Raw genomic sequence first — 56653 nt, 5'->3', positions numbered from 1 at the left:
CACGGCCACGCTGGAGCCGCGCGCGGAGTCGCAGGTGGTCGCCAAGACTTCCGGTGTGGCGCTGGCAGTACTGGTCGAAGAAGGGCAGCAGGTACGCGCCGGGCAGCCATTGGTTCGGTTGGACCCGGACCGTGCCCGCCTGAGCGTGGCGCAGAGCGAAGCGCAGATGCGCAAGCTGGAAAACAGCTACCACCGCGCCGAGAAGCTGGTGCAGCAGCAGTTGGTCAGCGCCGCCGACGTGGACCAGTTGCGCTATGACCTGGAGAACGCGCGCGCCATGTACCGCATGGCCACGCTGGAGCTGTCCTACACCACGGTGGAGGCGCCGATTTCCGGCGTGGTTGCCTCGCGTGATATCAAGCCGGGCAACTTCGTGCAGATCAACTCGCCGATCATCCGCATCGTTGACAGCAGCCGCCTGGAAGCCACGCTCAACGTGCCCGAGCGCGAGATCGCCAAGCTCAAGCCGGGCCAGGCGGTGTCGCTGCAGGTTGATGCGTTGCCGGGCAAGCAGTTCACCGGCGAAGTGGACCGCGTGGCGCCTGTCGTGGACACCGGCTCGGGTACCTTCCGTGTGGTGACCAGCTTCTCCGGTGACCAGGAACTGCAGGCCGGCATGTTCAGCCGCCTGAGCATCAACTACGACCAGCGTGCCGATGCCCTGGTGGTGCCGCGTACGGCCCTGCTGGAAGACGGCGGCAAGCCGGCTGTCTACGTGGTGCGCGATGGCAAGGTCGTGCGCACCGAGCTTGCGCTGGGCTATGACGATGCAGGCTTCATCGAAGTCCGCAACGGTCTGCAGCTGGGTGATGAAGTGGTCATCGCCGGCAAGGCGGCCTTGCGTGAAGGCAGCACGGTGCAGGTGATCGGCAAGGAGAAGGCAGTAGCGACGGCGGCCAAGGCGCCGGCAGCTGCACAGGCGTCCAAGCAATGAGTGCGCACCAACCGTCGAGTTCCGGCGGTGGCTTCGATCTGATCGAGTTCGCCACCCGCCGCCGCGTCACCATTGCGATGATGACGCTGACCCTGGTGTTGTTCGGCCTGATCTCGCTGTCCAGCCTGAAGGTCGAACTGCTGCCGGACCTGAGCTATCCCACCCTGACCGTGCGTACCGATTACGAAGGTGCCGCGCCGGCAGAAGTGGAGACGTTGATCTCGCAGCCGGCCGAAGAAGCGCTGGGCATCGTCAAAGGGTTGCGCAAGCTCAAGTCGATCTCGCGCACCGGCCAGAGCGACGTGGTGCTGGAGTTCGCCTGGGGCACGGACATGCAGCAGGCCGGCCTGGACGTGCGCGACAAGATGGAGACGCTGCAGCTGCCGCTGGAGGCCAAGCCGCCGGTGCTGCTGCGCTTCAATCCGTCCACGCAGCCGATCATGCGCCTGGCGCTGTCGTCCAAGCAGGAAGCCGGCAACGACGCCGATGCGGTACGTCGCCTGATGGAACTGCGCCGTTATGCCGACGAAGACCTCAAGCGCAAGCTGGAGCCGGTCAGCGGCGTGGCCGCGGTCAAGGTCGGCGGTGGCCTGGAAGATGAAATCCAGGTGGATATCGACCAGCGCAAGCTGGCCGCGCTTGGTCTGTCGCTGGACACCGTGATCCAGCGCCTGCAGCAGGAAAACGTCAACCTGTCCGGCGGTCGCCTGGAAGAAGGCTCGCAGCGTTACCTGGTGCGTACCGTCAACCAGTTCACCACGGTCGAGCAGATGCGCGAGATGCTGCTGACCACGGCCAGTGGTTCCAGTGCCGCCAGTTCCACCGGCGAGAACCGCCAGCTGATGTCGGCCATCCTCGGCAGCAGCGATCCCAACGTGATTGCCGCACTGCGCAGTGATGGCAGCAGCGGTGCACCCAGCGTGCGCCTGAAGGATGTGGCCGAGGTCCGCCAGGGCTACAAGGAGCGCGAGGCGGTGATCCGCGCGGCCGGCCATGAGGCCGTGGAACTGGCGGTCTACAAGGAAGGCGATGCCAATACCGTTTCCACCGCCGATGCGCTGGAAGCCAAGCTCGAACAGATCCGCAAGGAAATGCCCAAGGACATCGAGATGACGATGGTGGAAGACCAGTCGGTCTTCATCCGCCACGCCATCAAGGACGTCAAGATCGATGCGGTGATCGGTGGCCTGCTGTCGGTGCTGATCATCTTCCTGTTCCTGCGCGATGGCTGGAGCACCTTCGTCATTTCGCTGTCGCTGCCGATTTCGATCATCGCCACGTTCTTCTTCATGGGCCAACTGGGCCTGAGCTTGAACGTGATGTCGCTGGGCGGCCTGGCGCTGGCCACCGGCCTGGTGGTGGATGACTCGATCGTGGTGCTGGAATCCATCGCCAAGGCGCGTGAGCGCGGCATGGGCATCCTGGAGGCGGCGATCAAGGGCACCCGCGAAGTGTTCATGGCGGTGGTTGCCTCGACCCTGACCACCATCGCGGTATTCCTGCCGCTGGTGTTCGTCGAAGGCATCGCCGGCCAGCTGTTCCGTGACCAGGCGCTGACGGTGTCCATCGCCATCGCGGTGTCGCTCGTCGTGTCGATGACGTTGATCCCGATGCTGAGCGCGCTGAAGGGGCGCCCGCCGCTGGAGTTCCCGGCCGAGGACCCGCGCCAGCCGTGGCGTCCGGAAAGCCGCTGGAAGAAGCCGGCGGCGTATGCGGGCCGTGGCATTGGCGCGATGTTCCGTTACGGCTTCTATGCACTGGCCTGGAGCGTGGTGCGCATCTTCCGTGGCATCGCTGCGGTGGTCGGCCCGGTGATGCGCAAGGCCAGTGATCTGGCGATGGCGCCTTACGGTCGTGCCGAAGCCAGTTACCTGCGCGCGCTGCCGGCGGCGTTGAAGCGTCCGTGGCCGGTGCTGGGTTTTGCCACGCTGGCCTTCGCCCTGACTTTGGCAGCGCTGCCGCTGCTGGGCGTGGACCTGCTGCCGCAGTTGGCCCAGGACCGCTTTGAGATGACCGCCAAGCTGCCGCCGGGCACGCCGCTGGCGCAGACCGACGCACTGGTGCGCGAAGTGCAGCGCAAGCATGCCAACGAAGACGGCGTGCGCCTGCTGTACGGCGTGTCCGGTACCGGCACGCGGCTGGATGCCAGCCCGACCGAGAGCGGCGAGAACATCGGCAAGCTGTCAGTGGTGATGAATGACACCAAGCTCGAACCGGCACTGACCGAGAAGCTGCGCGAAACGATGAAGGCCTGGCCGTCGGCGCAGGTGGATTTCGCCCGCCCGGAACTGTTCGCGCTGTCGCCGCCGCTGGAGATTGAAATCGAGGGCAACAATCTCGAGGACATCCGCATCGCCGGCAATCGCCTGGCTGGCATGCTGCGCGAAAGTCCGCACTACGCCGATGTGAAGTCGACGGTGGAGCAGGGCTTCCCGGAAATCCAGGTGGTGTTCGACCAGGACCGCGCCGCGGCACTGGGGTTGACCACGCGCCAGATCGCCGATGCGGTGGTCAACAAGGTCAAGGGCAACGTCGCCACGCGCTACAGCTTCCGTGACCGCAAGATCGACGTACTGGTGCGCGTGCAGGAGTCGGAGCGTTCCTCGGTGAATGACATCCGCCGCCTGATCGTCAACCCGACCGGCGCCAAGCCGATCGAGCTGGGCTCGGTGGCCGATGTGGTCGCCACCACCGGCCCCAGCGAGATCCACCGCGCCGACCAGCGTCGCGTGGCGATTGTCTCGGCCAACCTGCGTGACATCGACCTGGGCAAGGCCATTACCGAAGTGCAGACCATGGTCGCCAAGAACCCGCTGGGTACGGATGTCGGCATGCACATCGGCGGCCAGGGCCAGGAGCTGGGCGAATCGATCCGTTCGCTGCTGTTCGCGTTTGCACTGGCGGTGTTCCTGGTCTACCTGGTGATGGCGTCGCAGTTCGAATCACTGCTGCATCCGTTTGTCATCCTGTTCACCATTCCGTTGGCCCTGGTCGGTGCGGTGGCGGCCTTGCTGTTGGCGCGCTCGCCGGTCTCGGTGGTGGTGTTCATTGGCTTGATCCTGCTGGTTGGCCTGGTGGTGAAGAACGCGATCATCCTGATCGACAAGGTCAACCAGCTGCGCGAGGAAGGTGTGGCCAAGCGTGAGGCGCTGGTGGAAGGTGCGCGCTCGCGTCTGCGTCCGATCATGATGACCACCTTGTGCGCGGTGTTCGGCTTCCTGCCGCTGGCTCTGGCCTTCGGCGAAGGTGCCGAGGTGCGCTCGCCGATGGCCATCACCGTGATCGGCGGCCTGTTGGTCTCGACCATGCTGACCTTGCTGGTCATCCCGGTGGTGTACGACCTGCTGGACCGCAAACCGGACGAGTACTACGCCGAGCGTGGTCGTCGTGCGCGGCAGGCAATGGCCCAGGCCGAGCAGGTGTTGAGCCACGAACAGGACGCCATCGGCGGCATCAGGGACTGAGCGGATGAATATCACCGAGCTGTCCATCCGCCGCCCCGTCACCACCATCATGTTGTTTGTTTCGATGGTGGTGATCGGCCTGATCGCTGCGCTCAAGCTGCCATTGGAAGCCGAGCCGGAAGCGTCCATTCCGTTCTTCTTCATTGCCTTGCCGTACCCGGGCTCCACGCCCGAAGAGGTGGAGCGCAATCTGCTGCGGCCGGTGGAAGAGGCCATCGCCACGATGCCGGGCATCAAGACGATGAACTCGCGGGCCAACGCAGAGGGCGGCCAGATCCAGGTCGAATTCAGCGACTGGGACCGCGACATCGCCATGGCGGCCTCCGAAGCGCGCGAGCGCATCGACGCGGTACGCGACGAGCTGCCGGACGACTTCCGCCGCTATTACGTGCAGCGCTGGAGCACCAGCGACCAGGAAGCGATCAGCCTGCGCCTGAACAGTGCGGAAGACCTGACCGCGCGCGCTGACATGATCGAACGCACCATCAAGCAGCGTCTGGAACGTCTGCCCGGCGTGGCCCGTGTCGAAGTGGAAGGCGTGGCCAAGCAGGAAGTGCTGATTGCCCTGGACAAGGACCGCATCAGTGCGCACGGCGTGGCGCTCAATGAGTTGGTGCAGAAGCTGCAGGCGGCCAACTTCGCCGTCTCGGCGGGGCAGATCACCGAAGACGGCCGACGCCTGCGGGTGCAGCCCAAGGGCGAGCTGCTGGAAGTGCAGGAGCTGCGCGACCTGCCGATCAACAACCGGGGCACGCGTCTGTCCGACATCGCCGAGGTCAGCCTGCAGCCACAGCGCATGAGCTATGTGCGCCGGATGGAAGGCAAGCCCAGTGTCGGCGTGGACATCTACAAGGAACGTTCGGCCAACCTGGTGGACCTGTCGCGGGCGGTGAACAAGGAAGTCGAGCGGCTGGGCGAAGACCCGGCCCTGCGCGGCGTCGATATCGAAGTGGCGTGGGACTCGGGCAAGGCGGTCACCAGTTCCTTGCTGGCACTGGCCGAAGCCGGCGCCATCGGCCTGTTGCTGTCGGTGATCGTGCTGTATGCCTTCCTGCGACATTGGCCGTCGACGCTGATGGTGTCGATGGCGATTCCCATCTGTTTCATCATGACGCTGGGCTTCATGTACTTCACCGGCATCAGCCTGAACATCATTTCGATGATGGGCCTGCTGCTGGCGGTGGGCATGCTGGTGGACAACGCCGTGGTGGTGGTGGAGAGCATCTACCAGGAGCGCGAGAAGTACCCCGGGAAACCGGAGATGGCTTCGATCATCGGTACCCGCCATGTGGCCATCGCGTTGTCTGCCGGCACGTTGTGTCACTGCGTGGTGTTCCTGCCGATGATGTTCGGTGAGAAGAACATCATCACCATCTACCTCTCGCAGCTGGCGGTGACCATCTCGTTCTCGCTGCTGGCTTCGTGGCTGGTGGCGGTGAGCCTGATCCCGATGCTGTCGGCGCGGATGAAAACCCCGCCGGCGGTGAAGTCCCCGTTGATCAGCCGCCTGCAGGCCCGTTATGCCCGCGCGCTGCGCTGGACCCTGCAGAACCGCGGCTGGAGCGTGGCTGGCATCGCGCTGGTGTCGTTGATCAGCGTCTGGCCGATGACCCATACCGTTGGTGGCGGCGATGACAACGATCCGGATGAGATCAACATCTTCTACCAGTGGAAGGGCTCCTACTCCAAGGAGGAGATGGGCAAGGAAGTGGAGCGGGTGGAGGACTTCGTCAATGCGCATCGTGACGAGTTCAAGATCAAACGCGTGTACAGCCGTTTTGCCGAGCAGGGCTGGGCGCAGACGCGCCTGTACCTGAGCATCGACGACCGCGAGCAGAGCAAGAAGATCGAAGAAGAAGTGCGCAAGGGCCTGCCGCAGTCGGCGCGCGCCAAGATCGGCATCGGCTGGCCGGGCGGCATGGGCAGCGATGGGCAGGGCCTGCGTTTCAGCCTGGTGGGTGATTCCAGCCAGACCCTGCGCGAGCTGGCCGATGACATCGTGCCGATCCTGGCGCGTGATCCCAAACTGCGCGATGTGCGTGTGGACGTGGGCGATGCCAACTCCGAGTTGGCGGTGCGGGTGAACCGCGAGCGTGCCGCGTCGTATGGCTTCAGTGCCCAGCAGGTGGCGCAGTTCGTCGGCATGGCGCTGCGTGGCTCGTCACTGCGTGATTTCCATCGTGATGATGTGGAAATTCCGGTCAATGTGCGTTTTTCAGGTTCTGAGAAGTACAGCATCGAGGACTTGTCCTCGTTCATGGTGCGCAGTTCCAGCGGCAAGGAAATCCCGTTACTGGCGATGGTGGATGTCAACGTCAACCCGGCGGCGAACTCGATCCAGCGCCTGAACCGGCAGACCATGCTGCGCATCGAAGCCGGCCTGGCCAAGGATGTGCCGATGGACCAGGCACGCAAATCGGTGGAAGAAACGCTGGACCGCGTGCAGTTCCCGCCAGGCTATGGCTATACGTTCAGCGGTGCGGGTTTCAACATCAACTTCGACGGCATGGACCAGATGCTGCGGGCGATCTTGATCGCGCTGATCCTGATGGTGGTGATCATGGCCGCGGTGTTCGAGTCGCTGTTGTTCCCGGCGGCGATCATGTCCTGCGTGCTGTTTTCCATCTTTGGTGTGTACTGGCTGTTCTGGTTGACCGGCACCGAGATGAACATCATGGCGGTGATCGGCATCCTGGTATTGATGGGCGTGGTGGTGAACAACGGCATCGTGATGATCGAGCACATCAACAACCTGCGACGGCGTGGCATGCCGCGAACGGACGCCTTGATCGAAGGCAGTCGCGAGCGTCTGCGCCCGATCATGATGACGATGGGCACGGCGATCCTGGCGATGATTCCGATTGCCTTGAACACGACCACCGCCGACGGCATGCCGCCGTACTATCCGATGGCGCGCGCGATCGCTGGTGGTTTGGCGTTCTCCACGGTAGTCAGCCTGCTGTTCCTGCCCACCATCTACGCGATTCTGGATGATCTGCGCATTGGCGCTGCCCGACTGGTGCGGCGCGCACGCGGCTTGCCGCCGGTGGGGCAGGGGGTTGCTGCCGAGGGCTGATGGGCGGGAGGCTGGTTGTAGTTGCTGAGTTTGCGAAAAGCGAATGCGACAGCAACATCAGAAGCAACCGCTCCCCTCACCCCAACCCCTCTCCCGCAAGCGGGAGAGGGGACAGCCAAGGCAAAGGCTGGATCAAAGGCCAAAGCAACAGCCAAAGCCAAAGCTGGCGATCAGGCTGCCGAAGCTGATGACGCAGCATCAAAAGAAAATGCATGAGAGCCAATCCCCTCTCCCGTTTACGGGAGAGGGGTAGGGGTGAGGGCGCTTTTAAGCCTTTACAGCATTTACAGCTTCTAAACCAAAGCCCCAAAGCCAAAGCCTCAAAGCCAAGTCCTCAAAGCCAATTCCTCAACGCCAAAGCCTCACCCAGCCAACTTCCCATAAACACTGAAACCCGTCAGCCACAAACCCAGCATGCTGCCCAGGTTGGTCAGCACGAAGGTCAACACAACGCGGGTGACACGATTGCGATACCAGCCCTTCAGCGTCTGCGCATCATCACGCAACTGCAGGAAATCCTGATACGTCGGCTTGCGCAGGCGCGTTTCCACCAAGGCTGAGAACGCGCCGGTGGGAATGCTCAAACGGAACGGCTTGAACGGGGCAACAGCAATCGCAGTGAGGATGCTCAACGGATGGCTGGCCGCCAGCAGCGCGCCCAGGCCAGCCAGGCCGCCGGTGAACATTGCCCAGGTCAGCAGCATGTCGGTGCCCATGCCCATGCCACCCTTCCAGAAACCAAAACCAATGCCGCCCAGCACGATGGCGAGAATGCCCAGCGTGATCCAGGGAATGTTGCGCTTCTTCGGTACCGTCTCCAGTTGCTCCCGCAGCACATCGGGTGCCTCGGTATCGCTTTCCAGGTAGCGGGCCAGGCCGGCCAGGTGACCAGCACCTACCACCGCCAGCACGTTGCGCTGCTCGCGGTTGTGCTCCTGGCGCAGGCGCGTGGCCATGTAGCGGTCGCGCTCGCCGATGATGGCTTCGTACAGCGCCGGGCTCTCGTTGGCGAACTCGCCAAAGCTCGATTCGAGCATGTCGCCCTGCTTGAGCTTCTCGATTTCGTCTTCGCCCACGTCCTCCGAAGAAAACAGGCCGGCGCCAAGGCCCGCCACCAGCTTCAGCTTGCCGAAAAAGCCCAGCTGCTGCGATGCACGGCGGAAGGTCAGGCCGACATCGCGGTCGATCAGGTGCACCGGCAGGTTCTTCTCGTTGGCCAACGTCACCGCGCGCTTGAGCTCGGCGCCCGGCTCGATGCCCAGTTGCTCGGCAAGGCGGCGCTGGTAGGCAGCGAGCGCCAGGTTGGCAGCAAACAGTGCCACGCGACCCTTGCGGATCACCTCAACCAGGTCCAGCTGTGCAAGTGCGTTCGGGTTGGTCAGTGCCTGCAGGCGCTGCGGGTCCAGCTCGACTGCGACGGCATCAAACTGACCGCTGCCGATGGCGTGCTCCACCGCCTGCACGCTGGCCTGCGAGACATGTGCCGTACCGAGCAGGGTGTAACGCACGCCATCGCGTTCGACGATGCGCACCGGCTGGCCGGCGAGCACATCGTCGCCAGCATCAATAGGGGTTTCATTCATGGGGTCATTCATTGGTGGGGGCACTGTCGGCGCCGTCGCCGAGCGCGCGTTGCATCTGCACTGTATCCAGCCAGCGCCCGTGCTTGCGGCCAAGGCCGCGGAAGATGCCAACCAGCTGGAAGCCGAAGCGTTCGTGCAGCCTGATTGATGCGGTATTGGTGGGCTCGCCGATCACGGCGACCATCTGCCGGAAGCCGCGTGCGGTGCATTCATCGATCAGTGCCTGCATCAGCGCGCTGCCAACGCCGTGGCCCTGGAAGCGGGCATCGACATAGACCGAGTTTTCCACGGTCCATTGGTAGGCAATGCGACCGCGGTAGGTGTTGGCGTAGGCGTAGCCGGCCAACGTGCCGTCGAGCGTGGCGACCAGGTACGGAAAGCCGCGCGCGAGGATGTCGCTCATGCGCTGCGCCATTTCGCTTTCGGCCGGCACCTCGTATTCGTAGGTGTTGACCAGCTCGCGCACCTCCACCGCGTAGATCGCGGTGATGGCGGGAATGTCGGCCGCAGTGGCCGGACGCAGCTGCAGGTTCACGGCAGGCCTTGCATCAGTCGATGTAGCGCTTGAGCAGGTCGCCGTAGGCATCAATGCGGCGGTCACGCAGGAACGGCCAGATGCGGCGGACGTGTTCGCTGCGCTGCAGGTCCACCTCGCAGATCAGCACCGTGGCTTCAGTGCCGGCTTCGGCCAGGAATTCACCCTGCGGGCCGAGCACATGGCTGTTACCCCAGAAATCGATGCCCGATGCGCCCAGTGGCGAGGTTTCGTGTCCGACACGGTTGCAGCTCAGCACCGGCACGCCATTGGCCACGGCGTGACCGCGATGGCTCAATACCCAGGCGTCGCGCTGGCGGTTCTTCTCGTCCTGCACGTCGTCCGGGTCCCAGCCGATGGCGGTCGGGTAGAGCAGCAGTTCGGCACCGGCCAGCGCCATCAGGCGCGCGGCTTCCGGATACCACTGGTCCCAGCACACCAATACGCCAAGGCGGCCCACCGAGGTATCGATCGGCTTGAAGCCGATGTCACCCGGCGTGAAGTAGAACTTCTCGTAGAAGCCCGGGTCGTCGGGGATGTGCATCTTGCGGTACTTGCCCAGCAGGATGCCGTCCTTTTCGAAGACCACCGCAGTGTTGTGGTACAGGCCGGCGGCGCGGCGCTCGAACAGCGAGCCGACGATCACCACGCCGTGCTTTTTGGCCAGCGCGCCGAGGTGCTCGGTACTCGGGCCGGGAATCGGCTCGGCCAGGTCGAACTCGTCCACCGATTCGTGCTGGCAGAAATACGGGCCGTTATGCAGTTCCTGCAGCAGCACCAGTTTCGCGCCCTGCGCGGCAGCTTCGGCCACACGTGCGTCGATCACCGCCAGATTGGCGGCGGCATCACCGTGGTTGCGCTCCTGGATGAGGGCGACGGTAAGGGGGCTGCGCGAGTTCATGCTGCGATCCTGCGGTGGAAAACGCGCATGTTAACGCGGATGCGCGCCCGCAATGCGGCCAGGGCTGAACAGAGGGGGCTGTGGTGTGCGTGCGCGGGTGCTGGCGCTTTCAGGTAGCGCCGAGCCATGCTCGGCTGAGCGTGTGCGTGGCAGGTCCGGATTGCACAGCTGCAGAACGAAGGGCAGCCGAGCATCGCTCGGCGCCACGCTTTGAGCTCCTCTCCCGCTTGCGGGGTGAGAGGGGCAGCTTACGAACCATTGGTTCGTTGCCCATCGAACGCCCTTGCGCCAGCGCAAGGGCCGGGGCGCGGAGCGGGGGTTGGGGCGAGGGTGGCTCTTTACTGGTAAAGCCGCCGAGCATGGCTCGGCACTGCCTGTGCCCCGTTTAGTTTTTCAGCAGGCCGGCCGGCAACTGCATGGTGATGCAGTGCAGGCTGCCGTTCTGCCAGATCAGCGAGCGGCAGGGCACCTGCACGATTTCGCGGTCCGGGAAGGCCTGTGCCAGCACGTCACGCGCGGCGTCGTCGGCGGCGTCGCCATAGGCAGGCATCAGCACCGCGCCATTGATGATCAGGAAATTCGCATACGAGGCGGCCAAGCGGCGGCCGTCGTCGATCACCGGCTGCGGCCACGGCAGCGGGAACAGCCGGTAAGGCTGGCCGTCCTTGGTGCGCAGTGCGGCCAGCTCGTTGCCCATTGCAGTCAGTTCGGCGTGATGCGAGTCGCTGGCATCGTCGCAGGCCTGGTAGACGATGCTGTCAGCTGAAGCAAAGCGGGCGAGGGTGTCGACGTGGGCATCGGTGTCGTCGCCTTCCAGGTAGCCATGGTCCAGCCACAGCACGCGGTCCTGCTGCATCCACTGCGCCATGTCGGTGCTGAGCGATTCGCGGTCACGCTCGGGATGGCGCTCGTGCAGGCATTGCCAGGTGGTCAGCAGGGTGCCAGCGCCATCGGTATCAACCGCGCCGCCCTCCAGTGCGAACGGAATGCTGTGCACCTGGGCATTGGTGTTGAACACGCCTGCGCCGTGCAGCACGCCGACCAGTTGGTCGTCGAGGCTGGCTTCGAACTTGCCGCCCCAGCCGGTGAAGCGGAAATCGAGCAGCTGGAAGCTTCCATCGGCACGCGTGAGCGTGATCGGGCCGGAATCGCGCAGCCAGGTGTCGTCGTACTGCGCGGTGACAAAGTGCACGCGCTCCATGTCGATGCGGTTCGAGCGCAGGCGCATCTCGGCATAGGTTTCGATGTCGTCATCGCCCACGCAGATCAGCACCGGCTGGAAACGGGTGATCGCCGCGACCAGTGCGATATAGGTTTCTTCAACCTCGGCCAGGCGGTCGGCCCAGTCGGTATCGGCATGTGGCCAGGCGATCAGGACGCCGGATTGGGGTTCCCATTCGGCTGGAAAGCGGAGCGTTTCGTTCATGTTCTCGTGCATATGCGGGGCGGCGGACCGGCATGATCCGCCGCCGTGTTGGAGCGGATGCGTCAGCGGATCGGCGGTTTCGGGCCGAGTTCATCCGGCGCGGCCTGGTTGGCCACGACATCAATGACCCGCTGCTTCTCGAAATAGACGGTGAATGCCGGGTAGACCCAGCGGTTGATCGTCGGCCACTGGCGCTTCTGGCCGCCGCGCGGCTCCAGGCGTTGCTGTGGTGCGCCGAACCGGGCTTCGACCTGGCTGGCGGTTTCGCCGCGGGCCGGCAACGTGCCGGCAGGTTTTTCCTGCGCGCGTTCGATCAACAGCGTGTCGGCCATTGTCGAAGGTGCTGCGATCAGTGCGGTGATCAGGCTCAGTGTTTTCAACATTTGCTTCATGGTCGCTTCTCCCCAGAGGACAGGTGACGATTACAGCAAAAATGCGGCAACAAAAAACCGCCCGGAGGCGGCTTTTTGCGAAAAGCCGGAGCCCTTTCGGATTCCGGTGCCGGCTTGCGCCGACCGGCTCAGCGCTGGCGAGCCTTGAAACGCGGGTTCGACTTGCAGATCACGAAGATCTTGCCGCGACGGCGAACAACCTTGCAATCACGGTGACGGGTCTTCGCCGACTTCAGGGAGGACAGGACTTTCATTGCATACCTCGGCGGATAACTGTTGGAAATTTCAAGAGCGCGGCCGCGGATATGCAGGATGACGCTCGTTCAAGCCCGCCATTCTACCGGCTAATTCCATGCGCGTTCAAGTGGTTGCGTTGAACGGGGCGCCGGAGCGGCTGCGCAGGGCGCTAGAATACCCCGATTCTTGTCCAGATCAGGCAGCCAGATGAGCCAATTCCCCCCCGTTCTCACCATTGATGGCCCGTCCGGGGCAGGCAAGGGTACCGTCAGTCGCATCGTCGCGCGGCGGCTGGGGTGGCACTACCTGGATTCAGGTGCGCTTTATCGGGCGGTAGGGGTTGCCGCCAGCTGGGCGGACATCGATACCTCCGATGCTTCGGCCCTGGTGCGCTGCACATTCGACACCAAGGTTCAGTTCACGGAACAGGGTGAAAGCCTGCGGGTGCTGGTGAACGGCACCGATGCCACGGACGAGCTGCGCCTTGAAACCACGGGGGCTTTGGCCTCGGCGATTGCGGCCATTCCCGAGGTGCGGGCCGCGCTGAAAGAGCGGCAGCGCGCATTCAGGGTTTTGCCGGGGCTGGTGGCCGATGGTCGTGACATGGGGACCGTCATCTTCCCCGATGCCCCATTCAAGGTATTCCTGACTGCGAGCGCCGAGGAGCGCGCGCAGCGGCGGCATAAGCAGTTGAAAGAAAAAGGGGTTTCGGTTAACTTTGATGACCTCCTGCGCGAGATCATGGCCCGCGACGCCCGTGATGCACAGCGCGCAGTGGCGCCCCTGAGGCCGGCCGACGACGCCGTCCTCATCGACACCAGCGGAATTGGCATCGACGACGTCGTTGCCAAGGTGCTGGATCTGATCCCCGCAACGGGCCTCTGATCCACGCAGTGTTGAGTGCGGTCAATGCATCGGCCGCAGTCGCAGTAAAGATGAAGTTGCAACAACCCCGCTGCGCAATGGTGCGTGGTGGGCTTTTTCATTCACATGCGGCCGCTTTCATGGGGTCGTCCAACAGGCTGGGCAGTACGGATTTCCGCAACAGGTCCGCTGCCCGTGTGTCCAACTGAGTAAATCTAATGACCGAATCATTTGCCGAACTGTTTGAAGCCAGTCAAGCCAACCTGGCCAAGCTGAAGCCCGGCTCCATCGTCATCGGTACCGTCGTTGACGTTCGTGGCGACGTGGTGGTGATCAACGCCGGGCTGAAGTCCGAAGGCATCGTGCCGATCGAACAGTTCCGTAACGACGCTGGTGAGATCGACGTGGGTGTGGGCGACCAGGTGAAGGTTGCTCTCGACTCGCTCGAGAACGGCTTCGGCGAGACCGTCCTGTCGCGCGAGAAGGCCAAGCGCGCGATGGTGTGGGACGAGCTGGAAGAAGCGTTGGAAAAGAACGAAACCATCACCGGCCGCATCAGCGGCAAGGTCAAGGGTGGTTTCACCGTGGACATCAAGGATGTCCGCGCATTCCTGCCCGGTTCGCTGGTCGATGTGCGCCCCGTGCGCGACCCGGCCTACCTGGAAGGCAAGGAGCTGGAATTCAAGCTCATCAAGCTGGACCGCAAGCGTAACAACGTGGTCGTGTCGCGTCGTGCAGTTGTCGAGAGCGAGCACTCGGAAGAGCGCGAGCAGCTGATGGACAAGCTGCAGGAAGGCGCCATCCTGAAGGGTGTCGTCAAGAACCTGACCGACTACGGCGCATTCGTGGACCTGGGCGGTATCGACGGCCTGCTGCACATCACCGACATGGCATGGAAGCGCGTGCGCCATCCGTCCGAAGTCGTGAACGTCGGCGACGAGCTGGACGTGCGCGTGCTGAAGTTCGACCGCGAGCGCAACCGCGTTTCGCTGGGTCTGAAGCAGCTGGGCGAAGATCCGTGGGACAACATCTCGCGTCGTTACCCGGCCAACAGCCGCGTCTTCGGCAAGGTCTCCAACGTGACCGATTACGGCGCGTTCGTTGAGATCGAGCCGGGCGTCGAAGGCCTGGTGCACGTGTCCGAGATGGATTGGACCAACAAGAACGTCAACCCGTCCAAGGTTGTGCAGGTTGGTGACGAAGTCGAAGTGATGGTGCTGGACGTTGATGAAGAGCGTCGCCGCATCTCGCTGGGCATGAAGCAGGTTGCTGCCAACCCGTGGGAAACCTTTGCCGCCATCTTCAAGAAGGGCGACAAGGTCTCCGGCCAGATCAAGTCGATCACCGACTTCGGCATCTTCATCGGCCTGGACGGCGGTATCGATGGCCTGGTGCACCTGTCGGACATCAGCTGGAACACCACCGGCGAAGACGTGGTCCGCAACTACAAGAAGGGCGACACCCTGGAAGCCGTCGTTCTGGCGGTCGATCCGGAGCGCGAGCGCATCTCGCTGGGCGTCAAGCAGCTTGAGCAGGATCCGTTCGGCCAGTTCATGGCGATCAATCCGAAGGGCTCGAAGGTCGAGGGCGTGGTCAAGGAAGTGGACGCCAAGGGCGCAACCATTGAACTGGCCGACGGCATCGAAGGTTACGTGGCTGCACGCGACATCAGTGTCGACCGTGTGGACGACGCGACCCAGCACCTGAAGGTTGGCGACAAGGTCGAAGCCAAGTTCGTGGGCATGGACCGCAAGGGTCGTACCCTGCAGCTGTCGATCAAGGCCAAGGACGATGCCGAAATGCGCGAAACGCTGGAGGACTACCAGTCCGCTTCCGGCGGCACCACCCAGCTGGGTGCGCTGCTTCGTGCACAGCTGAATGGCAACAAGTCCGAGTAATCGGGCATTCTGTTGCAGATATGACCTGGGCGGCCCGGATATCAATCCGGGCCGCTTCAGGGTTGAGACCCTGCCATTGGCGAGTACGCAATGACCAAATCCGAGCTGATCGAAATCCTCGCGCGCCACCAGGCGCACCTGAAGGCCGATGATGTCGATCTGGCGGTGAAGTCATTGTTGGAGATGATGGGAGGGGCGTTGTCTTCCGGGGATCGTATCGAGATCCGCGGTTTTGGCAGTTTTTCGCTGCATTACCGCCCGCCGCGCCTGGGCCGCAACCCGAAGACGGGTGAGTCGGTGGCGTTGCCGGGCAAGCATGTGCCGCACTTCAAGCCAGGCAAGGAATTGCGCGAGCGCGTCAGTTCCGTTGTGCCGTTGGAAGGCGACCCGGCCTGAGACAGGCTGCCGTTGCCTTGCTGCGCATTCATGCGCTGATTCGGTAAGCTACGGCCTCTTGCTTACTGGAGTAGCTGCCGCATGAAGATCGTCCGTTTATTGATCCTGCTGGCAGTGCTTGTCGGCGGACTGGTGGTTGGCTCGCTCAACTCGCAGCCGCTTGAAATCAGCCTGGCGTTCTGGGTGCTCAAGACCACGTCTGGCGTCGCGATCATTGCCTCATTGTTGATTGGTGCCCTGGTGGGCGGCGGCATGGTGCTGGCCGGGCTGGTCGTGCCGATGTACGCCAAACTGCGGCGCGCCAACAAGGCCGTTTCCGCGGCGACGCCCGAGTCAGCGGCTTCCGTGCAATCTCCTTCTCCTTTTGATGGGCGCTGATCGAAGATGGCCTTTATCAGTGAGTGGTTCTGGTTTTTCCTGTGCCTGCCGATTGCCGCGGTTGGCGGCTGGGTGGTGGGGCGTCGTGGTGGCCAGCGTCATAGTGAAAAACAGGTCAGTCGTCTTTCCAGCACCTATTTCCGTGGCCTGAATTACCTGCTTAACGAACAGCCGGACAAGGCGATCGAGCTGTTCCTGCATATTGCGGAGCTGGACAAGGAAACCTTCGAGACGCAGGTTGCGCTGGGCCATCTGTTCCGGCGCCGGGGCGAGGTGGATCGCGCCATCCGTCTGCACCAGGGGCTGGTCAACCGGGGGGATCTGAGCGATACACAGCGCGTCCAGGCGTTGCTGGCATTGGGCGAGGACTACATGAAATCCGGTCTGCTGGATCGGGCCGAGACTGTGTTCACCGAGCTGGCGCAGTTGGATCAGCGCGCGCCGCAGGCACTCAAGCACTTGATCAGCATTTATCAGGCCGAGCGCGACTGGGAAAAGGCAATCGAGAACGCTACCCGCTACGAGCAGGTCACCGATGAGCCGATGGGCAAGTTGATTGGTCAGTTCGAGTGCGAGCTGGCCGAGCGTTACCGTGCGGCCGGTCGTCTGGACGACGCGCGTGCGGCGATCATCCGCGCCAATGCTGCCGATGCCATGAGCGTGCGTGCAGGCATCATCGAAGGCCGCCTGGAAAGTGATTTCGGCAATGATGAGGCTGCGGTGCGGGCATTCGAACGTGCCGCCCGCAATGACCCGGACTACCTGCCGGAGATCCTGCCGCAGTTGGTCAAGAACTATCGCAACGTTGGCGATATTGCAGGCGCCCGAGCGTTCCTCGCGGAGATGACCGAGCACTATCGCGGCATCGCGCCAGTGCTGGCGTTGACGCACCTGATGGAGGAGCAGGAGGGTACTGCGCCTGCGCGTGCGTACCTGGGCCGCCAGTTGAAGGATCGTCCTTCGGTGCGCGGTGAATCGGCATTGATCGACCTGACCTTGGCTGAAGGTGCTGATCCGGTTGCCACCCTGCAGGATCTCAAACACATCACTGACCAGTTGTTGGTGCGCAACCCTGCCTACCGCTGTACCCGTTGCGGCTTCGGTGCGCGTACCCATCATTGGCAATGCCCGAGCTGCAAGGAGTGGGGCACGGTCAAGCCGCTGCTGAACTACGCGGTACTCTGAGTGGTGCTTCCGTTGTTCCTGTGGCTTCCCGTGGCGACCTTTTGTGTGGCCGCTGCGGTGAGCTGGCTGGCGATCCGTTATGCGATCAAGCGCCAGCTGATGGATCTGCCAGGGGAGCGGCGCAGCCACAAGGTCTCCACGCCGCGTGGTGGCGGTATTGGCATTGTGGTGTCGGTGTTGTTCGGTTATCTGGTGATCGGGCTGTTGTATCCGGCCACGGCTGCCGTGCTGGGGGGATTTTCCCTTGGTCTGGCCATGGTGGCTGGGATTGGCTGGTGGGATGACCACCATTCATTGCCAGCGCTTCCCCGGTTGGGGGTTCACGTGTTCGCCGCGATCCTGCTTGGCGTCCTGGTGTGGTCAGGCAGTGGCAGTGTGATCAAGGCGCTTGTATCTGCCTTGCTGGCGGTGTCACTGATCAACATCTGGAACTTCATGGATGGGATCAATGGCTTGGCCGTCAGCCAGGCGATTCTGGTAGCCATCGGCGCGGCGCTCCTCCTGCCGGCGCCTCATGCCCTTGTGGCGTGGGTGGTCGCGAGCGGCTGCCTGGGTTTCCTGCCTTTCAACTTTCCCCGTGCGCGCATATTCATGGGGGATGTGGGGAGCGGGGCGTTGGGTTATCTGGTGGCGGGTCTGCTGGCATTGGGTTTGACCGTCACCGACCTTGCCTTTCCGCTTTGGCTGGTACTGCCGGCCGTCTTCTTTGTTGACTCCGGCTTCACCTTGCTGAAACGCATGCTCAATGGGGAGCGCTGGATGCAGCCGCATGCCCAGCATCTTTACCAGCAACTGGTAAAGCGTGAATGGAGTCACGCCTTCGTTACGGGTTGTTATTCGCTCTTTACCCTTTGCGGAATTACACTTGTGGCGTTGTTTTCAGGGCTTTCCCTAGGTTGGGGATGGGCAGGGGGAATTGTCTGGCTGGCTGTGTCTGCAGTGGCCTGGTTGTTCCTGCGCAGGCGGTACTACATTAAGGAAGAGAGCTGATGGCATCGTTGCGAGAGCGTTTCGTTGCAGGTAGCGGGTTGCGTTACGCGGTGATGCTGCACGACCTGGCCATGGTCTGGCTGTGCTGGCAACTGCTGTTTGCCGCCCGTTATGCCATGTTGGAGAACGCCCCCGATCTGCCGCTGTTCTCTCTGGATGTGCTGGTGGTCGTTGCTCTGCAGGCGGTGGCCTTCTGGAAGGTGGGCCTGTACCGGGGGCTCTGGCGTTTTGCCAGCGTTGCGGACCTGATCAACATCTTCAAAGCCTGCTTTGTTGGGCTGCTGGCGATCGTCGTGGTCTTCTCCTACCGCCGGCTGCACGGGATTCCGATCTCGGTTTTGGTGGTTTACCCCTTTGCCTTGGCTGCATTGCTTGGCACCCCGCGGCTGCTATACCGGGCTTGGAAGGACTATCAGAACGTCCAGTCCGACGCGCGAGCCCGTCGCGTGCTGGTGCTGGGGGCCGGGCAGGCCGCCGAATCGCTGATCAAGGACCTGCGCCGCTCCGGCGATTACGAGCCCGTCGGTTTGCTGGACGACTCGCCCCACCTGCAGGGTGCCAAGTTGCGTGGGGTGCCGATTCTGGGGCGGTTGGATGACGTGGTCTCGGTGGCCAGGGAAGCCGATGCCAAGTTGTTGGTGATCGCCATTCCCACGCTGGATGCAGCGGGAATGCAGCGTGTCGTGGGGCTGTGTGAAAGCACGGGCCTGCCGTTCCGGACGGTGCCCAAACTGGCCGACATCCTGGAAGGCAGTTCATTGCCCGGCCAGCTCAAGGAAGTGGCGATCGAGGACCTGTTGGGGCGCAAGCCCATTCGGCCGGACTGGGAGTTGATCCGTGGTTGGCTGCGCGGCCGTACCGTGCTGGTCACCGGCGGTGGTGGATCGATTGGCTCGGAGCTTTGCCGCCAGGTGGCGCGCCATGGTGCGGCCCGTATTGTGGTCCTGGAAATCAGCGAGTTGCTGATGATCAACATCCAGGCCGAATTGCGCCGCAGCTTCCCTGATCTACAGGTGCATGGGGTGCTGGGCGACTGCGGCGATCCTGCCGTGGTCCGGCATGCCTTGAAAAGCTACAGGCCAGATACTGTCTTCCACGCGGCGGCTTACAAGCAGGTTCCCTTGCTGGAGGAGCAGTTGCGCGAAGCGGTGCGCAATAACACGCTGGCGACCGAATGCGTGGCCAGTGCCTGTGTTGAAGCAGGGGTGGAGAATTTCGTTTTCATCTCGACCGACAAGGCGGTGGATCCGGTCAATTCGCTCGGGGCCAGCAAGCGCTATGCGGAAATGATCTGTCAGAGCCTGAACAAACGGTCGCCATCGACGCGCTTTGTCACGGTGCGATTTGGCAATGTGCTGGGGTCGGTGGGCAGCGTGGTGCCCTTGTTCCGCGAGCAGATCCGCAACGGTGGCCCGATCACGGTGACCCACCCGGATGTCAGCCGCTACTTCATGACCATTCCCGAGGCCTGTCTGCTGATCCTGCAGGCGGCGGCTTCCTCGTCGCGGGGGGCGATCTATATGTTGGACATGGGCGAGCCGGTGTTCATCCGCCACCTGGCGGAGCAGATGATCCGCCTGGCAGGCAAGGTGCCGGGGGTGGATGTGCCTATCGTGTACACCGGGTTGCGTGCCGGCGAAAAACTGCATGAAAGCCTCTTCTATGATGATGAGGATTGCCATCCCACGGCTCACCCGAAGGTGCTGGAAGCCGGGGTGCGTGAGTTCTCGCCGGACCTGGTGCTGAGCAATGTCGCGGTGTTGCGACGTGCGATTGCCACTTATGATGAGGATGTGATGCGTGACATCCTGTCTGCGACCATCCCCGAGTTTCAGCCGGTTGAAGAGCTGGCCGCGCGCAATGCCTCGGCCAAGATTGTGCAGTTTCCCACCAAAGAAGCAGGAAGGATTCACTGATGAGTGGTCGTATCAAGAAGGCGGTATTTCCCGTAGCGGGCTTGGGGACGCGGTTTTTGCCCGCGACCAAGACGGTTCCCAAGGAGATGTTGCCGATCATCGATCGCCCGCTGATCCAGTACGCGGTGGATGAGGCCATCGAAGCCGGTTGCGACACGCTGGTGTTCGTCACTAATCGCTACAAGCACGCTGTTGCAGACTATTTCGACAAGGCCTATGAGCTGGAGCAGAAGCTCGAGCGCGCCGGCAAGCAGGAGCAGCTGGAGATGATCCGGCACGTGTTGCCGAAGGGCGTTCGCGCGGTGTTCGTCACCCAGGCCGAAGCGTTGGGCCTGGGTCATGCGGTGCTGTGCGCCAAGGCCATCATTGGCGACGAGCCGTTCGCCGTGTTGCTGCCTGACGATCTGATCTGGAACCGCGGTGATGGCGCCCTGAAGCAGATGGCCGACCTCAACGAGGCAACCGGCGCCAGTGTGATTGCGGTGGAAGATGTGCCGCACGACAAGACCGGCAGTTACGGCATTGTCGCCACCGATGCCTTTGATGGGCGCAAGGGGCGCATCTCGCAGATCGTCGAAAAGCCCAAGCCGGAGGACGCACCGAGCGACCTGGCAGTAGTGGGCCGTTACGTGCTCAGCCCGAAGATTTTCGAGCTGCTGGAGCACACTGCCACCGGAGCGGGCGGCGAAATCCAGCTGACCGACGCCATTGCCCAGTTGCTCAAGAGCGAGCCGGTGAACGCTTATCGCTTTGAAGGCACGCGCTTTGACTGCGGTACTCACTTGGGGCTGGTTGAAGCCACCATTCGCTTTGCGTTGGAGAACGAGAAGCTGGCCCAGCCGGCGCGCGAAGTGATGCGGAGAATGCTTGCTGAGTGAGTGGCAGGCGTGTGGCCAGGTATTGCAGTAGTTTGCTGCTTGCCGACTTGCCCAGGGCCTGGACCGGCAAGCAATACAAAAATGGCGCCGAGAGGCGCCATTCTTGTTGCTCATGTCAGCGGCAGCGATGGCAATGGCTCGCGTGACGGCCTTGCGTGACAGCGTTGCAAGGTGGTGGCGGTGAGAGCAGTTCAGAACACCTGCTTGTCGATCAGCTGCCTGCCAGCAACGGGCGCAGCACGGGTTCCAGCTGCTGCTGGCGCCAGCCTGCCAGTGCGCTCGGCCAGTGCCCGCTTTCGAGCAGTGATTCCAGATGTTTGCGAGAGGCAAGCAAGCCATCGGGAAGGCCGAGTTCGGCTGTGATTTTTGCGGTGGCATCCTGCAGGCGCTTGAGCGCGGCCTTGTTGCCCTCGGTGGCCTGCAGGGCCATCGGTGCTTCGTTTTCGTCCGGCAGCGGTGTGTTCAGCGCGTCCCACAGCGGTTGCGCGAGTTTGCGCGGTGCCTTGGGAAAACGGCCGAACAACTTGAGCATCGATTCGTAGTCAGCTGGCGGGGTACGGGCGAGCAGGTTGGCCAGTTCATTGTCCAGGATCCAACTGCGCGGCTTGTCGCTCTGGCGGGCCTGATGTTCGCGCCAACGCAGCAGGCGCAGCAGGCGCAACTGCGATTCGGGATCAAGGAACTGGGAGGCGCGCATCGACAGGTGCGGCCAATGTTCGCCTTCGTCGCGCTCGACGCTGGCCATCATCCGCTCGCCATCGTCCAGCAACCATTGCATGCGGCTCTTGGCCTGCAACTGCTCGCTGATGGTGTCATGCAGGGCAAACAGGTACTCCACGTCGTCGGCGGCGTATTCGAGCTGGGCGTCGCTGAGTGGGCGCTTGAGCCAGTCCGAGCGGGTTTCGCCCTTGGGCAGGGTGACGCCGGTGATTTCGGCCACCAGCTTCTGGTAACCCATGCCGCCTCCGATACCGGCCAGTGCGGCGCCAATCTGGGTGTCGAACAGCGGCCGTGGAAGCGCGTTGCAGGCACACTTGAAGGCGACCAGGTCCTCGCTGGCGCTGTGCATGATCTTGGTGATCGAGGTGTCGGTCAGCCAGGGCTTCAAGGCTTCGCACATGCCCGGGATCAGTGGGTCGATCAGCAGGATTTCAGTGCCGACCGCCATCTGCACCAGGGCCAGCTGTGGCCAGTAGGTACGTTCGCGAATGAATTCGGTGTCCAGTCCAATGCGGTCGGGGCGCTGCAGGTAGCGCTCTTCCAGTTCCGATGGGTGTTTGATCCAGTAGGCCACGTGGGTTCCGTCAACGGCAGGGTTTGCTCAGGCAGGCGAGAATAGCCTAACGTCGGGCCGTGCTCGTCGAAGCAGGCGGGCAAGTGGAGGCTTTTTTGCGCGGGACCAGCCAATTGAAAGGTGTGACGTTGCTGCTGGGGCTGCTGCTCGTGGGCTGTGGGCAGCCGCCGGGGGATCCCCCGCAGGTGCAGCCGCGCAAGGTGGAAGGGGTGCGGCCAGAGGCCATTCCCATGCCCAGGCGTGCGCGTATCACACCTGACCCGGCGCCGAAGGTGGAGATGACCGTGCTGCCGGTATGGACCGCCCCGCAGGTAGAGCTGTTGCCGGAGCAACTGCCGGAGGCACGCAGGATGGCCGACAAGGCCTTGTCCGAAGGGCGGCTGTACAAGGAGGCCGAAGACGCGATTCCCCTGTATCTGGCGATACTGGAACAGCAGCCACAGGACCGCGCGGCAAAGCGCGGGCTGGACAAGGCCCGGCAGCAACTGCGTGCCCAGGCGACGGCGCTGATGATGCAGCCGGAGAACCAGCGTCAGGCGCTGGCGCAGGCTGCCGAACGGATAGGGGTGGCCGTGAAGCTGGCGCCGGAAGGCAAGGCCGAGCGCGAACTGGAACAACGCATCGTCACCGCCCGGCGGGTGCTGGCGCTCAATCGTGCCGGTGAACAGGCGCTGCGCGCGCATCAGTTCGGTGAAGACGGTGGTGGCGCACAGGCCGCGTTCCGCGAGGTGCTTGCCATCGAGCCGGCCAATAGCCGTGCCCGTCAGGGGCTGGCGGCGATCGAGAGTGGCCTGATCCGGCGGGCCGAGCATGCCGCCGCGGTCGAATCGGACTTTTCGGCTGCGCTGGCCTGGCTGGGAAAGGCCAGTACGGTGCGTGGCGAGAGTCCTGCTCTGGCGGACGCCCGCCTGCGTATTGAAGGCATCCGTACGGCGCAGTTGGACGCCCTGCGCGAGGGCGGCCTGCGCGACCTCACTTCATCCAAGGGGTTGAAGGACGCCCGATTGAAACTGGAACAGGCCCAGCGCATCGCCTTGCCGGGTGACCGTACGGTGGCGCTGTTGGCCGAACGCATCGAGCTGGTCACTCGTTATGGCAGCTTCCGCCCACGGCAGGTGTTTTCCGATGCGCTGCAGGACGGCAGCCGCGGGCCACGCATGGTGGTTGTGCCCTATGGCTCATTCCAGATGGGTGCGGCGGCCGAGGAGATTGGTGCGAGGGATGCCGAACGCCCGCAGCATCCAGTGCGCTTCGAGCGTGGCTTTGCCATGACCATCACCGAAGTGACGGTGGCCGATTTCCGCCGTTTCGTGGAGTCCGCCAAGGCACGTCCGCGTGCAACGCGGCGTGGGCATTCCATTGTCTATGACGAGCGCAGTGGCAACTTCATCCGTCGCAGCGGGGTGGATTGGCAGTCGGACTACAACGGCCTGAAGGCTGCGCCGAACAGCCCGGTGATGCATGTCAGCGTGCGCGATGCCGAAGCCTACGCGGCCTGGTTGTCCGAACAGACCGGGCGGCATTACCGGCTGCCCAGTGAGTCCGAGTTTGAATACGCCCTGCGCGCGGGCAGGCAGGGCCGCTACCCGTGGGGGCGTGCATCGGTGCCGCCGGAAAACACCGGCAACTTCACCGGCAGCCTGGACGTCTCCCCCAGTGGCCGGCACTGGAACAACGCGTTCATCGGTTACGGGGACGGGTTCTGGGGTACGGCGCCGGTCGGCATCTTCAATGCCAACCCCTGGGGGCTGCACGACATGGCCGGCAATGTCAGCGAATGGGTGGCTGACTGCTGGCATGCCAGCTACCGGCGGGCGCCCGCCGACGGCGCAGCCTGGTACAACCCCGGTTGCCGGCAGCGGGTGATCCGTGGTGGCAACTGGGCCAACGCCCCGGAACAGACCCGCGCGGCCTGGCGGCAGTCGCAGGACTCGGATGTGACCTCGGCGCGCATTGGCTTCCGCCTGGTGCGCGGTATTTGACATTGCCATCGGGGCAGGGCGCGTTACCATCGCCAACGTCTCACCCCGACCCACCTCGAACCCGGCGGAGCCCGCATGCGACAAGATCCTTTCGGCAACCAGCGCGCTGGCGGTCAGCGCCGTGGTGGTGGTCTGTTCGGCAACGTACGTTGGCTCATCCTGCTGGGCTTCGCGGTCTACGGTGGCTGCTACTACTTTGGTAACCGCACGGTCGACCCCTATACCGGGGAAAAAGTGCTGATCGACAGCGCGCTGGATGCCAACGAGGAAAAGGCGCTTGGCCTGCAGGCCTACCAGGAGATCCTCTCGCAGGAGCGGCCGGTGGATCCGAACAGCCAGATCGCCCGGCAGGTGCGCGAAATCGCCAGTCGTCTGATCGCCAAAGTCGATGTGGTGGAAACCGCGCTGGCGCAGGAACACGGCATGCAGGCGCAGCATTTTTCACGCGATTTCGATTGGGAAGTGAATGTGCTGCAGTCCGACCAGGCCAATGCGTTCTGCCTGCCCGGCGGCAAGATGGCGGTCTACACCGGCTTGATCCCGGTGGCGCAGAACGCCGATGCGGTGGCGGTGGTGATGGGCCATGAAATTGCCCACGCCCTGTTGCGGCATGGTGCGCAGCGCATGGCGCAGCAGAAGCTGACCCAGATCGGGCAGATGGCCGGTGCCGCCAGCGGCATGGATGCGCAGCAACAGCAGATGATGATGTCGGCGATGGGTTACGGCTACCTGCTGCCCTATGCGCGCTCGCATGAAACCCAGGCCGACGAGGTTGGCCTGATGCTGGCCGCCGCGGCATGTTTCAACCCGGAAGAGGCGGTGCCACTTTGGCAGCGCATGAGCCAGGCCAGCGGTGGCCAGGCGCCGCCGGAGTTCTCCTCCACCCATCCCAATCCCGGCACCCGCATCCAGAACCTGCAGGCATTGATGCCCAAGGCGATGCAGTACCGGCAGACGTTCTGCACGGGTGGTACGGCAGCGTTGTGAGCGGGTAGCGGTGTTCGTGCCGCCGATGGGATGCCAGGGCAATACCGATGCACATCGGATGAGAGCGGCTCAGCGGGGCGGAGCAATCGCCGGGCGCGGTCAGCCCTGGCCGGTACGCTCTTCCACCTTGAGCATCAGGCTGCCGTCGGCCAGGCGTGCCTGCAGGCGGTCCCCGGCTTTGGTCTGCGTACTTGAGCGGACCAGTGTTCCGTCTTCCACGCGGGTCAGGATGGAATAACCGCGTGCCACCGTCGCCAGCGGGCTTACCGCTTCCAGCGAGCGCGCGATACCGCGCAGGTGCAGGGCATCGCGCTGCAGGTGTCGCGCCATCGCCGCCTGTGCGCGTGGGGCAAGATTGGCCAGCCGTTCGCGCAGTGCGCTGAGCTGTCGTTGCGGGTGTGCGCCACGCAACACCGCAGCGCCATGTGCAAGGCGAGCGCTGCGGCGCTGTTGCTGCTGGCGCCAGTTCGCCTGCAGGCGCGCGAACACGGCTTCCTGACGTTGTCGCAGCAGGGCGAGCCGCGATTGCGGGCTGTGTGCCTGCAGGCGCAATGCGGCGCGGTCCGCACGCTGCATGGCTTGATTCAACGTGTGCGCCTGCAACTGCGCCAGGCGTTGTTGCAGGCGACGCAGGCGCAGCGCCAGATCGCGTTGATCGGGAACCAGCAGTTCCGCTGCCACCGACGGCGTTGGCGCACGCAGGTCGGCGGCAAAATCGGAAAGGCTGAAGTCGGTTTCATGGCCCACCGCCGAAACCACCGGCGTGTTGCTGGCAGCGATGGCGCGCGCGAGCTGTTCGTCATTGAACGCCCACAGGTCTTCCAGTGAGCCACCGCCACGGGTCAGCAGGATCACGTCATAGCGGCCGCTGGCATCGGCCTGGCGCAGCAAGGAGGTGATCTGCGGCGCGGCGGTTTCGCCCTGTACCAGCGATGGCAACAGCTCCACTTCCAGCAAGGGATAACGCCGGGCCAGCACGCTCAACACGTCACGCACTGCCGCACCGCTGGGCGAGGTGATCACCGCCAGGCGCCGCACATGCGCCGGCATCGGCCGTTTGCGTGCGGGGTCGAACAGGCCTTCGGCTTCCAGTCGCGCCTTGAGTTCATCGTAGGCGCGGCGCAGTGCGCCTTCGCCGGCCTCTTCCATGTGGTCGAGGATCAGCTGGTAATCGCCGCGTGCTTCATACAGCGTGAGCCGACCGCGCACGAGTACGCGCAGGCCTTCGCGCGGCGCGAACTTCAGCCATTGGCTCTTGGGCTTGAACATCGCCGCACGCACCTGGGCACGTGCGTCCTTCAGCGTGAAGTACAGGTGCCCGGATGCAGGGCGGCTGACGTTGCCCAGTTCACCTTCCACCCACACCAGCGGAAACGTGCTTTCCAGCAGGTCGCGCGCCAGCGTGTTGAGCTGGCCGGGAGTCAGGATGTCGGGACTGCGTTCCATGGTTCGGGCAATACGGCAATGAAGCGGGCGGCCATGGTCGCATGGAATGGCGTGAACGCTTATTGCTCGTGGGATTCACGCGCTGCGGAATGCCGTTGCAGCGCCCATTGCACATGTTCGCGGACTACCTCGGACGGGTGTTCAAGGCGTGTTGCAAGTGCCTCGCGGGCACTGGCCGAAGGCGCGGCGTTGCCCAGCGCAACGGCGATGTTGCGCAGCCAGCGTTCGTGGCCGCTGCGGCGGATCGGGCTGCCCTCGGTGCGGCGCAGGAACTCGTCCTCTTCCCATGCGAACAACTCCGGCAGGGTGGCGGTGTCCAGGTTGTTGCGCACGCGGAAGTCCGGTTCATCGGTGCGATGGGCGAACTTGTTCCAGGGGCAGACCAGTTGGCAGTCATCGCAGCCATAGATGCGGTTGCCCATCAGTGGGCGCATTTCCAGCGGAATGGCGCCTTCGTGTTCGATGGTCAGATAGGAAATGCAGCGGCGCGCATCCAGCCGGTACGGGGCAATGATGGCCGCGGTGGGGCAGACATCAATGCAGCGCGTGCAGGTGCCGCAATGCGCGGTGGCGGGGGTGTCCACCGGCAATGGCAGGTCGAGGTAGATCTCGCCGAGGAAAAACCAGGAGCCGCCGTTGCGGTCGATCAGGCAGGTGTGTTTGCCGATCCAGCCCAGGCCGGCGTTGCGTGCCAGGGCGCGTTCCAGCACGGGCGCCGAATCAACGAACACCCGGTAGCCGAACGGGCCAATTTCCGTGGCGATGCGCTCGGCCAGCTTCTGCAGGCGGTTGCGCATGAGCTTGTGGTAATCGCGGCCCAGCGCATAACGCGCCACATAGGCGCGCTCGGCGTCGTCCAGCGTGGCCCAGGCTTCGGTTTCGTCCTTGTGGCCGTAATCCATGCCCACCGACAACACCCGCACCGTGCCCGGCAGCAGTTCCTGTGGTCGCGCGCGCAGGCTGCCGTGACGCGCCATCCACTCCATGGTTCCGTACAGGCCCTTGCCCAGCCAATCGGCCAGGTGCGCCTCGTCCTCGGCCAATTCAATGCCGCTGATGCCACACCGCTGGAAGCCGGCCTCGCGTGCCAGTTGACGGATGCGCAGCGACAGCTGCGCCGGGTTGGCGGTGGTAACGGCTTCAGACATGGCGCAAGTATAGAATTGCCGGCATGTCAGAACCCGTTGCCCTGTTCACGACCGAAGCTGCCCGCCGCATCGACGCGCAGGCGACCGCCGCCCTGGGAGGCGATGGTTATGTGCTGATGCAACGTGCCGGGCAGGCCGCCTGGCAGAGCGTTCTGCAGTACTGGCCGCAGGCGCGCCGGATCGTGGTGGTATGCGGCCCGGGCAACAACGGCGGCGATGGCTATGTGCTGGCCCGCTACGCGCGGCAGTCCGGCCGTGAGGTCTGCGTGCTGCATCTGCCCGAAGCCGCACCGCGTTCGCCGCTGGCGCAACGCGCGTGTACCGACTATCTCGCCATCGGCGGCCACGTCGAGGTAGCGATGGATTGCCTACGGCAGGCCGATCTCATCGTCGATGCGCTGTACGGCATTGGCCTGACACGCGCCCCGGAAGCGGCTGACGTTGCCTTGATTGAAGCGGTGAACGCGGCCGCAGCGCCGGTGTTCGCGCTGGATGTACCCAGCGGTGTGGATGCCTTCAGCGGCAATGTTCCCGGTGCGGCGATCCGCGCCGAGCGCGTGCTGCAGTTCATCGTGCCGCATCAAGGCCTGCATACCGGCGCCGCGCTGGAACACGCCGGCCAGCGGCTGTTGGCGGAATTGGATTTGCCGGCGGCGGCCTTCGAGGGCATCGCGGCCGGCAGCCTGCGCTGGGCCAGGCCGGTGCTGGCGCGACACTTGCCGCGCCGCCGGATCAATACGCACAAGGGCGAGTCCGGCCATGTGTTGTGCGTGGGCGGCAACCACGGCAGCGGCGGGGCAGTGATACTTAGCGCCGAAGCTGCATTGCGCAGCGGCGCGGGCTTGGTCAGCGTGGGCACACGCGCCCTGCATGTGGCGCCGCTTCTGGCGCGTTGTCCCGAAGCAATGGCGCATGCGGTGGAACAGGCAAGTGCGTTGGCGCCGCTGTTGCAGCGCGCTGGCGTGGTGGCCCTCGGTCCCGGCCTGGGCCAGGACGAATGGGCGCAGGCGTTGTGGTCGGCGGTGTTGAACAGCGGCAAGCCGCTGGTGATCGATGCAGATGCCCTGAACCTGCTGGCCGCCACGCCGCAACCGCTGCAGCAGGCCATTCTCACGCCACACCCCGGCGAAGCCGCACGCTTGCTGGGAACCGATACCGCCACCCTCCAGCGCGACCGTTTTGCCGCTGCGCAGGCATTGGCCGAGCGTTATGCATCGGTCGTCGTACTGAAGGGCGCCGGTACCTTGGTCGCTGCACCGGGGCAGGTGACACGCGTTATCGCAGCCGGTAATCCGGGCATGGCGGTGGGCGGCATGGGCGACCTGCTCACCGGCATCATTGCCGCGCTCTGCGCGCAGGGGCTGTCGTTGTTCGATGCGGCCAGCACCGGGGCCTTGTTGCACAGCCTGGCCGGCGATGCCGCTGCTGCCGAAGGTGAGCGCGGGCTGTTGCCGCGCGACCTGCTGCCGCACCTGCGGGCACTGGCCAATCCATAATGACGACCATGATCGAATTGTTTCTTCCCACGGCCGAAAGCACTGACCAGCTCGGCCACGCGCTTGCCCAGGCCCGTCCGGCGCAGGCCGTCGTACATCTGCAAGGTGATCTGGGCGCCGGCAAATCCACCCTGGCGCGCGCCCTGCTGCGCGCCCTCGGCGTGCAGGGCTCCATCCGCAGCCCCACCTACACGCTGATCGAGCGCTATCCGCTGGAAACCGGCGAGGCCTGGCACCTGGATCTTTACCGCATCGGCGATGCCGGGGAGCTGGATTTCCTTGGTCTGGACGAAGCCACCGCGGACCTGTGGCTGGTCGAATGGCCCGAACGCGGCGCGGGCGGGTTGCCGCCGGTGGACCTGACGGTTGCGCTGGAAATTGACGGGCAAGGGCGCCGCTGCCGCCTGCTGTCGCACAGCGAGGCGGGCAGCGCGTGGCTGGAGCGGCTGCGCCAATCCCCTCACTTGCAAGGGGTTTTTACCCCCTGATCACAGGAAGGTGTGGCAGGTTGCGGATTATTAAGGGAAAAAATGTTGCAATTGCCTAATTCCGGTGATTGAATCCGCCCATGACTACGGGAAACCGCCTGTTTGCATTGTCAGTTGCCGCCGCCGGACTCTGTCTGGCCGCCAGCGCGTCCGCGTGGGCAGGCGAGATTCGCGGGGTCAACCTGCACACTGGAAGCACCGGCACCCGGGCTGAAATCCAGCTGGCAGGCGGCGGCAGCTACAAAACCCTGAGCCTGGCTGGCCCGAACCGCCTGGTCGTCGATTTCCCGGATTCCACCGCGCTGCGCAGCCTCAAGCTGCCGGCAGCCGTGGGTGTGGTGACCGCGGTGCGCACAGGTACTCCGACCCCGGGGACCTTCCGTGTCGTGTTCGACCTCGCCGAGTCGGTGACAGCGTTCAAGCCGCAGATCCAGGGGCAGGGCGCCGAGAGCAAGCTGGTGATCGAATGGCCGGGCGAGGGCGCCGCTCGTGCGCCAGCGGCTGTTGCCGCAGCGCCGGTCGTGACGCCTCCGGCGCAGACGCCGGCCCAATCCAGTGAACAGGCACGCTCTGAGGCTGCCCGTGCCACCGCTGCGCTGACGGCTGCGGTAAGCCGCCAGGCGGCAACGCCGGCCGCTCCCGCACCTGCCACCTCGGCACCGCCAGCGACGAACGTCGTCGCTGCCAGCGGTGGTCAACCATCGCCAGCGGCGATCCTCAACGGGCAAACCGCGACCACATCGACGCAAGCCCCCGACACCCGTCCGGCAACGACCGTGGCGCAAGCCGCTGCGGTACCCACCGCAGCGACATCAGCACCGGCACCGGCGGTCACGCCGGAAGCGCCGCGTCCGGTGATGCCCAGCGATGCGTCACGCATTCGCATGCAGGCAGGGATGCGGACCCTGGTGGTTGCCATCGATCCGGGCCACGGCGGCCAGGACCCGGGCGCCATCGGCCCCACCGGCAAGCGTGAGAAGGACGTGACCCTGGCGGTCGCCCGTGAGCTGGCGCGGCAGGTCAACGCCACGCCGGGCCTGCGTGCCTACCTGACCCGCGACACCGATGTATTCATTCCGCTGCCGATGCGTGCCCAGCGTGCGCGTGCGGCCAAGGCCGACATTTTCATCTCGATCCATGCCGATGCCGCCGAAAACCGCTCGGCCACCGGCTCGTCGGTTTATGTGCTGTCCACCAAGGGCGCCTCCTCGCAGCGTGCGCGCTGGCTGGCTGACAAGGAAAACGCGGCCGATCTCATTGGCGGCGTCAGCCTGAGCCGCACCGAAGGCACTTTGGCCAACGTGCTGCTGGACCTGGCCCAGAGTGGCAACATGAAGGCCTCCGAAGACGCAGCCGGGCACGTGCTGGGCGGGCTCAAGCGCATCGGCAACAACCACAAGCCGAACCTGGAGCGGGCCAACTTCGCGGTGCTGCGCACCTCGGACATGCCGGCCATGCTGGTGGAAACCGCGTTCATCTCCAACCCGGACGAAGAGCGTCGCCTCATCGACCCGGCCTACCAGCGCCGCATTGCCGGTGCCGTGCTGGATGGCGTGCACACCTTCTTCAGCCGTCAGCCGCCGCCGGGGACGCTGTTCGCCGCCCGTGCACAGGCCGAAATGGACGCCGCTGCCGGTACCGTTGCCGGCGGTAGCAAGTAAGCACCGTCCCGGCTGGTTTCAGGCCACGAGTTTGACTGCCCGGCGCGGTGATGCCGCCGGGCTCGGCTATCATCATCGCCATGCATGATGTCAGCCTGATCCCTCTCCATTCGTCCCTCTCTCCCCGCGTCCGCATGTCGGTTTCCGCAGGTGGTGTGCGATGAATGTGATTCGCCCCCTGCCGGAAATCCTGATCAACCAGATCGCCGCAGGCGAAGTGGTCGAGCGCCCCGCATCCGTGGTCAAGGAATTGGTGGAGAACGCACTTGATGCCGGCGCCACGCGCGTGGACATTGACCTGGAAGAAGGCGGCGTGCGGCTGATCCGCATCCGCGACAACGGCGGTGGCATGGCGCCGGAGCAGTTGCCGCTGGCTGTGTCGCGCCACGCCACCAGCAAAATCGCCAGCCTGGATGATCTGGAATCGGTGGCGACCCTGGGTTTCCGCGGTGAAGCGTTGCCGTCCATCGCCTCGGTCAGCCGCTTCACCCTGGCCTCGCGTCGTGCCGACGACGAGCATGGCGCCGCGTTGCAGATCGAGGGTGGCAAGCTGGGTGAAGTTGCGCCACGTGCGCATGCGCCGGGCACCACCGTGGAAGTACGCGAGCTGTTCTACAACGTGCCGGCGCGGCGCAAATTCCTGCGCGCCGAACGCACCGAGCTGGGCCATATCGAAGAGTGGCTGCGCTCGCTGGCGCTGGCCCGTCCGGACGTGGAGCTGCGCGTCTCTCACAACGGCAAGCCGTCACGCCGCTACAAACCTGGCGATCTGTATTCGGACACGCGCCTTGGCGAAACCTTGGGCGAAGATTTCGCGCGGCAGGCACTGCGTGTGGATCACAGCGCAGCCGGCCTGCGCCTGCATGGCTGGATCGCCCAGCCACAGTATTCGCGCGCCAGTGCCGACCAGCAGTACCTGTACGTCAACGGTCGCTCGGTGCGCGATCGCAGCGTCAGCCATGCGGTGAAAATGGGCTACGGCGATGTGCTCTATCACGGGCGTCAGCCGGCCTACGTGCTGTTTCTGGAGCTCGACCCGACCCGGGTCGACGTGAATGTGCATCCGGCCAAGCACGAAGTGCGTTTCCGCGACGCGCGGCTGATCCACGACTTTGTCTATCGCACCCTGAAGGACGCGCTGGCCGAGACCCGTGCCGGCATGGCGCCAGCGGCTCCGGCAGCCGGGCAGCCGGCGGACACGGCGCCGCCGATGCAGGCACCGCCCGGTTACGGTGGTTCGGGTTATGTGCTGGGACGGCCTCCGGGCAGCGCCAGTGAGGGCAATGGCAATTGGCAGGCGCGGCAATCGCCGCTGGGCCTGCAGGTGGCCGAGGCGCCGTCGGCGTATGCGGCCCTGTATTCGGCGCCGGCCGCGGGTACGGTGCAGTCGTTTGCCGAAGCGGGGCCGGCATTGCCGCCGACCGCCGGCGACAGCGGCGTGCCGCCGCTGGGGTATGCAATCGCCCAGTTGCACGGCATCTACATCCTGGCCGAAAACGCCGAAGGCCTGATCGTGGTGGACATGCATGCCGCGCACGAGCGTATCGGCTACGAACGGCTGAAGAATGCGCATGACGGCATCGGCCTGCACGCACAGCCGTTGCTGGTGCCGATGACGCTGGCGGTAGGCGAGCGCGACGCCGATACTGCAGAGCGCGAGGCGGCGACGCTGGCTGAGCTGGGTTTTGAAGTCACCCGCTCGGGCCCGGGCTCGTTGCATGTGCGCAGCATTCCGGCGTTGCTTGCCAATGCCGAACCGGAAGGACTGTTGCGTGACGTGCTGACCGACCTGCGCGAACACGGCCAGAGTCGCCGCATCGCCACCGCCCGCGACGAATTGCTGTCGACGATGGCCTGCCACGGCGCGGTGCGCGCCAACCGGCGTCTGACCCTTCCCGAGATGAACGCCCTGCTGCGCGACATGGAAATCACCGAGCGCTCAGGGCAATGCAACCACGGCCGCCCCACCTGGGCGCGCTTTTCGCTGGCGGAGATCGACCGCTGGTTCCTGCGGGGGCGTTGATGAAAAAACGATGGGGGAGCGTGGCCTTGATGGCCGCGATGCTGCTGGGTGGTTGCGGCGACAAGAACGCCGATGCCGGCAAGCCAGCGCCGGTGGATCCGGCGTTCGCGCATGACAACGCGTTATGGCGTGAGCAGCGCTTGACCGGGCTGATCACGCCCGACGGCTGGGCCAGCCTGGTCGGCCTGCACTGGCTGGAACTCAAGGCGCACTACATTGGCAGTGGCAGCACCAGCGGCATTCGTTTGGCCATGGGGCCGCCGCGGATGGGCATGGTGTCGCGCGATGGCGACAAGGTGTGGTTCACGCCGGAGCCCGGCGTGGTGCTGCACGCCGATGGTCAGGTGGTGAAGGGGCGCATTCCGTTCCGCAGCGATGACGATGCGTCGCCAACGGTGATCTCCTTCGACGACGGCAAGGGTCTGCTGACGCTGATCCATCGTGGCCCGCGTTACGCGCTGCGTCTGAAGCACGCCGATGCCCCGGCGCGGCTGAATTTTGGCCATCTGTCGTACTGGCCGGCCGATCCGTCCTGGCGGGTGACCGCGCGCTTCGTGCCGCATGACGTGAACAAGACCATTCCCATTGTCGACATCACCGGCTTGTCCAGCGAGGTGCCCAATGCAGGGGCGGTGGAGTTCGAGCGCGACGGCCGCACCTGGCGGCTGGAAACGCTCGGTGAACCGGGCCGTCCGTTGCAGCTGATCTTTGCGGACCGCACCAATGGGCGTGAGAGCTATTCGGCCGGTCGCTATGTCGACTTGGACATGCCCGATGCCAGGAGTGAAGTAGTGATTGATTTCAACCGTGCCTACAACCCGCCGTGCGCGTTCACGCCGTTTGCGACCTGCCCGTTGCCGCCGCCGGAGAACCGCATGGACATGAAGGTTGAAGCCGGTGAAAAGGCCTACGTGAAGCCAAAGGCGGAGGTTGCCGCATGAGCTTGATGACGCGCGCGACGAGGGTGTTGCTGGGCACGGTGATGATGCTGCTGGTGCCGGCCATCGCTCAGGCACGGCAGGCCGAGCCGGTTGCGCCGGCGGCGGCGAAGGCGGCACCGCCGGTGCCGTTGCTGTGGAAAGTCAGCGGGCCGGAGGGGGCGCAGCTCTACCTGCTGGGTTCGTTCCACCTGCTCAAGCCGGACGACTATCCCCTGTCGCCGGATGTGGACAAGGCATTCGAGGCATCGAGCCGCTTGCTGTTTGAACTGCCGCCGGAGGACATGAATTCGCCGGCGCTGGCAACGCAGATGATGCAGGCGGCGGTGCGCCGCGATGGTGGCCAGCTCAAGGAAGAACTGGATGCGACCACCTGGAAGCGGCTGCAGGATTACGCCACCGCCAACAACGCGCCGCTGGAGCGGCTGGTGGGGCTCAAGCCCTGGTTCATTGGCCTGACCATCAGCATCGGCCAGATGACGAGGCAGGGGCTGGACCCGGAGGCGGGGTTGGACCGGCATCTGATGACGCGCGCCGTGCAGGCCGGCAAACCGGCAGCGGGGCTGGAGACGGCGTCTTCGCAGATCAGCATGCTGGACAGCATGAGCAGCGACGAGCAGCTGCAGTTGCTGCGCGAGGCACTGGAGCAGGTGGAAAAGGGCGACGAGCAGAGCCGCCAGCTGCATGCCGCGTGGCGGCGTGGCGATGACGTGACGCTGTGGCGCGACATGGCGGCGCAGATGAAGCGGCAGTACCCCGGGCTGTATCAGCGGATCAACGTGGATCGCAATGACGCCTGGCTGGCGCCCCTGCAGCAGCGGCTTCAGGCAGGGCAGGGCAGCACCCTGGCGGTGGTGGGCGCTCTGCACCTGCTGGGCAGTGACGGCGTGGTCGAAAAGCTGCGCGCGCGCGGCTACCAGGTGGAGCGCATCTGTTCGGCCTGCAAGCCTGCAAAGCGCTGAGGCTCGGTAGGAGCGGCCTTGGCCGCGAAGCTGGCAATGCCGGCTGATTGCGATCACCGTGTGATCAGGCGGGTTGCAATGTCGTTTCGGCGTGCCTGGAGAGGCCGCGGGCTCCTGCGCACAGCACAGTTGGCTGAGATGGAATCCCAGCCATTGGCGAAATGGAGACGCTGGGGTTGCATCCCAGTCCACGGTGCTGGACATCAGATGCCAGGATGGTCGTCTGCCAAACGCTGCAGCCAGTGCCTGCCTCGCGGCGTGCGCCGTTCCCATGGAAAGCAAAAGGCCGACGCTTGCGTCGGCCTTTTTGTTCAGCGGTTGCCGCGGGTCTTGCTGCCCGGCGGCGGCGGCGGGTCGGCCGGCTTGCTGCCGGTGGCCGGGGGGCGACCGAAGCCTGCGCCCATGTTGCGCTGGAATTCCTGCCACAGCTCCATGTTGCGCTCGGTGAGTTGATTCATCATCGCCCACGGCGTCTGCCCGAGCAGGTTGCCCATCTGCTGGCGGAACTGCTGCTGCTGGTCCAGGAACACCTGCATGCTGCGCTCCAGGTAGTTGCCCATGAAGCCCTGCAGCGAATCGCCGTAGAAACGGATCAGCTGGCTGAGCAACTGGGTGGAGAGCATCGGCTCACCGTCCTGCTCCTTGTCGGCAATGATCTGCAGCAGAACCGAGCGGGTCAGGTCGTCACCGCTCTTGGCATCACGTACTTCAAAGTCCTCGCCGTCGAGGATCAGCTGGCGCACGTCTTCGATGGTGATGTAACTGGAAATCTCGGTGTCGTAGAGCCGGCGATTGGGATATTTCTTGATGATGCGGGTCGCAGCCATTAAGCCATCACTCGTCACGGTAGGCGCCCAGCATGGCGCAGTGCAGCAGGCCTTGCAACAGCCAAAAGTACAGGTTGCAAGGCGCGCAAACGTGTTTTCCTGTTGCGCAGCACGAATACCTGTGTTGCGCAGCATGGCGACGGCGCGTCACCAGCCCATGTGGTGGCCGCCGTTGATATCCAGGTTGGAGCCGGTGATCCAGGCGGCTTCTTCGGCAACCAGGAAGGCCACCGCGTAGGCGATCTCTTCCGGCTTGCCCAGGCGGCCGGTGGGGATGTCGGCGATGATCTTGGCCCGCACTTCCTCGGGTACGGCCATCACCATGTCCGTGGCCACATAGCCGGGCGAAATGGTGTTGACGGTGATGCCGAAGCCGGCATTCTCGCGCGCCAGCGAAATGGTGAAGCCGTGCATGCCGGCCTTGGCGGCCGCGTAGTTGGCCTGGCCGTACTGGCCCTTCAGGCCGTTGATCGAGCTGATCTGGATCACCCGGCCCCAGCCGCGCTTGCGCATGCCTTCAATCACCGGGCGGGTCACGTTGAACACCGAGTTGAGGTTGGTGTTGATCACCTCGTGCCACTGCTCGGGGCTCATGCGGTGGAAGGTGGTGTCGCGGGTGATGCCGGCGTTGTTGACCAATATTTCCACCGGGCCCAATGCGGCTTCGGTTGCCTCGATCAGACCGCGGCCGCTGACAGGGTCGGCAACATCGCCGGGGAACAAGGCGATGTCATAGCCTTTTGCCTGCATCTTCTGTTGCCAATGCTGGGCTTTGTCGGCGTTGCGGAAGTTGGTGGCGACACGATGGCCCTGGTCGGCCAGGCGTTGGCAGATGGCGGTACCGATGCCGCCGGTGCCGCCGGTGACCAGTGCGACGCGGGATGTCATGGGCAGATGCTCCAGGGCGATTGCGCGGGGAGCCACCGATTCTAATGAAACTGCGGTCAGCCCGGGGGCGAACCGGGGACGATCCGTGATTCTTTTTGCAGCCGCTCAGGTTCAAAGCCGGCGGCGGCATGCTGCAGCAGTTCCGGAACGCTGGCTGCAGCATCCAGGGTGCCCGGTGCCTGCCCCAGTGCAGTCCATAGCCAGCGCAGCACCGGCAACGGGGTGTCGATATCCACCGGCATTGCCGCGAGCGACTTGGACAGCTTGTTCCCGTCCTGCCCCAGCAGCAGTGGCAGGTGCAGATACTGGGGCGTTGGTACGCTCAGGGCTTGTTGCAGCAGGATCTGACGCGGGGTCGAATCGACCAGGTCGGCACCGCGCACCACGTGGCTGATGCCCTGGTCGGCATCGTCCACCACCACCGCCAACTGATAGGCCCAGTAGCCGTCGGCGCGCAGCAGGACGAAGTCGCCTACCTCGCGATCGACCTCCTGGGTGATGCGGCCTTGAAGGGCATCGTTGAAGGTGATGTGGCTGCCATCGGCCACGCGCAGGCGGATGGCTGGATGCGGGCGTTGCTGGCTGGCTGCGCAGCGGCGGTGGATGCCATGTTGATCGGCCAGGTCGGCGCGGCTGCAATGGCAGTGAAAGGCCTTGTCCTGCGCGAGCAGTTGTTCGCTTGCGCGCCGGTAAAGTGCGTGGCGATGGCTCTGGTATTGCACGGGTTCATCGGCATGCAGGCCGTAGGCCGCCAGGGTGGCCAGCTGTTGTTCTGCAGCGCCACGTACCTCGCGCGGCGGGTCGATATCCTCGATGCGGACCAGCCATTGGCCCTGCGCATGACGGGCCAGCAGCCAGCTGCCAAAGGCAGCCAGCATCGAGCCCAGGTGCAGCGGGCCGGTCGGGGAGGGCGCGAAACGGCCGCGGTAAGGAAACGAAGGCATCGAAGCTGAATCGTCGGTCAGATTTGTGCTTGAATTCAACCCGTGCGAGCCGCAGATTTATCGCACATTTTTCCCACCTCCATGGATCTTTCCCATGTTTACCCGTATCGGGCTGTTTCTTCTGACCAACCTTGCAGTGCTTGTCCTGGCAAGCATTGTCATGTCCATCCTGGGCGTGAACTCCTCGCAGATGAGCGGTCTGCTGGTCATGGCAGCCATCTTCGGTTTCGGTGGTTCCATCATTTCGCTGCTGCTGTCCAAGTTCATGGCCAAGCGCGGCACCGGCGCGGTGGTCATCACCGAGCCGCGCAACCAGACCGAGCGCTGGCTGCTGGATACGGTGGCACGCCAGGCCAAGGCGGCCGGCATCGGCATGCCGGAAGTGGCGGTGTATGACGCACCGGAGATCAACGCGTTCGCCACCGGCGCCAACCGCAACAATGCGCTGGTGGCGGTGTCCACCGGCCTGCTGCACAACATGAGCGAGGACGAGGCTGAAGCAGTGCTTGGCCACGAGATCGCGCACGTGGCCAATGGCGACATGATCACCATGGCATTGCTGCAGGGTGTGCTGAATACCTTCGTGATCGTGCTGGCCCGCGTGGTCGGTGGCGTGATCGACAGTGCGCTGTCGGGTAACCGCGAAGGCGGCGGCCGCGGCTTTGCCTACTACATCATCGTGTTTGTGCTGGAGATGGTGTTCGGCGTGTTCGCCACGATGATTGCCATGTGGTTCTCGCGTCGCCGCGAGTTCCGTGCCGACCATGGTGGCGCGACGCTGGCCGGTCGCCAGAAGATGATCGCCGCGCTGGAACGGCTGAAGCTCAACCACGGGCAGAGCACCCTGCCGACGCAGATTGCGGCCTTCGGTATTGCCGGCTCGACTGCCAAGAAGCTGTTCCTGAGCCATCCGCCGCTGGAAGAGCGTATTGCCGCGTTGAAGGCATCGACCGTGGTGTGATTGACGCCTGTACGCGCTTTTGATGGAAACGCCCGGCCACGTGCCGGGCGTTTTCGTTTTTGGTAGGCAGGCTTGGTGTGGCGCGTTGCTGCTGTGCTTTTGATCTGGCCGTGCCCTCTCCCGTTTATGGGAGAGGGGTAGGGGTGAGGGGGCTTGTGCTCCAGCATTTGCTGTTGCCATTGTTTGGAGCGCTGAGGCATGCGTCAAAAGCAAAAAAAAAACCTGAAAGGCTTAGGGCAAGGGCTGCCCTCACCCCAACCCCTCTCCCGCAGGCGGGAGAGGGGACGGCAACAGCAACAACAGCAGCAGCAACAACAAGCCGCCGCAACAACACTCGCAACACGTCGCGGAAACAGCACTGCCCAAAAACAAAAACGGCACCCTTGGGTGCCGTTTTCTTCAACGAATGACGCAACGGTCGATCAGAACTTCGGATCGAACTCGGCAGCGTAGCCGGTATTGACGATCACCTTCTGCAGCGCCTCGCAGACCTTGATGTTGCCGGCCACGATTTGCTGTGTCTCCGGGCCCTTGTCGTCCATGCGGGCCGGGGTGGCGCCGCGGTAGTTGCAGACCTTGCCGCCTGCTTCACGGACCAGCAGCACGCCGGCGGCGATGTCCCAGGCCTTCACGCCGGCTTCGAAATAGGCATCGGCGCGGCCGCAGGCCACATAGGCAAGATCCAGCGCAGCTGAGCCGGTGCGGCGCACGTCCTCGGCCTGTACCAGCAGCGTGTCGAGGGTCTTGAGCTGGCTGCTGGCGCGGGCGCGTTCGCGCGGTGCGAAGCCGGTGTGGAGCATGCTGCCTTCCAGGTCCTTGCGGTCGGAAACGCGGATGCGGCGGTCGTTGAGCACCGCGCCATTGCCACGGCTGGCGGTGAACAGTTCATTGCGCAGCGGGTCGAAGATCACCGCGTCGGTCGGTTCGCCGTTCTCGACCAGGGCAATGGACACGCAGTAATGCGGGAAGCCGCGCAGGTAGTTGCTGGTGCCGTCGAGCGGGTCAATCACCCACATCTGGCGCTTGCTGCCTTGGACGCCACCTTCTTCACCGAAAATGCCGTATTCGGGATAGGCGCGCTTGAGCTCCTTGACGATGACCTTCTCCGCGTCGCCATCCACTTCGCTGGCGTAATCCATCCGACCCTTCTGCACCACATTGAGGGCTTCAAGCTTGTTGATGTTGCGGAGCAGGACGTTGCCGGCGAGGCGGGCGGCCTTGACCATGACGGTTACGGCGGGTTTCTGCATGGCGAAAGGCTCCCGTGAAGGCTGAGATCGGATTGGCGGGGGAAAAGAGCGGGCCCGGCGCACAGGCCGGCCGCGCAGTTTACCATCTGCAGCTGTCTCGCTCCTGATTTTTTTGCCATCCATGTCTGCTCCTGTCCATATCCGTTTCGTTCTTGTCGGTACCCAGCACCCTGGAAACATAGGCGCGGCCGCCCGCGCGATGAAAACCATGGGGCTGGCACGGCTGGTGCTGGTAGCCCCGGAAAAGCCGCTGGACGATGTGGCCATGCGCCGTTCGGCTGGGGCTGAGGATGTGCTCGGCGACGCGCCGGTGGTGGCGACCCTGGCCGAGGCCGTTGCCGACTGCCAACTGGTGCTGGGCTGCACGGCGCGTTCGCGGCGCGTGCAACTGGAAGAACTGCTGCCGGAAGTGGCAGGCCAGCGGGCGGTTGCCAAGGCCGGCGAGGGTGCTGAAGTGGCCTTCGTGTTCGGCCGAGAGCGCACCGGCCTGACCAACGAGGAGCTGCAGCTGTGCCATCTGGCTGTTCACATCCCCTCCAATCCTGAATTCAGCTCGCTGAACCTGGCGGCCGCTGTGCAGGTGCTGGCCTATGAGGTGCGCATGGCGCAGTTGGAAGAGCAGGCGCCGCCGGTGCGGGAGCCGGGTTTTGGTGAAGCCGCAGCCAGCCATGCACAGTTGGAGGGCATGTTCAGCCAGTTTGGCGACACGCTGGACCAGATCGATTTCCACAAGGGTCGTGCGCCGGAATCGGCCATGCGCAAGCTGCGCCGGCTGTTCATGAAGGCGGACCTGTCCGAGCAGGAGGTCCGGCTGCTGCGCGGCATTCTGGCGGACGCGCAGCGGATGGCGCGGCTGGCCGGTGAGCGCGGCGACTGAGAAACTCATCACAACCGGGGATTTCCGGTAGGCTTGCCGAATCGTTTGGGGAGTTGCCGTTTTGCGCGTGTTTCGATGGCTTTGGGGAGCCGTATTGGGACTGGCTGCGCTACAGCCGGTTGCAGGCGGGGCGGTCGAGCGTTCGGTATTGGTGCTGGGGCGGATCAGTGATGATCCGAAGTCGCACTATGACCAGCTCAAACCGTTGCTGGATTACGTGGTGCCACGGATGCGGGAGGTCGGGATCGTCGAAGGGCGCATCCTGATGGCCAAGGATGCCCAGCAGATGGGCAGCTACCTGCGTCGTGGGCGCGTGGATTGGGTGACCGAAACCGCTGGCACGGGCATGGCCCTGCAGCAGCGGGCCGGCGCGCGGCCCTTGCTGCTGACCGAGCGCAGCGGCGTTGGCTCATATGAAAGTGTGTTCTTCGTGCGCCGCGACAGCCCGGTGGGCAGCCTGCAGGACCTCCGGGGCCGTACTCTGGCGTTGCAGAGCGCACTGTCCACCAGCGCCTATCTGGTGCCGGCCATGGAGCTGCTTGAGCAGGGCGTGAAGCCGGAGATCCTGTTGACGCCGGGCGATGTGCCCGCCACCGATACGGTGGGCTATGTGTTCGCGCGCACCGAGCTGAACATCTCCACCTACGTCCACAAGCGGGTGGTGGATGCCGGGGTGATCAGCAGCCTGGACTGGATGGACGACCGCAGCATGCCGCCGGCATTCCGCAGCGACATGCGGGTGATCTTCCGCAGCGAGCCGATGCCGCGCGCCCTGGAAATGGTGAGGTCCGACCTGGACCCGGCGGTACGTGAGCGTCTGCAGCGGGTGCTGCTGGAGGCAAGCCGTGATCCGGTTGCCGGGCCGGCGCTGGCCAAGTTCTTTGGCACCACCGGCTTTCACCCGGTGGACGCTGACAGCCAGCGTGCATTGGACCGCCTGCGCGCCGGGTTGGCCCGCATCCGCATGGAGGTGGAATGAAGCGATTGCGCTTTGGCCTGCAGGCGCGCTTCCTGCTCGCCTCCGGTGTGGCCTTGTTGGTGGTGACGGCCATTGTCTCGTTGATGCTGGCGCGCCAGGCGGCGGTCCAGCGGGAGGTCTTGCGCAACAGCGTCGATGTCATCCGGCAGGTGCTTGATGAGAGCATCAAGGAGCGCGGGACCGCCCTGGCCAAGGGCTTGGCCGACAACCTGGTCAACCCGTTGTACTACGAAGACCTGGCTGCCATTGGAGCGCTGGTGCGCAACACCACCGCGCAGGAGTCGGTGAGCTATGTGCTGGTGCACGACGCCGACGGCCACCTTGTCCACGATGGCTCCATTGATGTGGCCGGTTACGGCCAGCCAATGCGGGACCCGCTGGCGCAGGCTGCGGTCGGCGCGCGGGAAATGCTGCAGCAGCATTCGCCCTCGGTACTGGAGATCGACCTGCCCATCCATATTGGTGACCAGCGCATCGGTGGGCTGCGGGTGGGGATGGACCTGGCGCCGATGCATGCGCAGGAGGTGGCCGCCATGCGCACCTTGACCCAGCGGCTGGATGACACCCGGCGCCGGCAATGGATGTGGTTGACCGCGCTGATGGCTGCACTGGTGGTTTTTGCCTGTGCCACGGGGCTATACATACAGCGCACCATGGTGCGGCCGATCCGCTGGCTGAGCGGGGCTGCGCAGCGTATCGAACGGGGCGACTACCAGATCGAGGCACAGCCGAGCCGGCGCGGTGATGAAATCAGCGAGCTGCTGCGTACCTTCGACCGCATGAGCCAGAGCATCGCCCGGCATGACCGTGAAGTGCGGCAGATGGCCTACACCGATGCCCTCACGGGTTTGACCAACCGCCTGGCGTTCCGCGAAACCCTGGAAGAGCGGCTGCATGAGGCGCGCCTGGATGGGCGGTCGCTGGCGTTGTTATTCATCGACATTGATGAATTCAAGCGGGTCAACGACACCTTTGGCCATGAGGCTGGCGACGATGCCCTGCTGCAGTTTGCGCAGCGCATCGGTACCTCGGTGGCGCAGGCCGGGGGCGGCGAGGCGTTGCTGTCGCGCTTTGGCGGCGATGAATTCGTCATTCTCGTGGGCGAGGGGGAGCGCGGCGCGGCAGAAACCGCGGCGCAGCTTGCAGAGCGGCTGGTCGTGGAGCTGGCGCAGCCCCTGCAGGTGCAGCAGCGCGAGATATTCCTCGGCAGTTCCATCGGCATCACCTTGTTCCCCGAGGACGCGAACGGCGCCAGCACGCTGCTGAAGAATGGCGATATCGCCATGTACCAGGCCAAGCTTGCCGGCAAGAACTGCTTCCGTTACTACAACCGGGCCATGGATCACGCCGTGGAGCGGCGCCTGTATCTGGAACAGGAGCTGCGCGGCGCCTGGGACCGCGGTGAACTGGGCCTGGTCTACCAGCCCATCTTCCGCACCCGCGACCACATTCTGGTCGGCGCCGAAGTGCTGTTGCGCTGGCATCACCCGACACTGGGGCCGATACCGCCGTCGGTCTTCATCGACGTGGCCGAACAGAGTGGCCTCATCCAGGCGCTCGGCCCGAAGGTGCTGCGTGCGGCCTGCGAACAGGCAACGCTGTGGCCGCGCAACGCGGCCGGCGAGGAGGTGTTCATCTCCGTCAACGTATCGCCCCGGCAACTGCGCAACGGTGACCTGATAGCGGAAGTTGACGCCAGCCTGCACACCTCGGGCTTGGCCGCTTCGCGGCTGCATCTGGAGCTGACCGAGACGGCGGTCATCGGTGACGAGATTCTGGCCGTGACGCTGCTGGAGAAACTGCACCGTGCCGGCGTCCGGGTGTGGCTGGACGATTTCGGCACCGGCTTCTCCGGGCTCAGTCATCTGCGTCAGGTGCCGGTGGACGGGGTCAAGATCGACCGCAGTTTCGTGGCGGACATGGAGCGCGACCCGGACGATCTGGCGCTGACCACCGCCATCATCGCCATGGCCCACGCTTTGGGTATCACGGTGGTGGCCGAGGGCGTGGAGCAGCGGGCGCAGTTTGAACTGCTCAGTCAGCGCGGTTGTGATCTGGTGCAGGGCTACTGGTTGGGCCGACCGCTGGCGGCCGATGCCCTGGTGCAGCTGCTGGAGCACGACACCGCGGGGGTGCCGGGCATCCTGGCGTGAACACCGGCGCCGGCTTCAGGCCGTCGCTGGTTCGTAGCCCGGGCCCTGCATGGGCCGCTTGCTGGTGTCGCCGGCGATTTCGCGCACCAGCTTGGGCACCAGGTAGCCCGACAGCCGGGCCAGCAGCCCGGCATGCAGCGCCAAGGCCTGGGCGTCGCTGACCTCGAAATGGGCCACGCCCTGCACACGATCGAGCTGGTGCAGGTAATAGGGGAGCACGCCAGCGGCGAAGCTGCGCTCGCTCAGGGCGGCCAGCACGTCCAGATCATCGTTGACCCCGCGCAGCAGCACGGCCTGGTTGAGCAGTTGCGCACCGGCGCCGCGCAGGCGTGCCATCGCCGCATCGACGCTGGCATCAAATTCGTTGGCATGGTTGGCATGGATCACGAACGCCACCGGCCACGGCAGGGCGCGCAGCCATTGCACCAGTTCCGCATCCACCCGCTCGGGCAGCACCACCGGCAGGCGGCTGTGGATGCGCAGGCGTTTGACGTGGCCGATGGCTGCCAGGGCGTCGGTCAATTCAGCCAGCTTGGAGGTGGCCAGCGACAGCGGGTCGCCGCCGCTGAGGATCACTTCATCAATGCCCGGATCGGCGGCGATGGCTGCCAGGGCCTCGTGCCAGCCGCCCTTGGCCGCGTTTTCTTCGGCGTAGTCGAAGTGACGGCGGAAGCAGTAACGGCAGTGGATGGCGCAGCTGCCGGTGACCACCAGCAGGGCGCGACCCTGGTATTTCTGGATCACGCCGGTGGCTTTGCGGGCCTGGCCGTCGCCGACGGCGTCGAAGCTGAACCCGGGGACCACCTGCATTTCATCATTGATGGGCAGCACCTGCCGCAGCAGCGGGTCGGCCGGATCGCCATGGCGCATGCGGGCCACAAAGCCGCGCGGTACCCGCAACGGGAACTGCGCCAGCGCTTCGGCCGAAAGCCCCACGTCTTCCGCTGCCAGCCCAAGCTCGGCCAGCAGCTGCGCCGGCGCGCGGATGGCTTGGCGCCAATGCGCTTGCCAGCGGTCGGTGGGCAGGGTCAGGACGGCTTGTTGTGGAGCGTGGGCGGGGGCTGCGGTTATCATTGGCGGTCAGAAAAACAGTTGCCCCGCCTGATGGCGGGCGTTCCATTCTAATCCGGCCGGTTGCAACACGCGCCGGTTTTTGCCACCTCAGGAGTTTCAGCATGGCCAGTTACGGCATGAACGACGTCAAGAACGGGATGAAGATCCTGGTCAACAACCAGCCAGCTGTCATCATCGACACCGAGTACGTCAAGCCGGGCAAGGGCCAGGCCTTCACCCGCGTCAAGTACCGTCTGATCAAGGATGGCCGTACGCAGGAAGTGACCATGAAGTCGACCGACTCGATGGAAGCGGCTGACGTGGTCGATACCGACATGAATTTCATGTACAGCGACGGCGAGTACTGGCACTTCATGGATCCGGAATCCTTCGAGCAGGTGCAGGCCACCAAGGCCGGCATGGGCGGCACCGAGCTGTGGCTCAAGGGCGAGGAGTCCTGCGTGGTTACCCTGTGGAACGGCGAGCCGATCGCCGTGCAGCCGCCGAACTTCGTTGAACTGAAGATCACCGAAACCGACCCGGGCGTGCGTGGTGATACCTCCGGCGGTGGCGGCAAGCCGGCCACCCTGGAAACTGGCGCCGTGGTCCGCGTGCCGCTGTTCGTCAACCAGGATGAAATCATCCGCGTTGATACGCGTTCGGGCGAATACTCCGCGCGCGTCAAGTGACGTAATGGCGCGTTTGCGCAAGCGCAAACGCCTTTGCCATTGCGGCATCCCCGCGCAGGCGGGGATCGTGGCGCAGGCGACACTGGGCTTCGGGCGACCTTTCGGAAGCCCGAAGCCTTTTTCGCATCCGGCGTTGGCTGGATGGATTCAGTAACAGATACAGAGGTGAAACGGCGTGAGCGACATCCAACCCCAACCCTGTGACCTCCTGATCGAAGCCGGTTATGTGGTTCCGGTCGAGCCGCATGCGGTGGTGCTGGAGGATCACGCCGTGGCCGTGACCGGCGGGAAGATCGTGGCAGTGCTGCCGCGCACCGAGGCACGTGCGCGCTTTGCTGCCCAGCAGGTGGTATCGCGACCGGAAGCGGCGCTGATCCCCGGACTGGTCAACGCGCACACGCACAACCCGATGACGCTGCTGCGCGGCGTCGCCGACGACCTGCCGCTGATGACCTGGCTGCGCGAGCACATCTGGCCGGTGGAAGCGGCGGTGATCGGCCCGGAGTTCGTTGCCGACGGCACCACCCTGGCCATTGCCGAGATGCTGCGCGGCGGCACGACGTGCGCCAACGAAAACTATTTCTTCGCCGACGTGCAGGCCGCTGTGTACAAGCAGCATGGCTTCCGCGCGTTGGTGGGCTCGGTGATCATCGACTTCCCCAGCGCCTGGGCCAAGAGTGATGACGAATACTTCGCCCGCGCCACCGAGCTGCACGATGCCTGGCGTGACGACACACTGATCGGCACCGCGTTTGCGCCGCATGCGCCGTATACGGTGAGCGATGCCAACTTCGAGCGGGTGCGGATGCTGTCCGATCAGCTCGATGTTCCGGTGCATCTGCATACGCATGAAACCGCGCAGGAAATCACCGACTCCATCGCGCTGCATGGGCAGCGCCCGCTGGCGCGGCTGGACCGCCTGGGGCTGGTCAATGACCGCCTGATTGCCGTGCACATGACCCAGCTGACCGACGCTGAAATCCACCTGTGCGCCGAACGCGGCGTCAGCGTGGTGCATTGCCCGGAATCGAACCTGAAGCTGGCCTCGGGCTTCTGCCCGGCCTGTGCGCTGGTCAAGGCCGGTGTGAACCTGGCCATCGGCACCGATGGCTGTGCCAGCAACAACGACCTGGACATGTTCAGCGAGAACCGCACTGCGGCCATCCTCGCCAAGGCCGTGGCCAACGACGCCACCGCGCTGGACGCCGCCACCACGTTGCGCGCGGCAACGCTGGGTGGCGCGCGTGCGCTGGGCTTCGGCGACCGCGTGGGTTCCATCGAAGTGGGCAAGCAGGCCGACCTGGCGTGCGTGGATCTGTCGGCGCTGGAAACCCAGCCGCTGCACCATGTGCTGTCGCAGCTGGTTTATGCCGCCGGCCGTCACCAGGTCAGCGACGTGTGGATCGACGGCAAACCCAAACTGGTCCAGCGTGAGCTGGTTGGCATGGACGTGGCGGCAATCACCGCCAACGCACGCCAGTGGCGCGACCGTATCCGCAGCATCCGCGCCTGAGGGCGCAGCTGGGCCGCGCAGGCGGCCCCAAGAGGAAAGACAGATGAGCGCAACCTCCACCAATTTCGATCAGGCCGAACTGGACAAGTTCGCCGCATTGGCCAACCGCTGGTGGGACGCCGATGGCCCGCAGAAGCCGTTGCATGCACTGAACCCGGTGCGTCTGCAGTACGTCGCCGACCGCGCCACGTTGCGTGGTGCCAAGGTGCTGGACATCGGTTGCGGTGGCGGCCTGTTGAGCGAGGCGCTGGCCAAGGAAGGGGCGCAGGTCACGGCCATTGATCTGGCGCCGGAGCTGGTCAAGGTGGCGCGTCTGCATGGCCTGGAATCGGGCGTGCAGGTGGACTACCGCGTGCAGGCTGCCGAAGACCTCGCCGCCGAGCAGCCGGGTGCATTCGACGTGGTCACCTGCATGGAAATGCTGGAGCACGTGCCCGACCCGGGCGCGATCATCGCCGCGTGCCAGCGCTTGCTGCGCCCGGGCGGCAAACTGTTCCTGTCCACCATCAACCGCACCCCGGCTGCTTTTGCGGTGGCCGTGGTTGGTGCCGAGTACATCGCACGACTGCTGCCCAAGGGCACGCATCACTACCAGGAATTCATCAAGCCGGCCGAACTCGGCGCGTGGCTGCGCGAGGCGGACCTGCAACTGCAGGACGTCACCGGCATGGCCTACGAGCCGTGGCGCAATCGCGCGCGCCTGAGCAGTCGCACCGGGATCAATTACCTGGCCTACGCGGTCAAGCCGGACCAGGCATGACCGCCGCGTCGTTCCCGGCAGCGGTGTTGTTCGACCTGGACGGCACCCTGCTGGACAGTGCGCCGGACTTCATCGCCACCGCCAACCGCATGCGCCAGGCGCGCGGCCTGCCTGCCTTGCCGCTGGAGCAACTGCGGCCGGTGGTATCCAAGGGCTCGCGTGCGATGCTGGCGGTTGCGTTTCCACAGATGGCCGAGAGCGAGCGTCATGCGCTGATTCCGGAATTTCTGGATGTCTACGAGGCGCTGATCGGCCAGCATGCACGCTTGTTCGATGGTGTCGAAACGATGCTGGAAACGCTTGAGCGGGCCGGCACGGTGTGGGGCATCGTCACCAACAAGCCTGAATACCTGGCGCGGCTGATCCTGCCGCAACTGGGCTGGGAGCAGCGCTGCGCGGTGTTGATCGGCGGTGACACATTGCCCGAGCGCAAGCCGCATCCGTTACCACTGGAAGTGGCGGCGCAACGTATCCAGGCTGCTGCGGGCAGCTGCGTGTACGTGGGCGATGACGAGCGTGACATTGTCGCCGCGCGGGCCGCCGGCATGCCGTCCGTGGCCGCGCTGTGGGGCTATCGCCTTGACGGTGACGACCCTTCTGCCTGGCAGGCCGATGTACAGCGTGCATTGCCGCAGGAACTTTGGCAGCCAGCCGCATGGCCAGCTACCCAACCGGCTTCGGCCTGATCCAAACAACGAGGTTTGATGTGAGCAGTGCGCTGGACAGCTTCCTGGACAAATGGCGTGACCGTTGGCCTGAATGGACCTTCGTGGAGCGCTTCGTCGATGAGGGAGTGCGCGTCCGCGCAGTGGCGTGGTTCGCGCTGTTGCAGGAGTTCGACGACATCCTGAACGCCACCGGCGACACCACGCCGCAGGACGCCAAGCTGGCATGGTGGGGCGAGGAACTGCGCAGTTGGGCGGCGCAGCGCTCGCGGCATCCACTGGGGCGCGTGTTGGAGCCGGTGCGCGCGCCGTGGCAGTCATTGGCAGATGCGTTGCCGAGCCTGATGGAGGCGCGCGAACAACCGGCCGATGCTGCGCAGGCGCGCAGTGCATTGGCCGCATATGCCGCCGCTGTCGCGGCAGTGGAAGCGGCGGTGTTCAATGAAAAGCCCGCGGCCAAGGCCGCTGATGCCGTGTTGACCCAGTTGTTGGCGCAGCGCGTGCAGGACCTGGGCGCGGCCGCAGTGCCGCGTGCGGCGGGCGACGAAACGCAGTGGCAGAAGCAGTTGCTGACGGCATGGCCGTCGCGCGTTGCTGGCCCGCGTCCACGGCGGCTGTACGCATCGCTGGGCCGCGCCCGCGTGCAGGCTTGTTTGAAGGGTGGTCAATACCAGCCCAACCCCGCTGCACTGTTGTGGCGCAGTTGGTGGGCTGCCCGCGGGTAGGAGCGGCCTTGGCCGCGAAGCCGGTGGATGTTCCGCTTGCGAGAAGGCCGATTGTTGAAGCGATCCGGGCTTCGCACCGGAAGGCGCTCCTGGTGCATGAATGCCCGTAGGAGCGGCCTTGGCCGCGAAGCCGGCAGATGTTCCGCTTGCGAGAAGGCCGATTATTGAAGCGATCCCAGCTTCGCGCCTGAAGGCGCTCCTGGTGCATGAATGCCTGTAGGAGCGGCCTTGGCCGCGAAGCCGGCGGATATTCCGTGTGTGGAGTGACCGATTGCTGAAGCTATCCCAGCTTCGCGCCTAAAGGCGCTCCTACGCAGGGGCGTAGATCTACTTCCCGCGTTCCAGCACCAGCAGCGGGTCGATGCGGGTATCGAACCAATTCATCCCCCAATGCAAATGCGGCCCGGTCGCACGCCCGGTCGCGCCGACCGTGGCGATGTTCTGCCCCTGTTCGATGCGGTCGCCCACCTTCACGCCGATGCGCGACAGATGCAGGAAGTTGGAGCTGATGCCGTAGCCGTGGTCGAGCACCAGGGTGCCGCCGGTCAGGTAAAGGTCCGGACCGGCGAAGGTGACGATGCCGGCGGCCGGTGCCTTCACTGGCGTGCCGGTTGGCACGGCGATATCCATGCCGGAATGACCGGCGCCCGGCTGCCCGTTGTAGATGCGCGCATTACCGAAGCGGCCGCTGATGCGCCCCTGTACCGGCCAGATGAAGGTCTGGGTGAAGTCGGTACGGTTGTCGTCGCGCTTGCGCGCGTCGGTGACCTGTGCCTGCTCACGGGCAATGCGTTCGGCGATGGCCGGCGGCGGGTTCACCGTCTTCGGCGGCACGCCGTTGACGCGTTCGGTTGGCCAGTCGCGTGGTGTCACCGTGATGGAGGCGGTTTCGCTGCTGCCATCGGGGCGACGGACCTGCACCTGCAGCGGGCCTCTCTCGTCGCGGCCGATACCGAACACCACGCTGCCGTAGCCGCTCACGCGCAGGTCGCGGCCACCGTAACGGACGCTGCTGCCGGCCGGTACCTTGCCGACCACCATCGCGCCCTGCGAGGCGCTGGCCGGGAACACGACACGGTTGTCGACCAGGTCGCCAATGCCGTCCTGCGCCTGCACGGATGCCGCAGGGACCAGTGGCGCTGCCAGCAGCAGCGCGGTGACCATCAATGCCGAGCGCATCAGCGGTCGTAGGTCATGCGCTGGCCGGCCGGTGCGCCGACCAGCTTGCTGCCGTCCCACACCAGTTGGCCGTTGACCCAGGTGGAGGCGATGCGCGAACGGAAGGTGGTGCCTTCAAACGGCGACCAGCCGCACTTGGACAGTACGTCCTCGCGCTTGACCGTGAACGGCACGTCTTCGACCAGCACCAGGTCGGCGAAGTAGCCCTCGCGTAGGAAACCGCGCTCTTCCACGTCGAACAGCTGTGCCGGTGCGTGTGCGAACTTCTGCACCACCTGTTCGCGGGTCAGCTTGCCTTCGTGCACGCGCTCCAGCGCGGCAACCAGTGCGTACTGCACCAGCGGCAGGCCGGACGGCGCCTGTGCGTAGGGCTTCTGCTTCTCTTCCCAGGTATGCGGGGCGTGGTCGGTGGCCAGCACATCAAGCACGTCATTGGCGAGCGCGGCGGTGATTGCCTCGCGGTCGGACACTTCCTTGATCGCCGGGTTGCACTTGATCAGGTTGCCCTTGATTGCATAGTCCGGGCGCGCGAAATGCAGGAAGTGCACGCAGGTTTCGGCGGTGATCTGCTTGCGGCTGCCATCGGCGCGGATCAGCGGGCCTTTCTCGAACAGTTCCAGCTCATCGGCGGTGGAGATGTGCAGCACATGCAGGCGCGTGCCGTGCTTGCGGGCCAGCGACAACGCCAGCAGGGTGGACTTCTTGCAGGCTTCGCGCGAGCGGATGTCCGGGTGCATGTCCGGGGTCAGCGCGTCGCCGTATTTTTCCTGGAACGCCTTCAGGTTGGCGTCGATCATCGGCGTGTCTTCGCAGTGCGTGATGATCGGCGTCGGGCAGTCGCGGAAGATCGCGTCCAGCGTTTCCGGGTTGTCCACCAGCATGTTGCCGGTGGAGGCGCCCATGAACACCTTCACACCCGGCGCGTTCTTCGGGTCGAGCACACGGATGGCTTCCAGGTTGTCGTTGCTGGCGCCGTGATAGAAGCCGTAGTTGGCCCAGGCGCGGCCCTTGGCCAGTTCGTACTTGGCTTCGAGGATGGTCGAATCCAGCGTCGGCGGGTTGGTGTTGGGCATGTCCATGAAGCTGGTCAGGCCACCGGCCACCGCAGCGGCCGATTCACTGGCAATGTCGCCCTTGTGGGTCAGGCCCGGTTCGCGGAAGTGCACCTGGTCGTCGATCATGCCGGGCAGCAGCCAGCGCCCGGCGGCGTCCACCACCTGCTCGCCGTCGCGCGGGGCCAGCCCGGCGCCGATCTGCGCGATGCGGCCATTTTCGATGCGCAGGTCGCCATCGAAAGTGCGGCCTTCGTTGACCATGCGGGCATTGGTGATGAGCGTGGAGGACATATCAGTGTTTTCCTGTACAGCGGCAAGAAGAAGAGTCAGAGCGCTCGGGCACCGGGTCGAAGCCGCCGGGATGGAAGGGCTGGCAACGGCCCAGCCGCAGCAGCGTAAGCCAGCAGCCACGCAAGGGACCGTGTACGCGGATGGCTTCCATCCCGTATTCAGAGCAACTGGGAACAAAACGGCAGCGCGGCCCGAGCAGGGGGCTGATGAAGCGCTTGTAGAAGCGCAGTACGGCAATGAGTAGGCGGCCGATCACCCACGAATGATATGCCACTTGGCATTGTCATTGAATTTGTCGCAGGATGCGGGACGGTGCCGGTAAAGCTTTCGTGGTTTACCAGCGCCAGCCAGGTGCGGATGCCGCGCCTGGTTACGTTCCGAACTGCGCGAAACGGTCCGGTGACGCCACCGGACCCTTGCAGCACGGGCCGGGCATCCGTTCAGGCAGCGGTGTCCGACGCGGTTGCTGCTGCTGGTCGGGTAGGCTATAAAGGCCCGCTTTCCCGGGCCCCGGGGGAAACAAGGAAGAGCGTTTCGTGGCTGCTAAAAAACCTGCAAAGAAGGCCGTCAAGGTCGCCAAGAAGACCGCCAAACCTGTAGTCAAGAAGGCGGTGTCCAAGCCGGCTGCAAGCAAGCCCGTTGCCAAGGCTGCAAAGCCGGCCGCAACCAAGGCGCCTGCCAAGAAGGCAGTTGCCAAGAAGGCTGCGGCCAAGCCGGTTGTCGCCAAGAAGGTTGCTGCCAAGCCGGCGGCTCCGGTGGCCAAGAAAACGCCTGCCGGCAAGGTGACCAAGCCGGTCGCCGCGCCCGCCAGGAAAACTGCAGCGGCCAAGGCCGTCAAGCCTGCAGCCAAGCCGGTGGTGAAGAAGGCAGCCGAGAAATCCGTTGCCAAAGTCGTCAAGAAGCCCACCACCCCATCCGTGGTCAAGTCCGTACCGAAGCCGGCCGTCAAGCCGGTGACGGCCAAGCCTGTCCCGGCTGAAGTCGCCAAGAAGGTTCCAGCGCCGGTCGTCAAGCCGGTTGCTGCCAAGCCGACGCCGGCGGCCAAAGCCCCGCAATCCAAGAAGCCCGTGCCTGTTTCGAAATCCCCCGTGAAAACACCCGTCAAATCCACCGCTCCGGTTGCTGTTCGCCCGGTTGGCAAGGTGGCCGTCGCTGTCACCGCTCGTTCGACCGCTCCGGCGCCGCGCAGCAAGTACAAGGTGGTCGAATACAAGACCGACGAGGCCTCCGGCCGCCCGATCCTGCCGGCTGGCTACAAGCCGACGGCGGACGAGGAGTACATGAGCACGCTGCAGCAGGAGTACTTCCGCCAGCGCCTGCTGCAATGGCGCGGTGATCTGGTCGAGGAATCGAAGCAGACCATCGAGAACCTGCGCGAGGAAGTGCGTGACATCGGCGACGAAGCCGAGCGCGCAACCCGCGAGACCGAGAACTCGCTGGAACTGCGTACTCGCGATCGCTACCGCAAGCTGATCGGCAAGATCGACAGCACGCTGAAGCGTCTGGAAGCCGGCGACTACGGTTTCTGCGTCGATACCGGCGAAGAAATCGGCCTGGATCGTCTGGAAGCGCGCCTCACCGCCGAGCGCACGATTGATGCGCAGGAGCGTTGGGAGCACCTGCAGAAGCAGCAGGGCGACTGATCGCCTGGTTCTGCCGAGCAACGCAAAACCCCGCCCCGGCGGGGTTTTGCCTTTCTGGAAAGTGAAGATGACAGATCAGGACGTTTTCATGCGCCGCGCTGTTGAGCTGGCGCGCACCAACATTGCCGGCGGCGGTCGCCCCTTCGGCGCGGTGTTGGTCAAGGACGGCAAGGTGCTGGCCGAGGCGGCCAACAGCATCCATGCCAGCCACGACCCGACCGACCACGCCGAGATGCGCGCCATCCGCCTGGCCAGTGCCGCGCTGGCAAGCCCGCGTCTGGATGGCTGCGTGATCTACGCAAGCGGACATCCTTGCCCGATGTGCCTGGCGGCGATGTATCTGTGCGGTATCGAGCAGGCGTGGTTTGCGTATTCCAACGAAGACGGCGCGCCGTTTGGGCTTTCCACTGGCGCGGTGTATGCGCGCCTGGCAGAAGGCCCGGCCGCTTCCGGTTCTGGCCTGCAGCAGTTGCGGCCGGCAGGCGAGGCCGGGTTGTATGCGGAGTGGAAGGCAGGGCAGTAGCGCAACGCTCCCTCATCCGCCCCCCGCCTGCGCGGGGGCAAGTTCTTCGGGCACCTTCTCCCAAAAGGGGGCTGCTGTCCCGCAAGCGGGAGAAGGGAGGGTGCCGGCTTCGGAAACCCTCTGCGCTCCGCACGGCCAGCCACCGTTCGGTGGCCTGAAGACATGCGCAATGCTCGGCATGCTCCCTTCTCCCGTCTGCGGGAGAAGGTGCCCGAAGGGCGGATGAGGGCCGCCGTTACTGCAGATCGCGCAGATTCAGCCGGCGCAGCTGCGGCGCCTTCCAGGCGGTGACGCAGGCCACGCCCAGCACCGCGCAGCCACCGATCACCACGGCCGGCACCAATCCCAGCAGCCGTGCCATGGTTCCGGCATAGAACGCGCCCAGTTCGTTGGATGAGCTGATGAAGATGCCGTTGATCGAGGACACCCGCCCGCGCATTTCATCGGGCGTGGCCAACTGCAGGATGGTCGAGCGCACCACCACCGACACGCCGTCGCAGGCGCCATAGAACAACAGGATGGCCGCGGACAGCCAGAAGTGCCGGGACAGGCCGAAGGCGATCACGCACAGCCCAAAGCCGGCCACGGCGAACAACAGTACGCGCCCGGCGTTGCGCTGCAGCGGGCGCCGCGCCAGCCACAGGCCGACGCAGATCGAGCCCAGTGCGGGGGCTGCACGCAGGATGCCCAGGCCTTGCGGGCCGTAATGCAGGATGTCCTGGATGAAGGCGGGCAGCATCGCCACCACGCCGCCGAGCAGCACCGAGAACATGTCCAATGCCATCGCGCCCAGCATGATCTGGTTGCCGAGCACAAAGCGGGCACCCTCGGCGATGCTGGCGAAGATCGGCGCGCGGGTCTGCGGTGGCGCCGGTTCGCTGACCTTCAGCGAGGCCAGTGCGAGCAATGCCAGCATCGCCATTACCGCAGCGACGCCGTAGGACAAGCCCTTGCCGCCCCAGGCAACCAGGACGCCGCCCAGGGCAGGGCCGATGACCATGCCGGCCTGGAACACCACGCTGCCGAATCCGGCGCCCCGGGCGAACTGTTCGCGGGCCAGCACGCGTGCGAACAGTGCGTTGTAGATCGGCGACAGAAACGCGCGGACCATGCCGGTCAGGGCGATTGCCAGATAAATCGGCCACACCCCCTTGACCGGCAGCCAGCCCATTGTCACCGCAACCAGAACCACGGCGGTCGCAATCAGGCCCAGGCAGGCGGCCATGCCCAGCTTGCGGCGCGGCAGGTGATCAACCAGGTAGCCGGCAAATGGCGCCACACAGAAGAACGGCAGTACCTCGGCCAGGCCGATCAGCCCCAGCGAGAACGGATTGCGGGTGATCTCATAGATGTGCCAGCCGACGGTGACGGCGACAATCTGGTAGGAGAGCATCGCCGCGATGCGGTACATCAGCAGCTGCGCAAAACCGGGTTGGCGCAGCAGTGCGCCGGGGCTGGAGCCGTCGGCAGTCAGGCTCACTGCAGGTGAGCTTTGGCGGTGTCGCGGATGAAGGCCAGCATTGCCGCAAGGCCGTTGCTGCGGGTTGGGGACAGGTGCTTGGCCAGGCCGATGGCGGCGACATAGTCGGGCTCGGTGGCCAGGATGTCGGTGGCGGAGCGGCCGGAATATACGCGCAGCGCCAGGTAGATCAGGCCCGAAACGATGGCCGAATCACTGATGGCGTGGAAGACAAGTTTGTCGGCGTCGCCTTCGGGCACGATCCAGACCATCGACTGGCAGCCGAGCAGGCGGTGCTCTTCGGTCTTCCACTCTTCGGGGAAGCTGGGCAGCTTGCGGCCAAGGTCGATCAGGTACTGGTAGCGCTCGGACCAGTCACCAAAGAAGGAGAACTCCTCGGTAATAGTGGCCTGGGCTTCGGCGGGCGTGGGTTCGAGCGGGAAGGGGGAGTTGGTCATCGGGGTTCCTGTTTTGGCTCCATGCCTGTGGAGGCAGGAGGAGCTTTGTGGGGAAGGGGGTTTTTCTTTCCCCCTCTCCCCAACCCCTCTCCCGCGAGGGGAGAGGGGCTTAGAGCGAAGCGAGCTGAGGCGGTATTGTGCAATCGCGGGTTTAAAGCCCCTCTCCCCTGGCGGGGCGACGGAGAGCAGCTTGCGAATCATTGATTCGCTGCTCTCCTAGCGCCTTCGCGTCTAGCGAAGGCTGGGGCGCGGAGCGGGGGTTGGGGAGAGGGGGGGGGGTTTT

General features: G+C 64.7%; 49 protein-coding genes (1 of these 49 cut by a window edge). 30 read left to right on the top strand and 19 right to left on the bottom strand.

Annotated elements, in window-relative coordinates:
* The 3 genes in view from ACVOLO_RS07870 to ACVOLO_RS07860 are tightly spaced (at most 4 nt apart) and all read left to right on the top strand, a layout consistent with a single transcriptional unit that may run on beyond the window.
* Positions 1–934, top strand: the 3' portion of a protein-coding gene (locus ACVOLO_RS07870) for an efflux RND transporter periplasmic adaptor subunit (protein WP_481569694.1). The gene continues 203 nt to the left of window position 1, outside the view; only the last 934 of its 1137 coding nucleotides appear in the window; the start codon falls outside the window, past its left edge; its stop codon occupies positions 932–934.
* The gene (locus ACVOLO_RS07865; protein WP_481569693.1) at positions 931–4398 is read left to right on the top strand and encodes an efflux RND transporter permease subunit; all 3468 of its coding nucleotides are present in this window, start codon (positions 931–933) and stop codon (positions 4396–4398) included. Before ACVOLO_RS07870 ends, ACVOLO_RS07865 begins: the two co-directional genes overlap by 4 nt.
* A gap of 4 nt (positions 4399–4402) precedes the next feature.
* Positions 4403–7474, top strand: a complete 3072-nt coding sequence (locus tag ACVOLO_RS07860) for an efflux RND transporter permease subunit (RefSeq protein WP_481569692.1) — start codon at positions 4403–4405, stop codon at positions 7472–7474.
* A 362-nt stretch (positions 7475–7836) separates the two neighbouring features.
* Here the strand turns inward: ACVOLO_RS07860 and ACVOLO_RS07855 are convergent, their stop codons facing one another.
* The 6 genes from ACVOLO_RS07855 to ykgO form a co-directional block, all read right to left on the bottom strand.
* Complete coding sequence (locus tag ACVOLO_RS07855) at positions 7837–9069, bottom strand: TraB/GumN family protein (RefSeq protein WP_481569691.1); 1233 nt, start codon at positions 9067–9069, stop codon at positions 7837–7839.
* The gene (locus ACVOLO_RS07850; protein WP_481569690.1) at positions 9062–9592 is read right to left on the bottom strand and encodes an N-acetyltransferase family protein; all 531 of its coding nucleotides are present in this window, start codon (positions 9590–9592) and stop codon (positions 9062–9064) included. The genes ACVOLO_RS07855 and ACVOLO_RS07850 overlap by 8 nt, the downstream gene beginning before the upstream one ends.
* Positions 9593–9605: 13 nt before the next feature.
* Positions 9606–10493 (bottom strand): carbon-nitrogen hydrolase, encoded by an 888-nt coding sequence (locus ACVOLO_RS07845; protein WP_481569689.1) that lies wholly within the window; start codon positions 10491–10493, stop codon positions 9606–9608.
* 385 nt (positions 10494–10878) lie between these two features.
* Complete coding sequence (locus tag ACVOLO_RS07840) at positions 10879–11919, bottom strand: agmatine deiminase family protein (protein WP_481569688.1); 1041 nt, start codon at positions 11917–11919, stop codon at positions 10879–10881.
* A gap of 62 nt (positions 11920–11981) precedes the next feature.
* Positions 11982–12302: a hypothetical protein gene (locus ACVOLO_RS07835; protein WP_481569748.1), complete on the bottom strand. Its 321-nt coding sequence runs from the start codon at positions 12300–12302 to the stop codon at positions 11982–11984.
* Positions 12303–12439: 137 nt separating this feature from the next.
* On the bottom strand, positions 12440–12565 hold the full coding sequence (gene ykgO / locus ACVOLO_RS07830; protein WP_057628212.1) for a type B 50S ribosomal protein L36: 126 nt from the start codon (positions 12563–12565) through the stop codon (positions 12440–12442).
* 190 nt (positions 12566–12755) lie between these two features.
* On the opposite strand from ykgO, the gene cmk reads away from it, so the two are divergent.
* The 8 genes from cmk to galU all read left to right on the top strand — a co-directional run bounded on the left by cmk (position 12756) and on the right by galU (position 21053).
* Positions 12756–13433: a (d)CMP kinase gene (gene cmk / locus ACVOLO_RS07825; RefSeq protein ID WP_481569687.1), complete on the top strand. Its 678-nt coding sequence runs from the start codon at positions 12756–12758 to the stop codon at positions 13431–13433.
* Between the two features lie 197 nt (positions 13434–13630).
* Entirely contained in the window at positions 13631–15310 is a 1680-nt protein-coding gene (gene rpsA / locus ACVOLO_RS07820) for a 30S ribosomal protein S1 (protein WP_481569686.1), read from the top strand.
* A 90-nt stretch (positions 15311–15400) separates the two neighbouring features.
* Entirely contained in the window at positions 15401–15706 is a 306-nt protein-coding gene (locus tag ACVOLO_RS07815; RefSeq protein ID WP_481569685.1) for an integration host factor subunit beta, read from the top strand.
* An 81-nt stretch (positions 15707–15787) separates the two neighbouring features.
* Positions 15788–16084: a LapA family protein gene (locus tag ACVOLO_RS07810; protein ID WP_481569684.1), complete on the top strand. Its 297-nt coding sequence runs from the start codon at positions 15788–15790 to the stop codon at positions 16082–16084.
* A gap of 6 nt (positions 16085–16090) precedes the next feature.
* A complete protein-coding gene (lapB, locus tag ACVOLO_RS07805; protein ID WP_481569683.1) occupies positions 16091–17269 on the top strand; it encodes a lipopolysaccharide assembly protein LapB in 1179 nt (392 codons plus the stop codon).
* A 12-nt stretch (positions 17270–17281) separates the two neighbouring features.
* Positions 17282–18259 (top strand): MraY family glycosyltransferase, encoded by a 978-nt coding sequence (locus ACVOLO_RS07800; RefSeq protein WP_481569682.1) that lies wholly within the window; start codon positions 17282–17284, stop codon positions 18257–18259.
* On the top strand, positions 18259–20175 hold the full coding sequence (locus ACVOLO_RS07795) for a polysaccharide biosynthesis protein (protein ID WP_481569681.1): 1917 nt from the start codon (positions 18259–18261) through the stop codon (positions 20173–20175). Before ACVOLO_RS07800 ends, ACVOLO_RS07795 begins: the two co-directional genes overlap by 1 nt.
* Positions 20175–21053, top strand: a complete 879-nt coding sequence (galU, locus tag ACVOLO_RS07790) for a UTP--glucose-1-phosphate uridylyltransferase GalU (RefSeq protein WP_481569680.1) — start codon at positions 20175–20177, stop codon at positions 21051–21053. Before ACVOLO_RS07795 ends, galU begins: the two co-directional genes overlap by 1 nt.
* Positions 21054–21264: 211 nt before the next feature.
* On the opposite strand, the gene rnd is transcribed toward galU, so the two are convergent.
* Positions 21265–22347 carry a ribonuclease D gene (rnd, locus tag ACVOLO_RS07785; RefSeq protein ID WP_481569679.1) on the bottom strand — a complete coding sequence of 361 codons (1083 nt, stop codon included), beginning with the start codon at positions 22345–22347 and terminating at the stop codon, positions 21265–21267.
* 113 nt (positions 22348–22460) lie between these two features.
* Between rnd and ACVOLO_RS07780 the strand changes: the two genes are divergently transcribed.
* Together ACVOLO_RS07780 and ACVOLO_RS07775 are read left to right on the top strand one after the other, a co-directional pair.
* Positions 22461–24329 carry an SUMF1/EgtB/PvdO family nonheme iron enzyme gene (locus ACVOLO_RS07780; RefSeq protein WP_481569678.1) on the top strand — a complete coding sequence of 623 codons (1869 nt, stop codon included), beginning with the start codon at positions 22461–22463 and terminating at the stop codon, positions 24327–24329.
* Between the two features lie 75 nt (positions 24330–24404).
* Positions 24405–25316, top strand: coding sequence for a M48 family metallopeptidase (locus ACVOLO_RS07775; RefSeq protein WP_481569677.1), 912 nt, complete (start codon positions 24405–24407; stop codon positions 25314–25316).
* Between the two features lie 99 nt (positions 25317–25415).
* Here ACVOLO_RS07775 and xseA read toward each other — a convergent pair whose 3' ends face one another.
* The gene (gene xseA, locus ACVOLO_RS07770; protein ID WP_481569676.1) at positions 25416–26762 is read right to left on the bottom strand and encodes an exodeoxyribonuclease VII large subunit; all 1347 of its coding nucleotides are present in this window, start codon (positions 26760–26762) and stop codon (positions 25416–25418) included.
* 59 nt (positions 26763–26821) lie between these two features.
* Positions 26822–27910: a tRNA epoxyqueuosine(34) reductase QueG gene (queG, locus tag ACVOLO_RS07765; RefSeq protein ID WP_481569675.1), complete on the bottom strand. Its 1089-nt coding sequence runs from the start codon at positions 27908–27910 to the stop codon at positions 26822–26824.
* Positions 27911–27933: 23 nt separating this feature from the next.
* Here queG and ACVOLO_RS07760 point away from each other — a divergent pair, with 23 nt between their 5' ends.
* From ACVOLO_RS07760 to ACVOLO_RS07735, 6 genes are all read left to right on the top strand, one after another.
* Positions 27934–29406: an NAD(P)H-hydrate dehydratase gene (locus ACVOLO_RS07760; RefSeq protein WP_481569674.1), complete on the top strand. Its 1473-nt coding sequence runs from the start codon at positions 27934–27936 to the stop codon at positions 29404–29406.
* Positions 29407–29414: 8 nt separating this feature from the next.
* A complete protein-coding gene (gene tsaE / locus ACVOLO_RS07755) occupies positions 29415–29894 on the top strand; it encodes a tRNA (adenosine(37)-N6)-threonylcarbamoyltransferase complex ATPase subunit type 1 TsaE (RefSeq protein WP_481569673.1) in 480 nt (159 codons plus the stop codon).
* A gap of 80 nt (positions 29895–29974) precedes the next feature.
* On the top strand, positions 29975–31555 hold the full coding sequence (locus ACVOLO_RS07750) for an N-acetylmuramoyl-L-alanine amidase (protein WP_481569672.1): 1581 nt from the start codon (positions 29975–29977) through the stop codon (positions 31553–31555).
* 160 nt (positions 31556–31715) lie between these two features.
* Positions 31716–33578: a DNA mismatch repair endonuclease MutL gene (gene mutL / locus ACVOLO_RS07745; protein WP_481569671.1), complete on the top strand. Its 1863-nt coding sequence runs from the start codon at positions 31716–31718 to the stop codon at positions 33576–33578.
* Positions 33578–34519 carry a DUF1684 domain-containing protein gene (locus ACVOLO_RS07740; RefSeq protein ID WP_481569670.1) on the top strand — a complete coding sequence of 314 codons (942 nt, stop codon included), beginning with the start codon at positions 33578–33580 and terminating at the stop codon, positions 34517–34519. Before mutL ends, ACVOLO_RS07740 begins: the two co-directional genes overlap by 1 nt.
* On the top strand, positions 34516–35478 hold the full coding sequence (locus tag ACVOLO_RS07735) for a TraB/GumN family protein (RefSeq protein ID WP_481569669.1): 963 nt from the start codon (positions 34516–34518) through the stop codon (positions 35476–35478). Before ACVOLO_RS07740 ends, ACVOLO_RS07735 begins: the two co-directional genes overlap by 4 nt.
* Positions 35479–35789: 311 nt before the next feature.
* On the opposite strand, the gene phaR is transcribed toward ACVOLO_RS07735, so the two are convergent.
* The 3 genes from phaR to gluQRS all read right to left on the bottom strand — a co-directional run bounded on the left by phaR (position 35790) and on the right by gluQRS (position 38137).
* Complete coding sequence (gene phaR / locus ACVOLO_RS07730; RefSeq protein WP_481569668.1) at positions 35790–36305, bottom strand: polyhydroxyalkanoate synthesis repressor PhaR; 516 nt, start codon at positions 36303–36305, stop codon at positions 35790–35792.
* A 147-nt stretch (positions 36306–36452) separates the two neighbouring features.
* Positions 36453–37193, bottom strand: a complete 741-nt coding sequence (gene phbB, locus ACVOLO_RS07725) for an acetoacetyl-CoA reductase (RefSeq protein ID WP_481569667.1) — start codon at positions 37191–37193, stop codon at positions 36453–36455.
* 56 nt (positions 37194–37249) lie between these two features.
* On the bottom strand, positions 37250–38137 hold the full coding sequence (gene gluQRS, locus ACVOLO_RS07720; protein ID WP_481569666.1) for a tRNA glutamyl-Q(34) synthetase GluQRS: 888 nt from the start codon (positions 38135–38137) through the stop codon (positions 37250–37252).
* A 94-nt stretch (positions 38138–38231) separates the two neighbouring features.
* On the opposite strand from gluQRS, the gene htpX reads away from it, so the two are divergent.
* Complete coding sequence (gene htpX / locus ACVOLO_RS07715; RefSeq protein ID WP_481569665.1) at positions 38232–39098, top strand: protease HtpX; 867 nt, start codon at positions 38232–38234, stop codon at positions 39096–39098.
* 422 nt (positions 39099–39520) lie between these two features.
* On the opposite strand, the gene ACVOLO_RS07710 is transcribed toward htpX, so the two are convergent.
* Positions 39521–40348: an inositol monophosphatase family protein gene (locus ACVOLO_RS07710; RefSeq protein ID WP_481569664.1), complete on the bottom strand. Its 828-nt coding sequence runs from the start codon at positions 40346–40348 to the stop codon at positions 39521–39523.
* Between the two features lie 121 nt (positions 40349–40469).
* On the opposite strand from ACVOLO_RS07710, the gene ACVOLO_RS07705 reads away from it, so the two are divergent.
* The 3 genes from ACVOLO_RS07705 to ACVOLO_RS07695 all read left to right on the top strand — a co-directional run bounded on the left by ACVOLO_RS07705 (position 40470) and on the right by ACVOLO_RS07695 (position 44357).
* Positions 40470–41225, top strand: a complete 756-nt coding sequence (locus tag ACVOLO_RS07705; protein WP_481569663.1) for an RNA methyltransferase — start codon at positions 40470–40472, stop codon at positions 41223–41225.
* A gap of 61 nt (positions 41226–41286) precedes the next feature.
* Positions 41287–42204 (top strand): phosphate/phosphite/phosphonate ABC transporter substrate-binding protein, encoded by a 918-nt coding sequence (locus tag ACVOLO_RS07700; protein WP_481569662.1) that lies wholly within the window; start codon positions 41287–41289, stop codon positions 42202–42204.
* Positions 42201–44357 carry a putative bifunctional diguanylate cyclase/phosphodiesterase gene (locus ACVOLO_RS07695; RefSeq protein WP_481569661.1) on the top strand — a complete coding sequence of 719 codons (2157 nt, stop codon included), beginning with the start codon at positions 42201–42203 and terminating at the stop codon, positions 44355–44357. Before ACVOLO_RS07700 ends, ACVOLO_RS07695 begins: the two co-directional genes overlap by 4 nt.
* Before the next feature lie 15 nt (positions 44358–44372).
* On the opposite strand, the gene epmB is transcribed toward ACVOLO_RS07695, so the two are convergent.
* Complete coding sequence (gene epmB, locus ACVOLO_RS07690; protein WP_481569660.1) at positions 44373–45431, bottom strand: EF-P beta-lysylation protein EpmB; 1059 nt, start codon at positions 45429–45431, stop codon at positions 44373–44375.
* Positions 45432–45532: 101 nt separating this feature from the next.
* Here epmB and efp point away from each other — a divergent pair, with 101 nt between their 5' ends.
* From efp to ACVOLO_RS07665, 5 genes are all read left to right on the top strand, one after another.
* A complete protein-coding gene (gene efp / locus ACVOLO_RS07685; RefSeq protein ID WP_481569659.1) occupies positions 45533–46099 on the top strand; it encodes an elongation factor P in 567 nt (188 codons plus the stop codon).
* Between the two features lie 175 nt (positions 46100–46274).
* Positions 46275–47612: a TRZ/ATZ family hydrolase gene (locus tag ACVOLO_RS07680; RefSeq protein WP_481569658.1), complete on the top strand. Its 1338-nt coding sequence runs from the start codon at positions 46275–46277 to the stop codon at positions 47610–47612.
* Positions 47613–47655: 43 nt separating this feature from the next.
* A complete protein-coding gene (gene ubiG / locus ACVOLO_RS07675; RefSeq protein WP_481569657.1) occupies positions 47656–48372 on the top strand; it encodes a bifunctional 2-polyprenyl-6-hydroxyphenol methylase/3-demethylubiquinol 3-O-methyltransferase UbiG in 717 nt (238 codons plus the stop codon).
* Positions 48369–49058 (top strand): phosphoglycolate phosphatase, encoded by a 690-nt coding sequence (locus ACVOLO_RS07670; RefSeq protein ID WP_481569656.1) that lies wholly within the window; start codon positions 48369–48371, stop codon positions 49056–49058. Before ubiG ends, ACVOLO_RS07670 begins: the two co-directional genes overlap by 4 nt.
* On the top strand, positions 49028–49762 hold the full coding sequence (locus ACVOLO_RS07665) for a squalene/phytoene synthase family protein (protein WP_481569655.1): 735 nt from the start codon (positions 49028–49030) through the stop codon (positions 49760–49762). Before ACVOLO_RS07670 ends, ACVOLO_RS07665 begins: the two co-directional genes overlap by 31 nt.
* A gap of 327 nt (positions 49763–50089) precedes the next feature.
* On the opposite strand, the gene ACVOLO_RS07660 is transcribed toward ACVOLO_RS07665, so the two are convergent.
* The 3 genes from ACVOLO_RS07660 to yidD are packed head-to-tail and all read right to left on the bottom strand — an operon-like array spanning position 50090 to position 52561.
* Positions 50090–50941, bottom strand: a complete 852-nt coding sequence (locus ACVOLO_RS07660; RefSeq protein ID WP_481569654.1) for a M23 family metallopeptidase — start codon at positions 50939–50941, stop codon at positions 50090–50092.
* On the bottom strand, positions 50941–52287 hold the full coding sequence (locus tag ACVOLO_RS07655) for a dihydroorotase (protein WP_481569653.1): 1347 nt from the start codon (positions 52285–52287) through the stop codon (positions 50941–50943). The genes ACVOLO_RS07660 and ACVOLO_RS07655 overlap by 1 nt, the downstream gene beginning before the upstream one ends.
* 1 nt (position 52288) lies before the next feature.
* Positions 52289–52561 carry a membrane protein insertion efficiency factor YidD gene (gene yidD / locus ACVOLO_RS07650; RefSeq protein ID WP_481569652.1) on the bottom strand — a complete coding sequence of 91 codons (273 nt, stop codon included), beginning with the start codon at positions 52559–52561 and terminating at the stop codon, positions 52289–52291.
* A gap of 262 nt (positions 52562–52823) precedes the next feature.
* On the opposite strand from yidD, the gene dksA reads away from it, so the two are divergent.
* Both dksA and ACVOLO_RS07640 read left to right on the top strand, forming a co-directional pair.
* The gene (dksA, locus tag ACVOLO_RS07645) at positions 52824–53930 is read left to right on the top strand and encodes an RNA polymerase-binding protein DksA (RefSeq protein ID WP_481569651.1); all 1107 of its coding nucleotides are present in this window, start codon (positions 52824–52826) and stop codon (positions 53928–53930) included.
* A complete protein-coding gene (locus ACVOLO_RS07640) occupies positions 53884–54453 on the top strand; it encodes a nucleoside deaminase (RefSeq protein WP_481569650.1) in 570 nt (189 codons plus the stop codon). Before dksA ends, ACVOLO_RS07640 begins: the two co-directional genes overlap by 47 nt.
* Before the next feature lie 235 nt (positions 54454–54688).
* Here ACVOLO_RS07640 and ACVOLO_RS07635 read toward each other — a convergent pair whose 3' ends face one another.
* Together ACVOLO_RS07635 and ACVOLO_RS07630 are read right to left on the bottom strand one after the other, a co-directional pair.
* Positions 54689–55933, bottom strand: coding sequence for an MFS transporter (locus ACVOLO_RS07635; protein ID WP_481569649.1), 1245 nt, complete (start codon positions 55931–55933; stop codon positions 54689–54691).
* Positions 55930–56370, bottom strand: a complete 441-nt coding sequence (locus tag ACVOLO_RS07630) for a SufE family protein (RefSeq protein WP_481569648.1) — start codon at positions 56368–56370, stop codon at positions 55930–55932. Before ACVOLO_RS07630 ends, ACVOLO_RS07635 begins: the two co-directional genes overlap by 4 nt.
* Positions 56371–56653 lie beyond the last annotated feature (283 nt).

It is taken from the genome of Stenotrophomonas sp. STEN056, from assembly GCF_056759635.1.
The sequence above is the reverse complement of the archived record's forward strand: the minus strand, read 5'-3'. Positions and strand labels throughout refer to the sequence as shown.

What these genes read in the sequence shown, in the direction of transcription:
- ACVOLO_RS07865 (WP_481569693.1), top strand. Translation starts at nt 931, where the DNA reads ATGAGTGCGCACCAACCGTCGAGTTCCGGCGGTGGCTTCGATCTGATC.
- ACVOLO_RS07860 (WP_481569692.1), top strand. Translation starts at nt 4,403, where the DNA reads ATGAATATCACCGAGCTGTCCATCCGCCGCCCCGTCACCACCATCATG.
- ACVOLO_RS07855 (WP_481569691.1), bottom strand. Translation starts at nt 9,069, where the DNA reads ATGAATGACCCCATGAATGAAACCCCTATTGATGCTGGCGACGATGTG.
- ACVOLO_RS07845 (WP_481569689.1), bottom strand. Translation starts at nt 10,493, where the DNA reads ATGAACTCGCGCAGCCCCCTTACCGTCGCCCTCATCCAGGAGCGCAAC.
- ACVOLO_RS07840 (WP_481569688.1), bottom strand. Translation starts at nt 11,919, where the DNA reads ATGAACGAAACGCTCCGCTTTCCAGCCGAATGGGAACCCCAATCCGGC.
- ACVOLO_RS07835 (WP_481569748.1), bottom strand. Translation starts at nt 12,302, where the DNA reads ATGTTGAAAACACTGAGCCTGATCACCGCACTGATCGCAGCACCTTCG.
- ykgO (WP_057628212.1), bottom strand. Translation starts at nt 12,565, where the DNA reads ATGAAAGTCCTGTCCTCCCTGAAGTCGGCGAAGACCCGTCACCGTGAT.
- cmk (WP_481569687.1), top strand. Translation starts at nt 12,756, where the DNA reads ATGAGCCAATTCCCCCCCGTTCTCACCATTGATGGCCCGTCCGGGGCA.
- rpsA (WP_481569686.1), top strand. Translation starts at nt 13,631, where the DNA reads ATGACCGAATCATTTGCCGAACTGTTTGAAGCCAGTCAAGCCAACCTG.
- ACVOLO_RS07815 (WP_481569685.1), top strand. Translation starts at nt 15,401, where the DNA reads ATGACCAAATCCGAGCTGATCGAAATCCTCGCGCGCCACCAGGCGCAC.
- ACVOLO_RS07810 (WP_481569684.1), top strand. Translation starts at nt 15,788, where the DNA reads ATGAAGATCGTCCGTTTATTGATCCTGCTGGCAGTGCTTGTCGGCGGA.
- lapB (WP_481569683.1), top strand. Translation starts at nt 16,091, where the DNA reads ATGGCCTTTATCAGTGAGTGGTTCTGGTTTTTCCTGTGCCTGCCGATT.
- ACVOLO_RS07795 (WP_481569681.1), top strand. Translation starts at nt 18,259, where the DNA reads ATGGCATCGTTGCGAGAGCGTTTCGTTGCAGGTAGCGGGTTGCGTTAC.
- galU (WP_481569680.1), top strand. Translation starts at nt 20,175, where the DNA reads ATGAGTGGTCGTATCAAGAAGGCGGTATTTCCCGTAGCGGGCTTGGGG.
- ACVOLO_RS07775 (WP_481569677.1), top strand. Translation starts at nt 24,405, where the DNA reads ATGCGACAAGATCCTTTCGGCAACCAGCGCGCTGGCGGTCAGCGCCGT.
- xseA (WP_481569676.1), bottom strand. Translation starts at nt 26,762, where the DNA reads ATGGAACGCAGTCCCGACATCCTGACTCCCGGCCAGCTCAACACGCTG.
- queG (WP_481569675.1), bottom strand. Translation starts at nt 27,910, where the DNA reads ATGTCTGAAGCCGTTACCACCGCCAACCCGGCGCAGCTGTCGCTGCGC.
- ACVOLO_RS07760 (WP_481569674.1), top strand. Translation starts at nt 27,934, where the DNA reads ATGTCAGAACCCGTTGCCCTGTTCACGACCGAAGCTGCCCGCCGCATC.
- tsaE (WP_481569673.1), top strand. Translation starts at nt 29,415, where the DNA reads ATGATCGAATTGTTTCTTCCCACGGCCGAAAGCACTGACCAGCTCGGC.
- ACVOLO_RS07750 (WP_481569672.1), top strand. Translation starts at nt 29,975, where the DNA reads ATGACTACGGGAAACCGCCTGTTTGCATTGTCAGTTGCCGCCGCCGGA.
- mutL (WP_481569671.1), top strand. Translation starts at nt 31,716, where the DNA reads ATGAATGTGATTCGCCCCCTGCCGGAAATCCTGATCAACCAGATCGCC.
- ACVOLO_RS07740 (WP_481569670.1), top strand. Translation starts at nt 33,578, where the DNA reads ATGAAAAAACGATGGGGGAGCGTGGCCTTGATGGCCGCGATGCTGCTG.
- ACVOLO_RS07735 (WP_481569669.1), top strand. Translation starts at nt 34,516, where the DNA reads ATGAGCTTGATGACGCGCGCGACGAGGGTGTTGCTGGGCACGGTGATG.
- phaR (WP_481569668.1), bottom strand. Translation starts at nt 36,305, where the DNA reads ATGGCTGCGACCCGCATCATCAAGAAATATCCCAATCGCCGGCTCTAC.
- phbB (WP_481569667.1), bottom strand. Translation starts at nt 37,193, where the DNA reads ATGACATCCCGCGTCGCACTGGTCACCGGCGGCACCGGCGGCATCGGT.
- gluQRS (WP_481569666.1), bottom strand. Translation starts at nt 38,137, where the DNA reads ATGCCTTCGTTTCCTTACCGCGGCCGTTTCGCGCCCTCCCCGACCGGC.
- htpX (WP_481569665.1), top strand. Translation starts at nt 38,232, where the DNA reads ATGTTTACCCGTATCGGGCTGTTTCTTCTGACCAACCTTGCAGTGCTT.
- ACVOLO_RS07710 (WP_481569664.1), bottom strand. Translation starts at nt 40,348, where the DNA reads ATGCAGAAACCCGCCGTAACCGTCATGGTCAAGGCCGCCCGCCTCGCC.
- ACVOLO_RS07705 (WP_481569663.1), top strand. Translation starts at nt 40,470, where the DNA reads ATGTCTGCTCCTGTCCATATCCGTTTCGTTCTTGTCGGTACCCAGCAC.
- ACVOLO_RS07695 (WP_481569661.1), top strand. Translation starts at nt 42,201, where the DNA reads ATGAAGCGATTGCGCTTTGGCCTGCAGGCGCGCTTCCTGCTCGCCTCC.
- epmB (WP_481569660.1), bottom strand. Translation starts at nt 45,431, where the DNA reads ATGATAACCGCAGCCCCCGCCCACGCTCCACAACAAGCCGTCCTGACC.
- efp (WP_481569659.1), top strand. Translation starts at nt 45,533, where the DNA reads ATGGCCAGTTACGGCATGAACGACGTCAAGAACGGGATGAAGATCCTG.
- ubiG (WP_481569657.1), top strand. Translation starts at nt 47,656, where the DNA reads ATGAGCGCAACCTCCACCAATTTCGATCAGGCCGAACTGGACAAGTTC.
- ACVOLO_RS07670 (WP_481569656.1), top strand. Translation starts at nt 48,369, where the DNA reads ATGACCGCCGCGTCGTTCCCGGCAGCGGTGTTGTTCGACCTGGACGGC.
- ACVOLO_RS07665 (WP_481569655.1), top strand. Translation starts at nt 49,028, where the DNA reads ATGGCCAGCTACCCAACCGGCTTCGGCCTGATCCAAACAACGAGGTTT.
- ACVOLO_RS07660 (WP_481569654.1), bottom strand. Translation starts at nt 50,941, where the DNA reads ATGCGCTCGGCATTGATGGTCACCGCGCTGCTGCTGGCAGCGCCACTG.
- ACVOLO_RS07655 (WP_481569653.1), bottom strand. Translation starts at nt 52,287, where the DNA reads ATGTCCTCCACGCTCATCACCAATGCCCGCATGGTCAACGAAGGCCGC.
- ACVOLO_RS07640 (WP_481569650.1), top strand. Translation starts at nt 53,884, where the DNA reads ATGCGCAGGAGCGTTGGGAGCACCTGCAGAAGCAGCAGGGCGACTGAT.
- ACVOLO_RS07630 (WP_481569648.1), bottom strand. Translation starts at nt 56,370, where the DNA reads ATGACCAACTCCCCCTTCCCGCTCGAACCCACGCCCGCCGAAGCCCAG.